This window comes from Shimia abyssi (assembly GCF_003014475.1).
Lineage (GTDB): Bacteria > Pseudomonadota > Alphaproteobacteria > Rhodobacterales > Rhodobacteraceae > Shimia > Shimia abyssi.
Window position 1 is genome coordinate 1 of record NZ_PYGJ01000022.1, and the last position, 57671, is coordinate 57671.

The window sequence follows — 57671 nt, forward strand, 5'->3', positions numbered from 1 at the left end:
CGAATATCGAAAGGGCCAAAGTGGACGACTTTTACGCCGCCCGCGACGGCACAACGCCGACGCTACCGTGGACGAGTATTGCTCCGCCGTTCACAATCGCCGATCAAGCGGACCTAGTCGTGTTGGATGCCAATGGAATTGAAGTCCAACGCTACGCAATCGGTGTCGAAGCAGAAGAACTGTCTTGGCAAGGTACGACTGACGCCGGAGGGACATTCCCAGATGGATTGTACGAATTTCAAGTTGAAAGCTTCGCCAATGGCCAAAGCCTTGGGATAGCCCAAGCGCATGTTTATACACACGTAAACGAAGTCCAAAGTAGCCCATATGGCACGTCTCTTATCGGCCCCGGGGGCGTCGAGGTTCTATCCTCACATGTCATTTCCTTGCGTACTCCAGAGTAGAAAAAGTGACTTAATACGACTTTCCATTTGTTCCAAAAGAGTAACGATAACCAGAAGGATCAGGGCGCAAACCTCTGGTGTTTCGGTCTTTGCTTGCCTATGGCCATTGGCTCAACTAGCGTCGCGGCGCCTGAATTGGAAAGCGCCATGGCCTACTCTTTTCCTACCACACCACCTGAAGACTTAAGAATTGCGGTCGAAGCGCAGTGTTTGCTGCACAAACAAACTGAATGGCGTCTCCTTACCGGGGGACGCACAAACATTTCTTGGCTCGTCAACGAGAATTCGGATGCATTGGTTGTGAAGCTCTATTGTCGGTCAACCCTAAACCCGCTTTTCCCAAATGATGCATTTGCCGAGGCTAGCCTTTTGCATCATTTGTCGCCTGATGGCTTGGCCCCTCGATTCGTCGAAACACTTCAAACCGCGCACGGGACATGTAATGTTTATTCATACATCCCAGGTCAAATTTGGTTGACCGGTACAAAACGTGTTGCCGATTTAATGCATTGTCTTCACCATACCGATGCACCATCCGGATTACGTTCCACCGCAAATGGCAGTGCTGAGTTAACTCTGGAAACCTATCGCATTCTCAGCCTTTGCACACACACTAAAGGCGTCGCCGATCTCGAACCTTCTAATGTTGTGCCTAAATCCGAAAAGCTGTCTTTGCTTCACAACGATATCGTTCCCGCAAATCTGATATGCAGCAACAACATGCTACACTTAATTGACTGGCAATGCCCGTCTCAGGGGGATGCATGTTTGGATCTGGCGGTCTTCCTGTCGCCGGCAATGCAGCTGATTTATCGAGGGTCCCCGCTCACCTCTCAAGAGGTGTCAGAATTCTTACAAGCCTACGGTGATCCGGACGTTGTTACTCGATATCTTAACCTGGCGCCCCATTTCCATTGGCGCATGGCAGCCTATTGTCTATGGCAGATGGAACAAGGCCAGAGCGACTATGAAGAAGGCTTGAAATTGGAGGTGCAGGCCCTGCGTCGCGCTCAAAGCTAAGAAGTATGGACTTCTAGACAGGCCTCCATCCCAAAAGAACTATTTGATCATATTAATTTGGCATAGCATACTATATTCGCATTGCCCGAAAGCATCTCTTTTCGCGGCTATACAGGACTTGGATAATGCCTGAAAAATCGAACGCCACAGCCCAAGTCAGCAGCGAGTCCTGTGAAATCCGGCGGCGGCCCGCTCACCTTCAGGCCTACCTAAAGCTACGAACAAGCATTTTATATGGCGATCTCACACCAGGTGAGGCCGTCACCATCCAAGGCCTCGTCCAGAACACAGGCGCAGGCATAACCCCCGTTCGAGAAGCCATTCGCAGACTAACAAGCGAGGGCGCGCTCGAATTCCTTGGCAACCGAAGAGTTGTAGTGCCAACCCTTTCAATTGAGACCGTAAACGAACTGACTTTCCTGCGCGAAACGATTGAGCCAAAACTTGCATCTCTTGCTGCAAATGACCCTAATCCTGAGAAAATTGAATGGCTAAATGCACTCGATTTCAACCTGGACACAGCGATACAACGAGGAGACATTCCGGCCTATCTTCGCTACAATCACGCCTTCCACGAAACACTATACGCGATGGCAAAGTCTCCAATGCTGAACCACGTCGCCAACACGCTTTGGCTACGGTTTGGTCCTTCGATGCGCATCGTCTGCGGCCGCCTTGGAACTCAGAACTTGGCAGACAATCACAAGAGTGCACTTGCAGGGTTAAGATCGCGTGACGCAACAGCCACAGCCAACGCCATTCGCCAAGACGTTTTGCAGGGTATGGACCAATTGCGCGCAGCGCTTCTTTGATTAGCCCAGCTTGCTAGACAGATTGACAGCGCATAATTTGATCATATTCTGAAACCGTCCACTCCGCCCATTTCACCAAAACGGGAAATGCCATGACGATGATCACCAATCACATGCCCACATCTGAACTTCAGGCTCTGGACTGTGCGCATCACATGCATCCGTTTTCAAATCAGCATGAACTGTCGGAGCGCGGTGCACGCATAATAACGCGCGCTAAAGGCGTCACTTTGACCGACAGCGACGGGAACGAAATACTCGATGCGATGGCTGGATTGTGGTGCGTCAACATTGGTTACGGGCGCGATGAATTGGCCGATGTAGCTGCACGCCAAATGCGCGAACTCCCGTATTATAACACATTCTTCATGACCACTCATGTGCCAGCTATCGCATTGTCAGCCAAACTGGCGGAACTGGCGCCAGGTGACCTCAACCATGTGTTCTTTGCCGGTTCAGGCTCAGAGGCGAACGACACGAATATACGAATGGTACGGCACTATTGGTCGGCCAAGGGTAAGCCGAACAAATCCGTCATCATTTCACGAAAAAACGCCTATCACGGCTCGACTCTTGGCGGCGCCAGCCTCGGGGGTATGGTCCCAATGCACCAGCAGGGTGGCCTACCGATCCCAGACGTCTACCATATTGGCCAACCCAACTGGTGGACTGAAGGTGGTGATATGTCGCCCAATGAGTTTGGCCTGTCGCGCGCCCAAGGATTGGAACACGCCATTTTGGAACTTGGTGAGGATCGCGTAGCTGCGTTTATTGCAGAGCCGATTCAAGGGGCCGGCGGTGTCATCCTACCGCCAGAAAGCTATTTTCCGGAAATTCAGCGCATTTGTGACAAGTACGACATCCTATTGATCGCAGATGAAGTGATTTGCGGTTTTGGTCGCACCGGCAATTGGTTTGGCTCACAAACGGTTGGATGGACACCGCACATCATGACTATCGCAAAGGGGCTGAGTTCTGGTTACGCACCAATTGGTGGGTCAATTGTATGTGACGAAGTTGCCAATGTTGTTGGCTCTACAGAATTCAACCATGGCTACACTTATTCAGGCCATCCCGTTGCGTCAGCGGTAGCGCTAGAGAACCTCCGCATTATGGAAGAGGAAAATGTCATCGGCCATGTACAAGACGTTGCGGGGCCACATCTGAAACAAAAATGGGAAGCTCTTTCAGATCACCCACTTGTCGGCGAGGCCAAGATCGTCGGTATGATGGGGTCTATCGCGTTGACGCCCGACAAATCTACTCGCGCACCTTTTGCAGCAACTGCTGGTACCGTCGGCCTGATTTGTCGAGAGTTTTGCTTCGCAAACAATCTCGTCATGCGCCATGTTGGTGACCGGATGATAATCGCGCCACCCTTGGTGATTCAGCCTGATGAAATTGACGTTCTCGTCAACCGCGCACGGCGCGCACTGGATCAAACGTTGCTTGAGATCAAGGCAACTGGAATTTTCTGCTAGTATTTTTGGCGGAACCAAACACAGCCAAGACATCGTCAGGAAACCTCTCAAACGCCTTAGTTTGTGCCGGTTTTGGCAAAGATGCGTCGTTTTGTAACCCAAAGGCGACCCCTACGAACGTAAGGTAAAGCCTATGCTGTGGTGTTGCCTATACCCACCCGGGTATGCTTACATTTGCAAATAAGCGCAAATAATGCGCGAAGAAAACGGGGAGCCGGTTTTGGCCGATGCTAATGCAAACGACGTGTTCGTCGAATTCGAACGCGTGCAGAAAAGCTATGATGGCGAAAATCTCGTCGTCAAAGATCTCAACCTGACAATGCCAAAAGGCGAGTTTCTGACAATGCTGGGTCCGTCCGGTTCAGGCAAGACGACCTGCCTGATGATGCTGGCTGGCTTTGAAACAGCTACCCACGGAGATATCCGTTTAGGCGGCACGTCGATCAACAATATCCCACCGCACAAGCGTGGGATCGGAATGGTATTTCAGAACTACGCGCTGTTCCCGCACATGACGATCGCTGAAAACCTCAGCTTTCCGCTCGAAGTGCGAAAAATGGGCAAATCTGAACGCGAACAAAAGGTCAAAAACGCGCTCGACATGGTCGAGATGGGCGCATTTGGCGGTCGCCGCCCTGCACAACTTTCTGGCGGACAGCAGCAACGAATTGCTCTGGCCCGCGCGCTGGTGTTTGAACCCGAACTTGTCCTCATGGACGAACCGCTGGGCGCGCTCGATAAGCAGCTGCGGGAAAAAATGCAGTTCGAGATCACGAATCTTGCGCACAACCTCGGTATCACCACGGTTTACGTGACCCACGACCAGACCGAAGCGCTTACGATGTCCGATCGGGTTGCCGTATTCGACGACGGTCGCATTCAGCAACTTGATCCACCAGACACACTTTATGAACAGCCAAAGAACAGCTTCGTGGCTCAATTCATAGGAGAAAACAATACGCTCGAAGGTGTGGTCAAAGAGATCAACAATGGTATCGCTCTGGTGCAACTGGACGATGGTGAATTGATCGACTGTATGCCGGTGCACGACTCGGTCATCCCCGGTGCGCGTACCCGTGTGTCTATCCGCCCGGAACGCGTTGAGTACAACAAAGAGCGCCTTCAAGAAGGCGTCCACACGCTAAAGGCGGAAGTGATGGAGTTCATCTACATGGGCGACATTTTCCGCACACGTTTGAACGTCGCTGGAAATGACGAGTTCATCATCAAAACTCGGAACGCACCTGACGTCGAACGCCTCAAGCCAGGTCAACAGATCGAAATCGGCTGGTTGCCCGAAGATTGTCGCGCACTGGACGCCTGACAAGGGACATTGTCGGCGCTCGTACGCACATCGAACCGGGCGCTAGACCCGGAACAACAATAAATTTCAACAAGGAGAATACCAATCATGAAAACCAAACTCACCGCGCTAGCCGTGACCACGGCACTGGTTGCGCCAGCGGCGATTGCCGAGGAAATGACAATCGTATCTTGGGGTGGTGCATACTCCAAATCGCAGAAAAACGCATACCACGACCCCTATTCCGAAAAGACCGGCGTCACCATCATCAACGATGACAGCTCGGCCGAAGCCGTTGCCAAGCTGCGCGCCATGAATGAAGCGGGCAACGTTACCTGGGACGTTGTTGACGTGGTTGCAGCAGACGCAATCCGTCTCTGCGACGAAGGTCTGGCAATGGAAATCGATCCTGACACAATGCTGGCCGCTGCGCCCGACGGGACTTCGGCAGCCGATGATTTCGGCGACCTTCTGGTTTCCGAGTGCTTTATCCCTCAAATCGTTTATTCGACTACCTTTGGGTATCGCACCGACTTGGTGGGTGACACAGCACCAACTGATATCTGCGCCGTCTTCGACACTGATGCGTATCCTGGTAAACGCTCGCTCGAAAAGCGCCCGATCAATAACATGGAATGGGCTCTGCTGTGTGACGGTGTTGCAAAGGGCGACGTGTACGACGTTCTCGGCACACCCGAAGGTCAGGATCAGGCGCTTGCTAAGCTCGACACCATCAAAGACGACGTGATTTGGTGGTCGGCCGGTGCTGACACGCCTCAGCTGCTGGCTGATGGCGAAGTGATCATGGGATCCACCTATAACGGTCGCCTTTTCTCGGTCATCGAAGAACAGAAACAGCCCGTTGCCATGCTCTGGGACGCACAGGTGTTTGACCTTGACGGTTGGATCATCCCTGCCGGTCTGAGTGAAGAGCGCCAGAAGCGTGCGCTGGACTACATCATGTTCGCAACCGACACCCAGCGCTTGGCGGATCAGGCCAAGTGGATCTCTTACGGTCCTGCACGTGCCTCGTCGGCGCCGTTGGTTGGCAAACACGCAGAACTGGGTATCGAAATGGCACCACACATGCCAACCGACCCGGAAAACGCAAAGAACACGTTCCTCTACAACTACGAGTTCTGGGCTGACTACCGCGACGACATAGACGCCAAATTCCAGGCGTGGCTGGCCAAGTAATCCAACTTTCGGATAGCGGAAAGGGCCAGGCTTGGCCCTTTCCACCCCACACCCTCTGAGCACACGGCTCACAATAAAAGATCAACGGGGACCAAATGACAGACGCATCCAAACCAGACGGGCCTATGTTGGCCGCCGATGGCACGCCACTCAAAAAAAGCCTTGCCCGTGCCCTCCGACTGCAAAAGATGCGTGCGCTGGCGCTCATTGCACCTCTGCTAATCTTTGTCCTTGTCTCCTTCATTATTCCCATCGGCTCAATGTTGTTTCGTTCCGTCGAAAACAGCATGGTTTCGGAAACCATCCCGCTGACCGTGGCTGAGCTACAAAACTGGGATGCTCAATCCGGCGAATTACCCAACGAAACAGTTTATGCGGCATTTGTTTCGGACATGGTTGTCGCAATCGAGGCCAAAAGGCACACGCGCCTTGGCAGCCGCCTCAATTACGAGCAAACCGGCATGTCGTCGCTGTTTCGCAAATCGGGCCGCCAGATCAGGCGGCTTGATCCGGCTACAGATGGTCCTTTCAAGGAACAGCTGATCGACATCGACAAGAAGTGGGGCGAAATCGGAACATGGGCAACGATCAAAACCCATTCGGTTGATATTACAAATGGCTACTTTCTGAACGCTATCGACATGCAGCGCACACCCGATGGCGCCATGTCGCAACCCGAAGACAAGCGCATCCTGATCAAGCTGTTCCAGCGCACGCTTATCATGTCAATGATCATCACCGTATCCTGCATCGTGCTGGGCTATCCGGTCGCGTGGATTCTGGCAAACTTGCCAATGCGGCAGGCCAATGTCCTGATGATTCTCGTACTTCTGCCATTTTGGACATCGCTCTTGGTACGCACGTCCGCGTGGAAAGTGATGCTGCAACAACAGGGCGTGATCAACGAGGTGCTGGTCTGGGTTGGGCTGGTCGCTGACGATGCGCGCCTTGTGATGATCAACAACCAGTTTGGCACGGTTGTGGCAATGACCCACATCCTGCTGCCTTTTATGATCCTGCCCATGTACTCGGTGATGCAAACCATCCAGCCAACGTATTTGCGTGCCGCTAAGTCCATGGGTGCAACCAACTGGACAGCTTTCTGGCGGGTCTACTTTCCGCTCTCGGTGCCAGGTATCGGTGCGGGTTCGATCCTCGTATTCATTCTGTCCATTGGCTACTACATCACCCCCGAAATCGTCGGCGGCACCAAAGGTGTCTTTATCTCTAACCGAATTGCTTACCACATCTCCAGCTCACTCAACTGGGGCCTCGCGGCCGCACTGGGCACGATCCTGCTGGCTGTCGTGCTGGTCCTCTATTGGGCCTATGACAAGATTGTAGGCATCGACAATGTGAAACTGGGATAACGATCATGGCGGCTCTTACACCTATCTCTCGCAAGCCCCTCTCGCTTGTAATCCCATGCATCGCGGCGGCGGGCGGCTTTCTTGGTCTGTTTGTCGGCACTGCCAACGGATCAGGGTTCCTTGGCATCTTGATCGGTGCCGCTCTCGTTGCGGCAATGGGGTGGTTCTTCATCACCGTGCTCAAAAATGAAAACCTGTCCAAATGGATATCTATCGCCGTCGTTGCCGTGCTCGGCTTCTACTTTGGCGGCATTCCCGGACTCATCCTTGGGGTGATATTTGGCAAACTCTTTCACTGGTTCACCTATTGGCTCTACGAGGGCCGGTATCGCGCGCGTCTTTTGCCATATCTGACCCCGGGCCAGGTGCTCTGGCACTACGGATTCCGCGTGATCTGTGGTGCAATATTTGTCTTCCTGATCACTCCGATCTTGGTCGTCATGCCGCTCAGTTTTAACGCTCAGGATTTCTTCACATTCACCCCGGAAATGCTCAGATTTGATCCCGCAGGCTACTCGCTCAAGCATTATCAGGATTTCTTCACCAACAACGAATGGCAGCGGTCGTTCAAGAACTCGCTGATCATTGCGCCAATCGCGACAGTTATCTCGGTCAGCTTGGGAACCCTCGCCGCCATCGGCCTGTCTCAGTCCCACGTACCGGGGCGCCGCGCGATCATGGCGATCATGATCTCTCCGATGATCGTACCGCTTATCATCTCGGCCACCGGCATGTTCTTCTTCTACTCGGACATCGGCAACTGGTTGGAGGGCACGCTAGGCCTGCCCAAAACGTTTGTTGGCTACATCAAGGTTGTGCTGGCACATGCCGTGCTTGGCATTCCGTTTGTGATCATCACTGTCACTGCAACGCTGGTTGGCTTTGACCGCTCGCTCACGCGTGCAGCCGCCAACATGGGCGCAGACCCGGTTACAACTTTCTTCCGGGTGCAAATGCCTCTGATCCTGCCGGGCGTAATCTCCGGTGGCCTCTTCGCCTTTATCACGTCCTTTGACGAGGTTGTCGTAGTGCTCTTTGTTGGGTCGGCCAGCCAGAAAACGCTACCTTGGCAGATGTTCACCGGCCTGCGCGAACAGATCAGCCCCACCATCCTCGCTGTGGCGACAATCCTTGTGGTGATCTCCATCGCGCTCCTGACGACAGTCGAACTGCTCCGCCGCCGCTCCGAGCGCTTGCGCGGGTTGTCACCAGGATAACGAGATCAGATATTGCGATCTTACGGGCGCCAGTGGGCGCCCGTTTTGCTGTGACCGATATCAAACATGTGATCAGCGTCATACTACCAACCCTTTTCAGATGGCCCAATCCCATGTCATGCTAGGTTCAGAGCAGGAGACGAGCCATGAAACGACGCCATTTTATCGCCACCGCCGCCGCCACTCTGGCAACGCCACAGATCCTGAACGCGGCGCAGAACGATTCCTTCGAACTGATGGAACACCTTCGCCCCAAAGAGGTGCGGGTGCAAAAGAAGCTCGGCTTTGAACCCGGTCAAATCGTCGTGACGACGCAAGCGTACTATCTGTACCACATGCAGGACGAGCGTAACGCGATCCGTTACGGCGTAGCCGTCGGCAAAGAAGGTCTCAACTTTTCAGGCGACGCCGTGATCCAACGCAAGGTCGAATGGCCAAGCTGGACCCCGACCAAGGAAATGATCGAACGTAACCCCGGATACGCCCGATTTGCGGATGGTATGCCCGGTGGACCGAACAACCCGCTCGGATCGCGCGCCCTGTACCTTTACCAGGACAATCGCGACACGCTATTTCGAATTCACGGCACAAATGTTCCCAAATCCATCGGCACACCATCGTCAAATGGCTGCATCCGAATGCTAAACGCCCATGTCGAGCATCTCTACAACGTGATCCCTTTGGGCACCAAAGTCACCGTGATTTAGATACTCACGACCGCAACAGTTTCAGAATGCTCAACGATGCGTATCCGTCTGGGATCATGCCCTTTGACTTCTGAAACTGGCGCACGGCATCGATCGTTAGAGGCCCGATTTTGCCGTCTATCTTTTTGGTATCAAACCCTTGCGCAGTCAGCAGCTCTTGCAGCTCGATCCGCTCATTATAGGTCAACGCGCGATCCTCTCGTGGCCACTCGGCTTGAAACTTGTCGCCGCCCATGATCCGGTCGCCCAAATGACCAACGCCAATCACATAGGCATCCGCCGTGTTGTACTTCTCCAATACCTCAAAGTTGTCAAAAATCAGGAACGCGGCCCCCTTGGCACCAGCCGGTACGAGCACCGACGCTTTCCCATGATTGGGCACCGCCTGACCGTCCATTGCAAAAACACCCAGTTGCGCCCATGCGCTTGGCATTTTTTGGCTGTCACGCCGCGCCTGCGTGTAATCAAACCCATCCGGCAACGTGACCTCAACACCCCAAGGCTGCCCTTTGGTCCAACCAAACGCCTTCAGATAGGCCGCCGTCGACGCCAAGGCATCACGTGGATCATTTGACCAGATATCGCGCTTGCCATCGCCTGTGAAATCCTCTGCATATTCCAGATACGATGTTGGCATGAATTGCGTATGACCCATCGCCCCGGCCCAGCTGCCTGTCATCGCCTTTGGCCCCACATCGCCACTTTGCAGAATAGTCAGCGCAGCCGTCAGCTGCTCTTCAAAAAATGCGGCCCGCCTGCCGTCATAGGCCAACGTCGCCAAAGACGAGATTACGGAGTTAGACCCACGAAACGTGCCATATGCGCTTTCAAGCCCCCAGATCGCCACGATCACCTGCTGGTCTACACCATAAGCGCGCTCAATTTTTTCAAGGTTGTCGCTTTGGCCATGCAAAGCCGCCCGCCCGTTACTCACACGCAGGTCCGACGTGGCGCTGTCCAGATAGTCCCAGATCGTCTTGGTGAATTCAGACTGATTGCGATCTCGTTGGATCACCTTTGCATCGAATTTTGCGCCATCAAAGGCGCTATCAAAAACACTCGGCCTTATCCCAGAGGCAATCGCCCGTGCTCGATACTCCACAATCCATTCTTCAAAAGTGTCCTTTTTGACAGCTACCGTAGCTTTCGCCACTGGGCGCGGCACAGGACGTAAAGAGGTGTCGGGGCTGCTCGCCTCAACAGATACAGCCGTCAAAATTGCACCAATAGCTGCCCATCGCGTGGTCAAACCCGGAATACTCATAATGCGCCTCTTGCTCGTTTTGAGATCAGCCTAAAGCGATTCCGCTAGCCGGGAAAGTGTTGCGCCGCCCCCAAGCCGACTACCGCCTATCTCGGATTTTCCGCCTTCAGCCGCGTCTGAAATTCGCGCAGCATCGGCACCCGGCGCGGGCGAAACGATCCGCCGGTGTGCTCCATGTCCGACATGCGATCCAACCTGAATACACGGTAATCGCGCCGCAAATGGCAATAGGCCATCAGACAATGACTTGCCTGCATGAACACAATCGAAAGCGGGTCGACCTCGCGCACCGTCTTGCGCCCCTCCACATCCGCATAGGCAAATCGCACCGTCGCTTCGTCCCATGTCGCCTGCCTCAATGCCCCTGCATCCATGCCCGGCGCAGGTGGCCGATTGAACCGCACCGCCGTCAGCACCGCATGTCTCAGCCGATGCGCCTGTGCCTCTGGCAGGCGCGCTTTCAACTTATTTAGTGCCGATTGCGCCGCCTCTGCCAACGCTGGATCACCCACCTCCATCACCTCGCGCAAGCCGACAACCAGCGCCTCTATCTCCTCGGGAACAAAGCCCAATGGCGGCAAAGTTGCATCTTCAATCAACGTAAAGCCAAACCCGGCCTCGCCGTCAATAACCGCGCCCAAAGCTCGCAAACTATCAATGTCGCGATAGATCGTGCGCACCGACACACCCGTCTCATCCGCAAGCGCTTGGGCGGTTGCTGGTGGTGGCAGGTTTCGCAATGCCTGCATCAAGTGAAACAATCGATCGGTTCTAGCCATGATCACATCATACTGCACCCTACTGACAGAAACTGACAAGAGCCTCTGTTAGATCGACAACAGCATCACATGTAGGAGACAAAACATGCTCACCCTTCTCACTTTCCCCGGCGACGCAACCAGTCCCACCCACTCGCCGTTCTGCCTCAAGGCCATGTGCCTGTTGGAAATGGCTGGTCAGGACTGGCAACCGGAGCTGGTTCAGGATCTCGCCATTCTACCTTTGGGCCGCGCACCGGTATTGCGCGCTGGTGATCGCCTGATCCCCGACAGCCATCATATTCAGGGTTATCTCGAGGCACTGGGTGCAGATTTCTATCCCGGTGTCAGCGACCAGGACCGGGCCATCGCTCACGCTCTGATCCGCATGACCGAGGAAAACCTGCGCACCGGGCTAGTCTATTCTCGCTGGCTTGACCCACAAATCTGGCCAATCATGCGTGAAGCCTTTTTTGCCGATGTCCCCGCCCCTGCGCGCGCTGATGTGGCCAACGGTGTCCAAGAGCACGTGCGCGCTGGCCTTATGGCACATGGCATTGCCCAATTTGACCCCGCCGACCGGTTGCATCGTTTGGTCAAGGATGTCGACGCGATTGAGCTAACGCTTGGCCGTGGTCCGTTCCTGTTCGGAGATCTGCCCACTGCCGCTGATGCCGCCATCGCACCGGTTCTCGACATGCTGATGACCTTGCCGGTCGAAACAGATATCAAAAGAGCCGTCGCGTCGCGCCACACCCTGACAGCATATGTCAGCAGAGTGCGCGCCGCGATCTACCCATCAATGCAAAAGTTCTCAACAGCTACTAACGCCGTTGCCGAGACACTTTCCGCTTAACTTTATCAGCCTTGCGCTTGGCCTTTGTGGCCTTGCGCCGCACTGGGCGGCCACGACCCCGGCCGCCCGACCCGCGCTTGACCGGCTCGCCATCCAGCGAGATCAGCTCAAGCGCGACACCTCCAGTTACCGGCGCCGCTTCGGCCAGGCGCGCCGTAACCCGTTGCCCCAGACCAATCACCAACCCGGTGTCAGACCCGATCAGCGTATTTGAGTCGTGGTCAAACTGGAAATATTCACTCCCGAGCTCGCGCATCGGGATCAACCCATCCGCGCCAGTTTCATCCAACTTCACAAAGACACCAAACCGCGCAATCCCGCTGATCCGCCCGGTGAATTCATCCCCGATCCGTTCAGACAAATAGGCCGCCAAATATCGATCCGACGTATCGCGCTCAGCCAACATTGAACGCCGTTCAGTTTCGGAAATATGCTTAGCCGTGCCTTCCAAAGTCTCAACTTCCTCGGGCGACAATCCGTCCTCGCCCCACCCATGCGCCGTGATCAACGCGCGGTGCACGATCAGGTCGGCGTAACGGCGAATTGGCGACGTAAAATGCGCATAAGACATCAACGCCAGACCAAAATGCCCGAAATTGGACGGGCTGTAATAGGCCTGCGTCATCGACCGCAACGTCGACAGGTTGATCAACTCCGCCTCATCCGTTCCGGCGGCCGCTTTTAACAGCGCATTCAGATGCCGCGTCTGCAACACCTGCCCCTTCGCCAAAGTTAACCCTGCCGACGAAGCGGTTTCCCGCAGCGCATCCAGCTTTTCCGGGCTTGGCTCTTCGTGCACGCGGAACAACAACGGCGACTTAGCAGCAATCAGAGTTTCAGCGGCACAAACATTGGCCAACACCATGAATTCTTCGATCAACCGGTGCGCATCATGTCGGTCGCGAAACGCCACCGAATCCACTTCGCCTTCATCGGTCAACACAATCTTGCGCTCCGGCAAGTCCAGCTCAAGCGGTTGTCGAGCAGCCCGCGCCTTGGTCAAAGCCTCGTAAGCGGCGTAAAGCGGAGAGATCACTTCGTCCATAAGCGGTTCGCAGCGCGCACTTGGCTGGCCATCATGCGCGGCCTGCACCTCGCCATAGTTGAGCGACGCAACGGACCGGATCATCGCCCGCACAAACCGATGCCCGATCTTTTCACCTTTGTCTGTCACCTGAATACGCAAGGCCAATACCGCACGCGGAACGCCTTCGTGCAGCGAGCACAAATCGCCAGACAACCGGTCAGGCAGCATCGGCACCACGCGGTCAGGGAAATAGCTGGAGTTGCCGCGCTTGCGCGCTTCGCGATCCAACGCCGCGCCAGGGCGGACATATTCCGCCACATCCGCGATCGCGACCCAAACCACATGCCCGCCCGTGTTCTTAGGGTCGTCATCGGAATGCGCCCAACATGCATCGTCATGGTCCCGCGCATCCGCCGGGTCGATGGTGACAAACGGCATATCGCGCAAATCTTCGCGCGCACCCAAGGGCGCCGGCTTGGCCTTGTCAGCTTCTTCAATCACATCGTCAGGAAACCTGTCAGGTATTCCATGTTGGTGAATTGCGATCAATGACACCGCCTTTGGCGCGCTCGGATCACCAAGACGGGCCACAATCTTGGCCCGCGGCAGTCCCAGCCGCCCTTTGGGGCCAGATTGTTCCGCCTCAACCAATTCACCATCCTTGGCACCACCAGAATGGTCGCTCAAAACCTGCCATTCTTTGCCGTCGCCTTTGTCGATGGGCAGAATGCGGCCGCCCTCGTGCGTCTGGCGATAAACACCCAATACGCGGCGCGGGTTGGTGCCGATGCGACGGATCAGACGCGCTTCATAGGCATGCTCTTCACCGTTGATTTCTGTGAGACGTCCAAGAATACGATCTCCTTGACCCAGCGCGGGGTCACTGGCGCGTGTGATCACCAGAACCCGCGGCTCCTCGCCCTCACCGTGCCACTCCAACGGACGCGCAAACAGATCACCGTCGTCGTCAGGCCCGGTGATCTGCAACACCGCCACCGGTGCCAACTTGTCCGGATCACGATAGGTTTTCTTACGCTTTTGCAGATGCCCTTCGGCCTCGAGCTCACGCAGCACGCGCTTAAGATCAATACGGGCAGCACCCTTGATGCCAAAGGCACGGGCAATGTCACGTTTCGTTGTCTGGGTCGGGTTCTCGGAAATCCATTCAAGAATTTCCTCTTTGGTGGGTATACGCATGTTCAGGCCCTAACACGGGCCTTTCCATGCCTCAAGGCAAGTCGGCCACTGTGTCCACATCCTGCAGAGTCGCCACCTGCGCAATGCGATGCCCCGGTACGGTTGCCTTACTGTCCGCCAACGCATGTTCGCTGGACCAGCGAACCCCTTCAAACAAGGTTGGCGGCACGCTCGCTGTGCGTTTTAGACCGACCAGCCAATACCCGCCATCCGGTGCAGGCCCAAACACCGTGTCATGATCGCCCAGCGCCGCAAACGCCTCGGCAATATGATGCCGCTCAATCCCCGGAATGTCTGCACCAATCACGCAAACCGGCCCGGGCGGCGACTGCCTCAGCATCCGCCTCATTCGATCGCCCAGATCGCCACGCCCTTGCGGACGTTTAGCCAAATCCTTGGGCCAAACTCGCGAAATCATCCCGTCGCGATCCTGCGCTACGGCCAACACGATATCCCAGCGCGGATCACGCATTCGCCGCAACAACGCCTGCGTCTGATGGCGAAACCAACGCGCTGCAGGAACCATGCCGATATCACGCCCCAACCGTGTCTTTACCCGGCCTGGACGCGGCTCCTTGACCATCACAACCAACCGCTTTCTGCGGGTAAACTCAGGCGAAATAGTCACGCAAAATCCGGGAATAGATCGCTTTCAACTGGTGAATTTGCGCCACTGGTACGTTCTCGTCAACTTGGTGCATCGTCTTGCCAACCAGCCCAAATTCCACCACCGGACAGTGATTTTTCACAAACCGCGCATCCGACGTGCCCCCGGTGGTGCTCATCTCAGGCACATGCCCGGTTTCCGCCTCAACACTTGTGGCTATCAGGGCCGACAGCGCGCCGGGGGGCGTGATAAAACTCTCACCAGATATCTTGACGTTCATACCAATTTCAATTCCGGTCTCCTCGGCAACTTGATCTGCCAACCCCTGCATCCAGTCTGTTAACGACGCACCGGAATGTGCATCATTGAACCGGATATTCACTGTCGAGCGGCACTCAGCCGGGATAACATTGGTCGCCGGGTTGCCGGTATCCATTGTCACCACAGCCACGGTTGATGCGTCAAAATGTTCTGTGCCTTCGTCCAGCACCTCGCGTGACATGCGATCCATCAACCGCGCCATTGCGGGCACCGGATTCTTAGCGCGGTGAAGGTAAGCCGAATGGCCCTGAACGCCCGTAAACGTGAACCACGCAGACATCGAACCGCGGCGCCCGATCTTCATCATTTCACCCATCTCGTTCGGACAGGTTGGTTCGCCCACCAGACAAACCGACATCCGCTCATCCGCCTTGTCCATATAGTCCAACAATGCGGTGGTGCCGTCCAGCGCGTCACCCTCCTCATCGCCGGTAATTGTCAGGATCACCGCTCCGTCAGGCGGTGTGTCAGTCACAAAATCCACCGCAGCCGCCGCAAACGCCGCAACACCCGACTTCATGTCCGTCGCGCCGCGCCCAAACATGATGCCATCACGCACTTCTGCGCCAAACGGATCAGCCGTCCATGCTGCTATGTCCCCGACTGGCACGACGTCTGTATGCCCGTTAAAGCCAAATGTGAGGGCATGGCCACGGTCGCCCCACCGCGCAAACAAGTTGGCCACACCACCGCGATCAACGCGGGTGCATTCAAATCCGGCATCTCCCAGAACCTGCTCTAACAGAACCAGTGCACCACCCTCCTCGGGTGTTACAGATGGGCAGCGGATCAGGTCAGCAGTCAGTTTTTCTGGATCTAGGCCGGACATGTCAGACAATTTCCCCGTGTCTCATTTCGCGTTTGCGCCGTTTTCGCACAGGGTGATCATGCGGGAAAGCCACAATTATACCCAATTTAGGTCATCATTCACACTAAACCCCTTAACACGAACGATTTATTGGTGTTACTTGGTCCTCAATAACAAGACCGAGGCAGGTCACACAGCAGTTAGGCCACAAATTCGGGCCCATCCATATCACAGTCGCCATTGGGCGATTGCGATTACGACGACGTAAGCGTCCGACAACCACGTCGGCGACGCTGTAGTGCCTGCCCCAGTTCAAGGGGTGAATATGGTATGCCCAGAGTACCTGTAAGTATCAATGCCAGTGCCGAAGCAATGGCGAACGAGATTTTTGGCGACGGTGTACAGGTAGAATCCGCTACTTATGTCGGTGCCAATGGATCATCGGGCATATTTCGAAATGGCGACTCTGTATCACCTGACGCAACCCCCAGCGACCGGGGCGTTATCCTCTCTACAGGGAACGCGCGTGACTTTTCCAATCGCAATGGCGGGTTTAACCAATCGAGCGGCACATCCGCCAATACATCGGGCGAGGATAACAATCCGGAGTTCAATGCCATTGCTGGTACAAATACATTTGATGCGTCGTACCTGACCGTCGAATTCATCCCCACCGGCGACACGATGACCATGCAGTTTGTGTTTGCATCCGAGGAGTACCCAGAATTCACAAACTCCGTTTATCAAGATTTTGTTTCGGTCAATATTAACGGAAACGAAGTACCTTTGACTGTCGGCAATGGTGAAGTTGACCCCAACAACATCAATGATGGTCAAAACGAGAGCCTCTTTGTCGACAATACCGGTGGTGCATACAATACCGAAATGGACGGCTTCACACTGACGATGACACTGACCATCCCGGTCAACGACGGCGTATTGAATATAATCCGTTTCGCTATCGCCGATGTGTCCGACAGCAGCTATGACTCCAGCCTGCTGATCGCCTCTGGCTCCGTACAAACCACACTGATTGCCAATACAGATACAGTCAATATAGCGCCAGATGGCGAACAGACTGTCGACCTGCTCGCCAATGACACGGGAACCGGTAGCCTCACGATTACGCATATCAACGGCCAACCGGCTGTAGTCGGCGTTCCGATCGTGCTGGCTAACGGGCAATCCATCACCCTCAACGCTGATGGAACAGTGTTCATCGAGGCTGACGGCGACGAAGAAACCGTCAATTTCACTTATACAATCGCAGACGGTTCCGGGAACACGGATGTTGGCTTTGTCACCCTAAATCAGGCGCCCTGTTTTGTGTCCGGCACGCTAATGCGCACGCCAAATGGCGAGGTACCCATCGAATACCTTGAGCCCGGCGATCTGGTCGAAACGCTCGACAATGGCCCGCAACCCATCCGCTGGTCCGGTCAACGCCGCGTGCGCGCCGAGGGCAAGCTCGCCCCGATCCGCATTACCGACGGTGCGTTTGGCGACCACCGCAGCCTTTTGCTGTCCCCTCTGCACCGCGTGCTGATCAACAATGCCTGGGCACAGCTCCTGTTCGGACAAGACGAAGTTCTTATGGCCGCGCGAGACCTAGTGAACGATCACTCGGTAATCCGGGAACCGGGCGGTTGGGTAACTTATCACCACATCTTGTTTGATACCCACCAGATCGTGTTTTCCGAAAATCTGACAACCGAGAGTTTTCTCCCCGGCCCTCAAACAGCCGAAGCATTCGAGGCAGAGATTGTTGAGGAAATTTGCTCGATCTTCCCCGAGCTAGACCCGCACACAGGCTGCGGATATGGCCGCATGGCCCGCATGGGTGTCAAATCATTCGAGGCTACGGCCTACAGCGCATTAGCAGCGGCTTGAGGGATAGGACGGCATGATGCGCAACGGGCACCCGACATGAGCTGGATCAGCCTTTCAGATCGCACCCGCGCGCATTTCCGTGCCGACGGGCTTGTGCGTATCGGTCAACCGCTTTCAAACATGCGTATCAACATGCATCAGCCAATGAGGCGCGGTAGCCTTCTGCTAGAAACACAGGTGTCCCCGTATGACCGCCCGCAATTGTTGGTCGGTTATCGCGCCGCACATTCCGGTGGAACGGAACTGACACTTCAAGCCTTGCCAGGTGGCGGCATTGTACTTGTCATCAGTCGCGGCAAGGAAACGTTTCACACCGTGGTCAATCTGGACACAGGCGGGCGCATCGATACCCTACGCATAACATACAGCTGGGATGCGAACGCACGGCGTGGACGTCTCTCGGTTGAATGTCCCGGCAAGGCGCCGATAACAATCCGCAATTTTGAAAACCCGTTGCCGCTCACCCTTGCGGACATTCAGGAAATGACCTGCGATCGCGACCGATGTGTTTTCGCCAATGATGTCGCGTTTCTCGCAGCCTCTGATCGGATCGAACCCGTTGGCCCCATGCCCACACTGGAACCAACTGTTCCGGTCATGACCGACACCGGCTATCGCCCGATCTCGGACATAAAACGCGGTGACGTTGTCCTGACACTCGACGGCAGCCTTGTGCCCGTCCTCGCCAATTTACGCCGAACAGTCCCCGCCGCAGGCCTGTTCGCTCCCGTCAAACTGCGCGCGCCCTACTTTGGCCTGACACAGGATATCTTTGCAGCCCCTGCCCAACAGCTCGTTATAGGCGGCTCGCGTGTAGAATATCTGTTTGGTGCAGAGCATGTTCTGGTGCCTTCCGGAAACCTCTTGAATGGCAACGCCGCGTCTCTGCGCAAGGGGCGACTGTTGGTCACGTATTGCCAACTGATGTTGCCCGATCACGAGGCGATCTTATGCGCGGGCACTTATGCTGAAACGCTCAATGTTGGACGTATTCGGCGGAAGAACGATCTGCGCCGGGCCAGCCTGTTCTGCACGATGCCACGCAATGCATTGCCCGAGCATTCCCTGACGGCTTTTCCGGTTTTGCGCGAATTTGATGCCTTAACGCTCGCGGCACAGCGCGCTGCCGCCTGATATCATTGCTCGGTCAAGTCGCCGTCGCTTTCCTCACCGTGAAAGAACGGTGTCAGTTGGGCTACAACCACCGAGTTCTCTGAAAGCGCGCGATCCATCAGTACACGCTCATCATCGTTGATCTCATGCCCCTGCGCCTCGCGCTCCTCAATTGTGCCATAGCCTGTTACATCCAGCGGGTTCAAATCCGCCTGTTTTAGAATGGCGACTGTTTCACGCACGGCTTCGGCCTCGTCCACGCCGCTCGCATAAATCATTAACGCGCCGCCCGTTGCATTCTTAGGCAGGCCGTCACCGTCCTTACGACCGACTTGAACGAGCAACGTATAAACCTGTTGGCGGGATTTTTTCTTGGGCTTTTCCATGGCCCCAGCCCTTAGCCCGCAGGCCCGCCCAAGGTCAACCAAAGCCGCCCTTTAACCGGCCAATTTGTGTCGAATCCTACTTAAAAACGGACTTGGCGAATACCGAATGAAAAGACTCTCCCACTAGTCCTGTGTGTCGACATACGCTGTGCAACGGAACCCACCTTGCCGCGTTAGTGACTAGTTTAAGGGATAGGGCCATGCCTACAGCGTCTGAGCTGCCAATTGACACATCCGCCAGCGCCATGGACATGGCGAACTCAATGTTCGGATCCGGCATATCAATCGAATCCGCGTCCTACACCGGGGCCAACGCCGCATCGGGCATATACAGCGACGGTGACGCTGTCGCGCCGGGGGTGACGCCATCGGACACGGGTGTCATTCTGTCAACCGGTAGGGCAACGTCCATCACCAACAGTTCTGGGGATGCGAACACTTCCTCTGGAACGTCAAGCAACAATAGAACAGCGGGCGATAGCGATCTAGATGACCTGTCGGGCGTAAAAACATACGACGCCGCTGTTTTTGAGGCCGAATTTGTTCCAGACGGCTCCACCCTAACCATGCAGGTTGTGTTCTCGTCCGAGGAATATCTCGAGTATGTCAATTCGGGTTTCAATGACGCCGTCGGCATTTGGGTGAATGGTGAACAGGCTGAACTCACTGTTGGGGATGGCGACATCACCATCAACAATATCAATGATCAGTACAACGAAAATCTCTATATCGACAATCCGGCCAACGCCGAGGTTGCCAATACCGAGATGGACGGCTTCACAATTACCCTGACACTAAAGGCACCGGTGGTGCCGGGCCAAACCAACACGATTAAGATTGCCATCGCCGATGGTGGCGATCGCGTCTACGATTCCAATCTGATGATTGCGGGTGACTCGGTGCAAACCGCTTTGGTCGCGCAAGACGACGATATCGAGGTCGAAGCCGAAGGCACCGGAACTTTCGACATCCTTGCCAATGATTCCAGCCAGGCAGGCGGGACACTTACAATCACGGCCATCAATGGCGAACCGGTCGTGGCCGGTTCCTCGGTGATGTTGCCAACCGGTGAAATCATTACTCTGAATGACGACGGCACCATTTCGGTCGAAACCGACGAAGATACCGGCACAAATATCTTCACTTACGAGGTCGAAGACGAGGACGGTAATACCGATATTGGCTACGTCAATCTGGAAACATCGCCGGGTGTAGCCTGTTTTGTTGCCGGAACTCTGATTATTACTCAAACTGGGCTTGTTCCTGTGGAACAATTGGAACCGGGTCACAAAGTTATGACGCGCGACAATGGCTTTCAGCCTCTCAGATGGATTGGAATGGCAACTAAACTTGCAATAGGCAAAGATGCTCCCATCCAGTTTAACGCGGGCGCGCTAGGTCAACATGATAAGGTTGAGTTCTCTCCTAACCACCGTGTCCTTTACAAATCTCACCAAGCCACGCTGCTATTTGGCGAATCCGAGGTTTTGGTCAAGGCCAAGGATATGGTCAACGGCACCACAATTACGCGCCGCGAGGACGGATCGCCTGTTACCTACGTGCATATATTGTTCGACCGGCACGAGATTGTCCGCGCCAACGGGCTGGACAGCGAAAGCTATCATCCGGGCCGTGAAACTCTGGATAATTTCGACCCAGAAACCCGTGACGAAATTCTGCGCCTGATGCCGAACCTGGATGCTATGATGGGTTACGGCTATGGCCCCGCCGCCCGCGTATCTTTGCGTCAGTTCGAGGCGCGCGCCTTGCTGAGTGTCGCCTAAGGCAAAGGGCGCACCGGTTTCCCGACGCGCCCTTGGAAATCTCATGCGCTACAAGATCAGTCACGCAACAAATCGTTGATCCCGGTTTTTGAACGTGTGCGCTCGTCCACGCGCTTCACGATTACGGCGCAATACAGGTTGACCCCGTTTTTCGAAGGCATCGAGCCGGCGACAACCACCGAATAAGGCGGCACTTCGCCATACATGACCTCGCCGGTTTCACGGTCTACAATCTTGGTCGACTGACCTATGAACACACCCATCCCGAGAACCGAACCTTCGCGCACGATACAGCCTTCAACAACTTCTGAGCGTGCCCCGATAAAGCAGTTGTCTTCAATGATGGTTGGCCCAGCCTGCATTGGTTCCAGAACACCGCCAATGCCAACGCCGCCGGATAGGTGCACGTTCTTACCGATCTGTGCGCAGCTGCCGACTGTAGCCCAAGTGTCCACCATGGTGCCTTCGTCGACATAGGCGCCGAGGTTCACAAAAGACGGCATCAGCACAACACCTGGCGCGATAAACGCCGATTTGCGTACAACACAGTTGGGAACGGCACGAAAACCAGCGTCTTGCCAGTTTTTCTCACCCCAACCTTTGAACTTGCTGTCGACCTTGTCCCACCAGCCGCCGCCTTGCGGGCCGCCATCCTGAATTTCCATATCCTTGATGCGGAACCCAAGCAAAACGGCCTTTTTGGCCCATTGGTTCACATGCCAGTCGCCGCTCTCCTGCCTTTCCGCAACCCGAAGGCTCCCGGAATCCAGCGCATTCAGCGTGTCCTCGATGGCGTCGCGGGTTTCGCCGCGGGTCGCTGAAGTGATGGTATCGCGCGCGTCCCACGCGGCTTCGATAGCTTGTTCCAATTGGGCATTCGACATGTGTTTAGGCTCCGATCAAACTGGATTCGGGCTTTCATAAACACAACGCGCCCCGACGTCACCCACCCATTGCGACAGATTGGGCCAAATCCCCGCCTATCAGCACTCTCAAAGCTGTCACTGGCACATGCGCGGCAAAACCGCTACGCATAACGCTAAACAAGACAGGACCTGTCCAATGAAAGACGACCGCAAGCATCCCTTGTCCGACGCGCACAGCGACCGCACCGCCGCCCGACACGTCCCCGACACCCCACAAACCCGCTCTCCGGCGTATCGGCTGGCCTTTTCGGATGACGATTTTCTGTGCCGTCAGGAACTGCGCCCGGTGCGTTTGCAATTGGAACTGCTAAAACCCGAACTGATCCTGGACGAACACGGCATCGAAAGCACAATTGTGCTCTTTGGTGGCGCTCGTATTCCCGAACCCGCCAAGAAAGACACTGCACGCACAAAGACGCTGGCCGATTTGTCTCAGTTCTATGAAGAGGCCCGCGATTTTTCCCGCCTTATGACCGAGCGCAGCAATGGTCACGACAACGTCATTGTCTCAGGCGGTGGTCCCGGTGTGATGGAGGCCGCCAATCGCGGTGCGTTGGATGCGGGAGGCAAGTCCATCGGCCTGAATATCGTGTTGCCGCACGAACAGGCGCCTAATGAATACGTGACACCCGAGCTGTGCTTCAACTTCCACTATTTCGCGATCCGCAAGATGCATTTTCTGATGCGTGCCAATGCGATCTGCGTCTTTCCCGGTGGCTTTGGCACCATGGACGAAATGTTCGAGGCCCTTACCCTGGTGCAGACAGGCCGCATGGAATGCGTGCCTTTCGTCCTGTTTGGCCGGGCGTTTTGGGAAAAAATCATCAACTGGGATGCGCTGGCCGACGCCGGCACGATCTCCGAGGATGATCTCAAGCTGTTTCGCTTTGTCGACACCGCCGAAGAAGCCATCAACGTTATCGACACTTGGGGCGAATCCACGCGACGTGGAGAGATTCCAGGTCGCTAAACCATTTCACTTAAAACAACCCTTGGCGCTCAACGCGCCTTGGGTTCACTTAGTGAAACTGTGTCGGCAAAACACCCAGCTCAGTCCCCTGAGGTAGCTTGGTTACAACCTGTGCGCCCGCGACGTCCTTGATGCCATAGCCATATCCGGCCAGACGGAATTTCCATTCCCGTGCGCTCAAAGCCTTTGTGCGCTCGCGCTTCAAAAGATCCAGTACCGGTGCGTCGATCACTGCGCCGCCAATATCTGCATGTGCCATGTGTCAGTCCTCCTAATTGCTGTTTACAATTTGGAAACTGACTGTTGATCAGGGCCGAATTGGTGCTCGATTAAGGAAAGTTTTAGGCAAAACGCTAGATTGTTTATTTTTTGACCGGTTTCATCGACGTGAAAACGTATTTCGGCAAAACCACCCCGGCGATCAGAACCCCAATCCAAACCAGCAACGTCGCCGCCAAAAGATTGGCTGTACCACCAATCGTGAACCCGGCAACAAACGGCTGCGTGACCAGCAACCCAACAAAAATCGCGATCAAGGACAGCCCACCCAACAAAGACGGCATATTCTTTTCAGACACCTTGCGAATGATCGGGGTGATGATCATCAGGGCCACGGTAAAAATCACCGTCACAATGATCAGCGCCAAAGGCGCGATGCTGAACCCGTCCAGCAACAATGAAGCCAGCAATAAACCGATGGCATTCGCCAGCAAATGGGCTGCGGCAGAGACTACAAATTTTGGCATGACGTGCCTTTCCAAATAAATTTTGGAACGAGCTTAAACCGAGTCTTTGAACCTGTCACACTCTGTTTCAGCGTTCAGGCGCCGCCCATCCCTGCTTCGGCTTCAATCTGTTTTCGCGACTTGCGGGCCCGCTCGGTCGCGGACTTCAACTGACCACACGCCGCCATGATGTCTTCGCCGCGCGGTTTACGAATCGGGCTGGCATATCCGGCACGGTAGACAATCTCTGAAAATGCTTCGATCCGGTCCCAATCGCTGCGTTGATAAGGAGAGCCGGGCCATTCATTAAAGGGGATCAGGTTGATCTTGGCGGGAATGCCCGAAATCAGCTTAACCAACCGATGCGCATCCTCGTCGCTGTCATTCACACCTTTCAGCATCACATATTCAAACGTGATCCGCTCAGAATTGCTCACCTTGGGGTATTCCCGTAACGTGTTCAGCAACTCTTCGATGTTCCAGCGTTTGTTGATCGGCACCAGCTTGTCACGTACCTCGTCCGTGGTCGCATGGAACGAAACCGCCAGCATACAGCCAATCTCTTCGGCTGTTTTGGCAATCTCAGGGACAACTCCGCTGGTCGACAGCGTAATCCGGCGACGGCTTAGCGAAATACCCTCTCCATCCATCGCGATCTTCATCGCGTCACGCACATTTTCAAAGTTATACAGCGGCTCACCCATGCCCATCAAAACGATGTTGGACACCAAACGCGGACCACTATCGCCCGTGCTCACGCCCGGTTGTGGCCATTCGTCCAGATCGTCACGCGCTACCATCACTTGCCCGACGATTTCACCGGCGGTCAGGTTACGCACCAGCTTTTGCGTGCCAGTGTGGCAAAACGAGCAGGTCAACGTACAGCCAACCTGGCTTGAGACACACAACGTCCCCCGATCAGTTTCGGGGATATAAACCACCTCTACCTCATGCCCACCCGCGATCTTGACCAAATACTTGCGAGTTCCATCGCTACTGATCTGGCGGCTGACCACCTCGGGAATTTCAATGGAAAACGTCTCGTCCAGCTGCCCGCGGTAGGCTTTGGACAAATTGGTCATGGCATGGAAATCGCGCACGCCCCATTGGTACACCCACTGCCAGATCTGGTTGACCCGCATCTTGGACTGTTTTTCCGGCGTGCCATTCTCGATCAGAACCGCCCGCAACTTGTCACGAGTCAAACCAACGATGTTGATCTTGCCACCTTCGGGCAGCTTACGGGGAATTGTCATCACATCCTGCGTGACAGGGGCGCTGGCGGTCATAGGCTTGGGTCCGGGTTACGAGAAACAGACGGGTGCCATACACCATTTGCTCGCGAAAGCAAATTAATCAAGGCCACCCCGGCTGATTCAGGCCGCGGTCGAAGACGCCACTGCCAGCTTTGCTTCGTGACTTTTTAAACACCGCCGCGCTGTCTCACCATATGCCGCCAGATCAAGCAGGTCCGGGAACATACGCATCAACTCGTCCCGTGCCTCATGCTCAAACTGATCAATAGTCAATTCGCCGGGGTGGAAACTCTCGGTCTGCAATCCATCCGACAGAATGATCTGATGTTTGTCGAACAGGATGTGAAAATACTCTGGTTCCGGCACATAAGAGACCTGCTCGATGCCCTTCCACCCGACCAATTGCTTGGCAGGGATCAGCACTTCGCGCTCCTCAAACAGCACTTCAAAACTCGCATCCCGCATCCAGATTCTGTGGTTGGGCGACACATATAGATCACGCGCCGGCACACCGCGCCCCATGGATCCTTGGGGAATGCGGACAGGTGCGCTCTTTTCGAAACCAGCGCCGCGGGCATTGGCGCGATAGGATCCAATCCAACGGATTGGTGCAAATCCACCATCTCGCACGACAACCATGTCGCCCGGACGCAGATCTTCAACGGCCACTTCGCCGCGCTTTGTCGCAATCTTGGTCCCATGCAGGAAACACGGGATCGTGCCTTCATTCAGCCCCGCGCTCACCCAGTTGCCATTCTCGTCCAACTGTACCGATTGGTTCTGATTGTTTCCGGTCGAACCGATCTGATCAGATTGCATCCCATCAGCAGGGCCGCCCACGGCAGTCACAATAGAGTCAAAAGATACGAACTCGGTCACAACACCGTCCACAACCAAAGCAACCGCGCCGTCTTTGTGGACAGGAGCACTCAGCGAATAGACATCCTGCCCGAACTGCGTGTCCTGATAGTCACCGATACCATTGACTGATCGTATGGTGCCGGTGTTCTGATTATAGACCACGACCTGAATATTGGATGTATCCATTCCGGCAGGTACGGCAATTTCGATGAAATCCTGATTACCCGGCCCGCGATACTTGATCTCGGTAAATCTTGGTTCTGCCATGTGCTGCCTCCACGAAAACTGAGCCCGACCGGTTAATCCGGTCAGCTCCCCCATGGTGGCAATGTGGCTTAGTCAAACCCTGGCAGGGGCCCCTAAACCGCCCTTAGGCGGTCAGCTTATTTGCAACGCTTTTGCGCGTCTTCTACTGCTGCGGTGAATCCTAACAACGAAAACGTGTCTTCTGTTCTGGTACCGCGCGACGAACGCGCGCTCAACTTGGCAGAAGCACCCCGTTTCATCGCCGCAATGATCGACGCATCGTCACCTGACGACGCGGGCCATGCCCATTCGCCTTCGGTGATTAGCACAAACGAATTGCCGTCGACATCCACGCTCACGTTTGATCCGCTGGCAAAAGGGTAACCACCCGTAAAGCCAATCTGGCCGGCGACTTTCATATGTGGCAGGTAACTGACCATCAATAGAATGTCGCCCCGGTTCACAGCCACAACGCGGCCTTCCTTGGTGTTGACAGTCTCCTTGGCGGTGCTCACCGCCCAGCATTCGCGCTTGTCGCCTTCGGTGTGCTCAAACACACTCCAGTCGGTCATCGCCGCAACTTGATTTTCACTGACGCTCTGTGCCATCGCGCCATAGGCGCCCAACGACAGACCCGCCGCCAGTATCGCGCTCACGAAACGTGATCCCATGTCTACAGCCTCCAAGCTGTGTTTGCCTCTATCGTCCATACCCCTGGCTTCGTGCCTATTTTGTAGGGCTGGACATTTCTATCCCGATAGCCACAGTTTAGCCTGAATTTATAACGGGGCGAAAGACCCGTTGGCACAAAATTGCCGGTAAATCAGCGAGGAACCATGACCAAAGCCGTCCCAATGATCGAATCCTGGCGTGGCGCCTTTCTGGAAAACACCCATCTTGGCCATGCGGTAGTGTGCAACACCTCGGGTGAAATCGTAGAATCCTGGGGCGATCCAAACGCTGTGGTGCTGCCACGCAGCTCTTCCAAAATGATACAGGCACTGCCCCTGATCGAAAGTGGTGCCGCAGATGCCTATGGGCTGACCCCAAGGCAATTGGCCTTGGCCTGTGCCTCTCACAATGGTGCAGAGATCCACAGCACCATGGTGCGCGACTGGCTTGGTGCTTTGAACCTTTCAGAGTCCGATCTTCGGTGCGGCCCGCAAGAACCTCAGGACATCCCCGCCCGCAATGCTCTGATCCAATGCGGCGATCCGGCTTGTCAGGTACACAATAACTGTTCTGGCAAACACAGCGGATTCCTGACGCTTTCGCGTCATCTGAGCGCGGGACCAGAATATATCGACCCCGCACACCCGGTTCAGGTCGCCGTAAAGGATACATTCGAAGAGGTCACTGATGAGACTAGCCCAGGCTTTGCCATAGACGGCTGCTCTGCCCCAAACTATGCCAGCACACTACATGGCATGGCCCGCGCCATGGCCTTTTTCGCGTCAGCACGAGAGGGTCAGGGCACACGCTCCGACGCCGCTGTCCGCCTGCGCTCCGCGATGGCCCAGCACCCCGAATATGTGGCGGGCGAAGGACGCGCCTGTACCGCACTGATGCGCGCCATGAATCATAAAGTGGCCATAAAAACCGGTGCAGAGGCATATTTTGTGGTGATCCTACCCGAACAGAAACTCGGGATAGCGCTCAAGATAACCGACGGCACAACAGTGGCGGCAGAGGCAGCGATCACCGCCTTGCTGATACGCCATGGCGCTCTGGATGCAAGCCACCCCACCGCGCGAAATTTTTTGCATGCGCCGTTGCGAAATCGCCGCGACATCGAATGCGGTATCCTGAAATCCGCCGCTGGTTTTCCTTAACGCCAAGCGCTCCCGCCCCTTTGAAGACGCAGCAAGCAGCGCCTCAAAGCGTTGGGCGTGGCCGCGCTGCGCGCGGGTTTGGGTATTTGGGAACAATGAGAAATGGAATCCGTTCGGTTTTCCCAAAACATCCAGTGTCTTTAGGTCACTGAAGCGCTACATCTCCATGGCTTCGGCAACTTCTACCGTGCCTGCGCCACCTTCTAGAATCGGGCATGTTGCAGCAATGGCACAGGCGGCATCCATGGTTGGTGCGTTCACCAACGTATAACCGGACATTGGGTTGGCACCGCCATTATCCTTAACGCCGCTAGCGGTGACTGTCTTGGACATGCCGGCGGGATTGCCTCCATCGACCAGATCATCACCAATCCCGGCCATCCACGCCCCCCATGCAGCCATAACCTTTTCGCCCTCTTCCGGCGTCTTTGGGCGGCCACCTCCGTGATACACAAAAATAAACTTTGGCATGATCATACTCCTCCTATGAATTCTCTTCCAAAACCGCTGCCAGTCGGTTGAGTGTTGATTGCCACCCACCCCGGTGATTGAGCGCGGATTCTTCGTCCAGTAACTCGTGGTGATCCACGATCAGTTGCGCGCCATCGTCAGTTTCAACAATCGTAAATGTCACGTGGCTCTCATGGCCGCGCGCGTCGGCATCGTCATGCCATGCCCACGTAAATCCGACCGAACAGGGCGGGTCATAGCTTGTGACATGACCGGAAACTTTGAACCGCTCGCCCGCATCGTTGACCATCACAGAATACCAAGGCCCAAGGCCTGACAAATCTAGCGAATGTTCTGGCACATGCACCCCTTCAGGCCCCCACCATTTCAACAGATCCGCCTGCTTGGTGACTGCTGCAAAGAGCCGCTCAGGGGACACACGAAAACTGCGCTCTATTCGTACGTTCGTCATTCTTCTTCCTCTGCCAACAGCGCTTCTAACCGGTCCAACCCAGCTTCCCAAAAGCTACGATGATCCATGGTCCATTCCGAAATTGCGCGCAGCCCTTCGGGACGCACAGAATAAAAGCGCTTTGTGCCGTCTGCCCGCTGATGCACCAATCCCGCGGCGCGCAGCACCTTAAGGTGACGCGATATCGCTGGCCCACTTATTGTCGCGTCAGCGACCAATGCACCCGCTGGCAACTCGCCTTCGTCCAACAAACGTTCAACAACACTTAGGCGGGTTTCATCAGCAAGGGCTGCGAATTTATCCGTCAGGTTACTCATGGACATTATTTAACACATTTGTTAAATAATGTCCAAGTATGTAGTCTTCCGAAAAAATCCATTTAAGATTCAATAGGTCACCCAGCTGCGCAGCACACAGAATTCCAGCGCCAGTTGCTTCTCTGCGCGTATGGGTTTCGGCAAACCCGATTCGCCTCAGCTGCCTAAACGATCGCTGACCTCGACAACTCAGTCTGCAAAATCGCTGCGCGCATATCCCTGAATATAAAGCAGCGCGGTCAGATCCCCATGATTGATACGAATGTCGCATTCCGCGGCTACCGAAGGTTTCGCGTGCAGTGCAACCCCTGTCCCGGCCAGCCCCAACATCCCCAGATCATTCGCCCCATCGCCCACGGCCATTACATCCCCGTGCACAAGACCCAGTCGCGCCGTAATCTCTTGCAACGCCTGAACTTTGGCTTCGCGCCCAAGAATTGGTCGCCCGACATCACCTGTCAGCGCACCGTCGTTGATCAACAAAGTATTGGCGCGGTTTTCATCAAAACCCAGATCACTTGCGACCTTTTCGGTAAAGGCGGTAAAACCGCCTGACACCAGAGCAGCATATGCTCCGTTTGCCTTCATTGTCGCCAAAAGAGCCTTGCCACCGGGCATTAAGGTGATCCGCTCGGCCAACACTTTCGCGATCACGTCTTCATCCAACCCCTTTAGCAGCCCAACCCGTTCAATCAGCGCGCCCTCAAAATCCAACTCGCCGTTCATAGCCCGTGCGGTGATATCTTTGACCCGTTCCCCGACACCCGCCTCGTCAGCCAGCTCGTCAATGCACTCTTGCTGGATCATCGTGCTATCCATATCCGCGAGCAGCATCTTTTTTCGCCGCCCCACGATGGGTTGGATAAGCAGATCAACCCCCAACGCTTGCAAGTCGTCCCACACATCCCAGCGATTATCCGGCATGACGTTCAATTCGAACTCCGCCGCCTCATCCACGGCCAGCCAGTTCACATCGCCCCCGCCCCATGCGTTGCGCAGCGACTCGATCAGCGCCGGGTCAAGGGATGGGTTGGCAGGAGAAGTCAAAAGGGTCGCAATAAACATGAGAAGTTTCCGATAGTGGTCATCAGGTGTCGCAATTCAACGCTTAAGCGGCGCTATAATCCTATTTTCCTGGTTGTGGAACCACAAACACCCTTCTATGTCGGTCAGTGGGACACCTCTCCCCAACGAGAGGCAGATATCTGTAAGGATAGCATTGATGGCTACTCAGCAACCGGCGACGCGGCCGGCTAATCCGCGTTTTTCTTCTGGTCCGTGCGCCAAACCCCCCACATTTGATGTCACCAAACTCGCCGACGCCGCTCTTGGCCGCTCGCACCGTGCTGCCATTGGCAAGGACAAGTTGAAGGCCGCGATCGAAGGGACACGCGACATTCTGGGCATCCCCGCCGATTACAAGATCGGCATCGTCCCCGCGTCAGACACCGGCGCGGTTGAAATGGCCATGTGGTCGCTTTTGGGCGAACGTAAAGTCGAGATGCTGGCATGGGAAAGCTTTGGCTCGGGATGGGTCACCGATGTGGTGAAGCAACTTAAAATCGATGCCGAAGTCAAAACCGCTGACTACGGTCAGATCGTTGATCTGGCTTCGGTTGATTGCAACAACGATATTGTCTTCACATGGAACGGCACCACCGCGGGTGTGCGTGTGCCAAATGCGGACTGGATTGCGGACGACCGCCAAGGCCTCACGATCTGCGATGCCACCTCAGCGGCTTTCGCTATGGATCTGCCATGGGACAAGCTGGATGTGACCACATTCAGCTGGCAAAAAGTTCTTGGCGGTGAGGCAGCCCACGGTATGCTGATCCTCAGCCCCCGCGCCGTCGAGCGTCTGGAAAGCTACACACCTTCGTGGCCCCTGCCAAAAATCTTCCGCCTGACCAAGGGTGGCAAGTTGATCGACGGTATCTTTACCGGAGCCACCATCAATACGCCGTCAATGCTCGCCGTCGAAGACTATCTCTTTGCGCTTGATTGGGCGCGTTCGGTCGGCGGGCTTCAGGGGCTGATCGCCCGCGCTGACGCGAATGCGCAGGCCGTGTTTGATTTCTGCGACGCCAACGATTGGCTCTCCAATCTAGCCGAGGATGACGCGACCCGCTCGAACACCTCGGTTTGCCTGAAGTTCACCGATGAACGCATTCTGGACGGCGCGGCTTTTGCCAAATCCGTCGCCAAGCGCCTCGAAGCCGAGAACATAGCTTTGGATATCGGCGCCTATCGCGACGCCCCTGCGGGTTTGCGCGTCTGGTGTGGCGGCACGGTCGAAACGGCTGACGTTAAAGCAATGCTCCCATGGCTTGCTTGGGCGTTTGACGCCGAAATCGCAGCTCAAGCCTAAAGGCAAAGGCGGACAATCATGTCCGCCCTACCACCCTTGCAATTTATGTAGGCAGACATGATTGTCCGCCACCCCGACAAAAAAGGACGCTAAACATGGCTCCCAAAGTACTCGTTTCCGACAAACTCTCCGAAACTGCCGTCCAGATTTTCCGTGATCGCGGCATTGATGTTGATTTCATACCCGACCTTGGCAAAGACAAGGACAAGTTGGCCGAAGTGATCGGCCAATATGATGGCCTCGCCATCCGTTCGGCGACCAAGGCCACCGCCAAGCTTCTCGAAAGTGCCGATAACCTCAAGGTCATTGGCCGCGCGGGCATCGGCACCGACAATGTCGACAAAGAGGCCGCCTCGAAAAAAGGTGTGATTGTCATGAACACACCGTTCGGCAACATGATCACCACTGCCGAACATGCCATCGCAATGATGTTCGCCGTCGCCCGTCAAATCCCCGAAGCCTCCGCCTCGACCCATGCGGGCAAATGGGAAAAGTCCAAGTTCATGGGCGTCGAGCTCACCAACAAAACCCTTGGCGTGATCGGCGCGGGTAACATTGGCGGCATCGTTTGCGACCGTGCACGTGGTCTCAAGATGAAGGTTGTTGCATATGACCCTTTCCTCTCCGAAGAAAAGGCCCAAAAAATGCACGTCGAAAAGGTTGAGCTCGACGAGCTTCTCGCCCGTGCCGACTTCATCACCCTGCACGTCCCCTTCACCGAAGCGACCGCCAATATCCTGTCGGCTGAAAACCTCGCCAAAACTAAAAAGGGCGTACGCATCATTAACTGCGCCCGTGGCGGTCTGGTCGACGAAGCGGCTTTGGCCGAACTGCTGAAATCCGGACACGTGGCAGGTGCCGCATTTGACGTGTTCTCCGAAGAACCGGCCAAGGAAAACCCGCTGTTCAACCTGCCCAACGTGGTCTGCACACCCCACCTTGGCGCAGCCACTACCGAGGCACAGGAAAACGTCGCCCTGCAAGTGGCCGACCAGATGTCGAACTACTTGCTGACAGGCGCTGTTGAAAACGCGCTCAACATGCCGTCTGTCACCGCCGAAGAAGCCAAGGTCATGGGGCCATGGATCAAATTGGCTGACCACCTTGGTGCATTTGCCGGTCAAATGACAGACGAGCCGATCAAGGCGATCAACATCCTTTATGATGGTGTCGCCGCCGACATGAATCTTGATGCGCTGAACTGCAGCACGATCGCGGGGATCATGAAAAAGGCCAACCCTGATGTGAACATGGTCTCCGCACCAGTCATCGCCAAGGAACGCGGCATCCAGATCTCGACCACCAATCAGGACAAATCCGGCGCGTTTGATGGCTACATCAAGGTGACCGTCGTGACTGACGAGATGGAGCGTTCCATCGCAGGTACATGTTTCGCCGACGGCAAACCACGCTTTATTCAGATCAAAGGCATCAACATCGACGCCGAAGTCGGCGCGAACATGCTCTACACCACCAACGAAGATGTTCCCGGCATCATCGGTGCGCTTGGCCAAACCATGGGCGAAAACGGCGTAAACATCGCCAACTTTACCCTCGGTCGCTCCGAAGTTGGAGGCGGTGCCATCGCCCTCCTCTATGTCGATGCACAAGTTCCAGCACCTGTCATCGACAAGCTGTGTGAAACCGGCATGTTCCGGCAGGTCAAACCACTTGTCTTTGACGTCGCCTGATCCGGTCACTTATAACCACGCGCGCCGCCCCTCGGGGCGGCGTTTTGCATTTGCCACTTTCCTAGGACTGGCCACGCCATTACACCAACAACCAGTTGCATTTCACAAAAAGGCACCGCAATGACCGCCCCGATTTATGCCATTGGCGACATCCATGGCCATCTCGACAAACTGCAAGACGTGCTCGCCCGCATCGAACGTGACGGCGGCCCCGATGCTCAGGTGGTTTTCCTCGGCGATCTGGTCGACCGTGGCCCCAACAGCCGCGAAGTGATCGAGCTGGTGATGAATGGCATCAAAAACGGGCGCAACTGGATCGCAATCAAGGGCAACCATGACCGAATGATGGCTTACTGGCTTCAAGGCCCCGCTCCCGATCCGCAGATGCTTGTAGGCTATCATTGGCTGCACGAACGCATTGGCGGCATCGAAACGCTGACTTCTTATGGGATCGAGATTACAGACACGGCGCGCTACTACAAAGTGCATCCGCAGGTGCTCGAGGCGGTTCCGCAATCCCACCGCGACTTCCTGATCTCCATGCCGTATTTCCACAAATCCGAAGACCTGTTGTTTGTGCACGCCGGCATCCGTCCAGGCATTGCCCTTATGGATCAATCCAATGATGACCTGTGTTGGATACGACGGGATTTCCTCGACTATACCAAACCTCACCCATGGCTGGTGGTGCACGGTCACACGCACCGCCGTTCGCCCGAACATCACGGAAACCGAGTCAACCTCGATACCGGTGCAGGCCATGGCCGCGCCCTGACAGCTGCCGCCTTTGAAGGGCGCGATTGCTGGGTGCTGGGCGAAAACGGTCGCGAGGCCCTGCGCCCCGGCGACTGATCTTGGTTCGTGAGAGCATATGCTACGTCGGCAGCACTCACAGCTACCTTCAACGCGACACAAGTAGATCGAATACTTGTCGCGTTCACGCGCTGCTTCAATAATACAATTCGCCACTGAGCACTATCACAGCGCGGCAACTCTCCAAAAATCGAAAATGGCAACGACGCGTATCACAACATCAACAACCCGATCGCATCGCTACCCTTAGATTGTCTTGATCGGCGATTTCATCCCAAAACCACTTAACTTCTTGAAATAGAACGATTAAAAATATTCGCATATCCTTCCCGAAGCTCCTTTTTTTGTACCTTGCCCATTGTGTTTCGCGGCAGCTCGGGCACAAAAATGACACGCTTGGGTTGCTTGAATCTAGCTAACACCTCTGCCAACGCACCTGTGATATCCGTCTCTTCCAACACACCACCATTTGCCACCACAACAGCAACAACAGCCTCGCCGAAATCGGAATGCGGCACGCCAATCACGGCGCTTTCCCTAACTCCCGGCAGATCGTCAATCAGCGCCTCCACCTCTTTGGGATAAACGTTGAAACCGCCTGTGATCACAAGATCCTTGCCCCGCCCGACGATGGTCACATATCCGTCCGCATCAACCTTGGCCAAGTCTCCGGTGATAAACCATCCATCCGGCAATAGCTCCTCTGCCGTCTTTTCCGGCATCTGCCAATATCCCTGAAACACGTTCGGCCCGCGCACCTCCAGCACGCCGATGTCTCCGGGTGCAACCAGCTCGCCTTTATCACGAATTCGCGCCTCAACTCCCGGCAGCGGGAACCCAACCGTACCGGCGCGCCGTTCACCGTCATAGGGGTTAGACATCGACATATTCGTCTCTGTCATCCCATACCTTTCTAGAATGCGATGCCCTGTACGCTTTTCCCATTGCTCGTGGGTATCCACCAACAATGGCGCAGAGCCTGAGATAAACAGACGTATTTTTTCCGTCAGATTTCGATCCAGCCGGGCATCATCAAGCAGGCGTGTATAGAATGTTGGCACCCCCATCAAGCTCGTCGCCCGCGGCATTGCCTCCAGTATCGCATCCGCATCAAACTTTGCCAAAAACACCACTGACGCGCCGGCCAGCAAAGCAACATTTGTCGCAACAAAAAGCCCGTGCGTGTGAAATATCGGTAGCGCATGGATCAACACATCAGCGTCGGTGAACTTCCAGACATCTCGCAACATTTCTGAGTTCGACGCCAGATTCCCATGGCTCAGCATCGCACCCTTGGACCGGCCCGTCGTTCCCGAAGTATAAAGGATCGCCGCCAGATCGTCTTCCTTGCGCTTGATAGGGTCAAACCCATCATGAAGCGCCGCCGCATCGGTCATACTGCCGCCCCCCGCATCATCTAGCGTCATGACTCTCGCACCTTGGGCGATTGCCGAAATTCCGGTTTCGCGCGCCGGGTCACACACCACAACGCGAGGCGTTGCATCTCCCAAAAAATAGCCCAACTCAGCAGTTGTGTACGCGGTGTTCAGTGGAAGAAAAACACCACCTGCCATCACTGTTCCTAAATAGAGTTCAATGGCAGCCATCGTCTTTTCCACCTGCACAGCCACCCGATCACCGGGTTCCACGCCCAGCGCGACCAGAGCTGCTGCCATGCGTTCAGCGCCAGAAAACAGCGCACCGAAACTCACATCCGAACGTCCCGGCACCTGGGCAAAAGTAGCCTCATCGCGCGCGATTGAGGCCGCGCGCAAACGAGACAAGAGGTGGTTTTGATCGTACATGGCTGGCCTCCGGCATTGGTTGTCAAAGTCATCCATCGCACATATCCAAAGATCAAGAGGCAGTTTCGCCGCGCCGCTTCACGTGTTAACAACTCGACAATCCCACAAGAAAGGTCACGCGATGAACCCGGTTCGCGGCATTCTCTTCATGATTCTCGCCGTCGCGCTATTTTCGGTCATGGCCGCATTCATCAAGGCCGCAACGGATCATGTCCCGACGGGCCAGACCGTGTTTTTCCGGTCTTTGTTCGCACTTCCAATCATTCTGATCTGGTTGGCGCGCCGTGGCGATTTGGCGACCGGGCTAAAGGTAAAAAACCCGATGGGTCACTTTTGGCGCGGCTTTATTGGTACAACCGCTATGGCTCTTGGGTTTGCCTCTCTCGGCTATTTACCTCTTCCAGAAGTTACCGCCATTGGTTTCGCCTCTCCGCTGTTAACCGTCGTTTTTGCGGCCATGTTTCTTGGCGAAACTGTTCGCGCATTTCGCCTGACAGCCGTCGGTATCGGGTTAATCGGTGTTATGATCATTCTCTGGCCACGCCTAACCATCTTTGGCGGCACAGCGGCCAGCGACGCAGCGACGCTTGGCGTCATGCTGGTCTTGGGATCTGCCGTATTCAAGGCGTTAGCTCAAATTCACATCCGCAAACTCACTCAGACCGAGGAAACATCGGCCATCGTTTTTTACTTTTCGCTTACGGCCACCGGGCTGTCTCTGCTCACGTTGCCATTTGGCTGGGTTATTCCGACTGCACAAGAATGGGCCCTTTTGATTGGAGCTGGTCTTGTCGGTGGTGTGGCTCAGATATTCCTTACATCGAGCTACAAGTTTGCGCCCGCTTCACTCGTCGCGCCTTTTGATTATTCCGCGATGCTTTTTGCGTTAGTCATTGGCTATGTATGGTTCGACGAAGTGCCAACGATTATCATGCTGACCGGTGCCGCAGTCATCATTTTTGCAGGCGTTCTGATCATCTGGCGCGAACGACAGCTCGGGCTCAAACGCGGCAAAGCGCGCCCTGGTGTCACTCCGCAAGGCTGATCTGAGCTTCTTCCAGAATCCATTCTCGCACGCGCTCCGCCTGCGGAATCAGACCTGTACTGCGCGACCACACCAGATAAAATCCCGCGCCAGTGGACCAACTCCATTCCTGTTTGGCCGCCAGCAATCCTTGGGCAATCAGCTCCTGTGTGACGTGTTTCCATCCAAAGGCAAACCCTTCGCCAGCGATCGCGGCCTGTAACACCAGGGCGTAATCATTCAGCCTAAGACCCGCTTTGGGTTCCCGATCCCGCACGTCATGATGCGCGAACCACTGCCCCCAGGTTGGACGTTCGCGCACGGGTTCCTCAAGATGGATCAACCGCTCGTGCAATAGGTTGGGCACAGTCTGAAGATTTGCTGCGGACGCCATCACTCGCGGGCTGGCGATCGGGTAGATGACCTCATGGGCGATCAGTGCTGAATAGCAATCTTCCCAGTCACCATAACCACGCCGCACCCCAAGGCTGATCCCTTCGGCGTCAATGTTGGGTTCAAGATCACTGGTTTGCAAACGTAAATCCAGATCAGGGTGATCCTCGTGTAGCTTTTGCAGTCGCGGCACCATCCAGTAATAGGCAAACGCCGTGGATACAGATAACGTGACGTGATCGTTCTGACCCCTTTGATGCACTGCTCGCGCCGACGCCAGAATGCGCTCAAGCGCAAGGGAGACATCGGAAAATAGCCTTTCCCCCGCTCTTGTTAGCCGGACTTGTCGGTGCGTGCGTTGGAACAATTGCACGCCCAGAGACTGTTCCATCTGGCGAATTGCGGCACTCACGGCGGGTTGTTGAACATTTAGTTCCCCGGCTGCGTGCGTAAACGAGCCATGCCTTGCGGCGGCTTCAAAAAAAATTAGGTGGCGAGGTGATGTGACCAGTTTCCAGAGTTCTTGCATAACCTGTGCTTATCCAAACCACTGAAATATTCAAGGATCACAACCTGAAAAAACAACATTAACCTTTGCCAACCACCTAAAATCGGAGTCACTCATGGCCAGACGCGCACGCGCCGCACGCAATCGTTCCGCCCCGACGGGCGTCCCTGCTTCGCCGCATATCCAACGTGTGTTGCCCTTTTTCGATCCACTCGATGCAGAGCAGATCGAAAGGCTCGAAGCGCTGGTCGACTGGATTTTTCAAGATGTTGGAATAGCCTTCCGCGACGACCCAGAAGCGCTGCGGATCTGGAAGGAGGCCGGCGCTTCAATCGAAGGCGACATTGTACGTATGCCTGCCGATCAGGTTCGCGCATTGTGCGAAACCGCACCTTCACAATTCACCCAGCTGGCCCGCAACCCCGAACGCTCTGTCACCATCGGTGGTACAAATCAGGTGTTTGCTCCAATCTACGGCGCACCGTTTGTGCGCGACGTCGAAGGCGGCAGGCGCTATGGCGACATGGACAGCTTTGAAAAGCTGGTCAAACTTGCCTACATGCACCCCAATTTGCACCATACCGGTCTGGTAATCTGCGAGCCTTGCGACGTCCCGGTCAGCAAACGCCACCTCGATATGGTCTATACGCACATGACCTGTTCGGACAAACCTCATCTTGGTGCGATTACCGAGATGAGCCGCGCGCAGGATAGTGTCGATATGGCCGAAATCCTGCACGGCGCGGATGTGATGGAACATAATTGCGTCATCATGGGCAACGTAAACACCAACTCGCCGCTGCTGGTCGACAAGGTGGTGAGCGAAGCGATCCGCACCTATTGCGGGCGCAATCAGGGCATCGTCGTTGTACCCTTTATTCTAACTGGCGCCATGGGACCTGTCAGCACCGCCGCCAGCGTCGCACAGGCTATGGCTGAAGCGATGATGTGTTGCGCGTTTTCGCAGCTTGTGCGCCCCGGCGCGCCGTTTATCCTTGGCAACTTCCTCTCCTCGATGTCCCTGAAATCCGGTGCACCCACTTTTGGCATGCCCGAGCCAGTGATCTCTAACTACGCCATTGGCCAGTTGGCCCGCCGCGCAGGCCTGCCGTTGCGCTGTGGCGGATCACTGACTGCATCCAAGATCGAAGACGCCCAAGCAGCATATGAAAGCGCGGACTCGATGCATTCTACCATGCTGGCCGGCGCTAACTTTGTCCTGCATTCGGCAGGCTGGATGGAAGGCGGACTTGTCACCGGATTCGAAAAGCTGATCATGGATGCCGACCGTCTGGGCAGCTACCAAAAGGTGCTGTCACAAGGGCTGGACACCAGCGAAGACGCCTTTGCACGTGACGCATACGGCGAAGTTGCCCCCGGCGGCCACTTTCTTGGCTCGGCTCACACCATGCGCAATTACCAGACCGCCTTCTATGAACCCAAACTCTCGGACAGCGAAAATGTCGAAAGCTGGGAAGAGGGCGGGTCCAAAGACATGCGCCAGCGCGCATTCACACGTTGGAATGAGATGTTGGCACAATACGAGCCGCCGCCGATGGACATCGCAAAAAAGGAAGAGCTTCAGGCTTATGTTGCCCGTCGCAAGGAAGAGCTGCCAGACGCCTGGTACTAAACCATTTCGTGCCCGTGCACCTGTCTGCGGCGCGAGTACTTATTAGATAATGAAAGCAGGGGTTCGACTCATGCCCGAGATTCAAAAAGACGAAACATCCACCGGCAAGCAATTGCCATCCCATGCCAAAGTTGTCGTCATAGGTGGCGGCGTTGTAGGCTGTTCCATCCTGTTCCACTTGGCCAAATTCGGCTGGAAGGATGCCGTTCTGCTCGAGCGTGACGAGTTGACATCCGGCTCGTCTTGGCATGCCGCTGGTCAGATTCACACGATCAGCTCCGATCCCAATATCTCACGCCTTCAGAGCTATACTATCGATCTCTATAAAGAGATCGAGGAAACCTCGGGCCATTCGGTCGGCCTGCACATCACCGGCGGGTTCTACGCAGCGTCGACAAAAGAATGGTATGACTACCTCAAGCGCGAGCGTTCGAAAGCGCGCTATATGGGTCTGCATCAAGAATTTATCTCGCCACAGGAATTGGCCGAGCGGCACCCGCTAATTGATCCCAAACACTATTACGCCGCCCTCTGGGACGATCAGGATGGCGATCTTGATCCGTCCGGCGCGACCTATGCGTTCGCCAAATCGGCGCGTGTACATGGCGCGCAATACTTCACCCATTGTGGCGTGACCGACATGAAACAGCGCCCCGATGGCAGCTGGGATCTGACCACCCCCAAAGGTAATATCAACGCTGAACATGTGGTGAATTGCGGTGGTCTCTGGGCGCGTGAGGTCGGCCATATGTCAGGCATTCACCTGCCCGTGCAGCCGATGGAACACCATTATCTGATCACCGACAAGATCCCGATGATCGCGGATCGTATGGAGAGCATGGGCGAGGCAGGCCGCCTGCCCGCCGGGATCGACTACGAAGCTAACATCTATTTCCGCCAGGAACGCCACGGCATGTTGCTGGGCACCTATGAACCAAAATCGACCCCATGGAAAGTGGATGGCACCCCTTGGGATTTCGGCCACGAGCTGTTGCAGCCAGACCTCGATCGCATTGCCGACCGGTTGGAAATGTCCTTTGAGCGCATTCCCGCGATTGGCGAGTCCGGCATCAAAGACATGATCAACGGCCCTTTCACCTTTGGTCCCGATGGCAATCCGATGATTGGCCCGGTTCCAGGCATGAAAAACTACTGGGTTGCCGTGGGCGTTATGGCAGGGTTCTGTCAAGGCGGCGGTGTAGGCCTGACCATGGCCGAGTGGATGATCGACGGCGAGCCTTCGATAGATGTCTGGGCCATGGATGTCGCGCGCTTTGGCGAGTTCGCAACACCCGACTGGGGCACCGTTAAATCGTCGGAAAACTACGAACGTCGGTTTGTGATGACCTTCCCCAACGAGACATTGCCCAAGGGCCGGTTGCAAAAAACCACGGCACTCTATGATCGGCTCATTGCCAAAGGCGCCGTGATGGATCAGGGCTTTGGCCTTGAGAATGCGCAGTGGTTTGCAGACGACGCCAAGGATGCACATGAAGTGCCCACATTTGAGCGCAACCGCTCGTTTGACTATGTCAAACGCGAGGTCGAGGCAGTTCGCAATGCTGTGGGTGGTATCGAGATCGCAAACTTTGCCAAGCACGAGTTCAAGGGTGCTGGTGCGCGCGCCTATCTAGACTCTATTCTTGCCGGATACGTCCCGAAACCCGGTCGATTGACGCTGACGCCTATGCTGACCGAAAAGGGTCGGCTCTATGGCGACCTGACTGTCGCATGTTTGGCCGAAGACCACTTTATGCTGTTCGGATCAGGTGCCATGCAGGAGGCGCACCGTCGTTGGTTCGAAAAGGATCTACCTGCGGATGCGACCTATGAGAACGTTTCTGATGATTGGCACGGCGTTGCTCTTTCTGGTCCAATGTCACGCGAGCTGCTGGCACGCCTGACCCGCGACGATGTTTCCGCCGAAGCGTTCAAGTTCCGCGACTTGCACCAAACCTTTGTGGGCGGCGTACCTGTGATCCTGAACCGGATATCCTTTTCGGGAGAGCTAGGGTATGAAATCTACTGCAAGCCGCAATACCTTTTGCGTCTGGCCGAGAGCATCGAAGACGCAGGTGCCGACCTAGGTTACCGCTGGTATGGTGCAAGGGCGCTGATGTCGATGCGTCTAGAAAAGGGCTGGGGTGTCTGGACGCTTGAGTTCCGTCCTGACTTCAACGCGGTTGAAAGCGGCATGGACGCGTTCATCAATTGGAAAAAGGACTTTGTTGGAAAGGCGGCAACCGAAGCGTTCCGCGACAGTGGGGTGAAACAAAAGCTCGTCACAATGACAATTGACGTTGACGGCATCGACGTGTCCGGCGACGAGGCGATCCTCAAAGATGGCGAAGCCGTTGGCTACGTCTCCTCGGGTGGGTATGGCCATCGCGCTGGCGCATCAATGGCGATGGGTTACGTCTCCGCAGACAACGCCGCGCCGGGCTCTCAGTTACAGGTCGAAATTCTGGGCGAGTTCTATCAAGCTAACGTACTTGGCGCGCCTGCATATGACGCCAATGGCGCAAATATGCGCGCTTGAGGACGATCAAGTGACACGCCCTTTCGATCTACCTCGTGCGACGGTGCAACCAGCCTGTCTGGCTGCACCGCAACGCTATGTTTTCTTACTATTGTCCGAGTTTTCCCAAGTGAGCTTCTCCTGCGCGGTCGAAGCGCTGCGTGTCGCAAACGGGCACGACGGCAAACGTCATTTTTCCTGGGAGATCCTGAGCTCTGATGGCGAGCCCGTCGCCGCCTCAAATGGTCTTAAAAGCGTTGTAGACGGCCCGATGACCGATCTTCATCGCCAAGACACACTTGTGGTGTGCGGCGGGGATAACGTCGCCCAACACAGCACCAACAAAATATTGAGCTGGGTTCGAACCCAAGCCCGACGTGGCGTTCGTGTTGGCGGCGTTTCAAGTGCCGCAATCACCTTGGCCATGGCCGGACTGCTTAACGGGCGTACCGCCACCGTGCACTGGGACTTTCACAATGCAATGCTGGAGAGTTTTCCTGGCATTGATCTGCAAGATGTGGTTTTTGCAGTCGACGATCAGCGCTTTACATGCGCTGGTGGCGCAGCTTCCATAGACTTGATGCTCTGTTTGATCGAACAGGACCATGGGCGCAATCTGGCCAATCACGTTGCCGAGAAATTGGTCTACAACGCACCACGTAACCCTCATCATTCCCAGCGCTTATCGATGCAATTACGCTCCGGGGCGCGTAACACAAAGCTATGCGAAGCCATCGATATCATGAACGACAACCTCGAATCTCCGCTGACACCAGGCGAGATTGCAGAAATTGTCGGTCTCTCGTCTCGTCAACTAGAGAGATTGTTCCGAAAACACTTACATACTACGCCCAAATCGCATTACACCTCTCTTCGCTTACGCAAGGCGCGCGACCTGATATTCCAGACAAACATGAAATTGTCGGAGATCAGTTTCGCCTGTGGTTTCAGTTCGCAAACCCACTTTTCCAAGTGTTATCGCGCTTTCTTCGGTATTTCTCCGAGCCGCGACGATGGTCGATTCGAAGCCGCATCTGCAAACCGCGGTTCATTCACCATAGCTTGATCCACTTGCGCCAACCCTTTTCAATTCCGCGCAGATGCCCATATTGCAGAGGAACAAGAAGAGGGGAAACGCACCCATGACCAAGTACACCAAGAACCCGGACGTCATTGCCACCCTGACGGACGAGCAATTCTGGGTCACCCAGGAGAGCGGAACTGAGCGCCCGGGTACGGGCAAGCTTCTCAATAACAAGCAGCCCGGAATCTATGTCGATATCGTCTCGGGCGAGCCGTTGTTTGCCAGTGCGGACAAATATGAATCAGGATGTGGCTGGCCCAGCTTTACCAAACCGATCACAGCGGCCCATGTGACCGAGCACCATGACGCGACACATGGTATGATCCGGGTTGAGGTCCGCTCGACCCACGGCGATAGCCACCTTGGCCATGTGTTCACAGATGGGCCGCCTGATCAGGGCGGACTGCGTTATTGCATCAATTCTGCATCCTTGCGCTTTGTACATCGCGACGACATGGAAAACGAAGGATATGGCGAATTTATTGATCAGGTGGAGGACGTAACATGACGGAACGCGCAGTTCTGGCCGGTGGTTGTTTCTGGGGTATGCAGGACCTCATTCGCAAAATGGATGGCGTGATTGAAACTCGCGTCGGATATTCCGGGGGTGACGTCTCTAACGCCACCTATCGCGACCATGGCACCCATGCCGAGGCCATTGAGATCACTTTTGATCCCGCACGTCTGAGCTATCGGCAGGTGCTGGAGTTCTTTTTCCAGATTCACGACCCAACCACGCCTAACCGCCAAGGCAATGATCGCGGTATGTCCTATCGCTCAGCAATCTATTTTGTAAACGAAGCACAGAAAGCAACTGCGCTGGATACGATAGCTGACGTCAACGCCTCAGGTTTGTGGCCGGGCCATGTTGTGACCGAGGTTGAGCCCGAAGGTGATTTCTGGGAGGCCGAGGACTATCATCAGGACTATTTGGAAAAGAACCCCAATGGTTACACGTGCCACTTTCCACGTGCGGGCTGGGTATTGCCGAAACGAGACGCCGCTGAATAAACAGGCGCACTCCCGCCCGGCTGTCCTGCATCAAAGATGCAAGCAGCCGGTTGGGCGTGGCTCAGCAAAGCTGAGCCTGCCCTACGCCGTTGACCGTTTCCAATATCGGTTAGTACAAATAGCCCCCAAACCACCGGCTTTTAAGTATTTTTAGCGAGATGAAACAGCTGGTCGGTCGATCGCCACGCGGGGTCGCCCTGAGGCTTCGACATGGATATCTGCCTCGATAAATACTTCGCGCGCTTCAGCCGTGGCGGAGCGAATATCGCGACGAACAATCACGTTTATGCCCTCTGCACCCGCCGCCTCACAATCCCTTCTGGCTTCTGCAGAGAGCATGGTCTCCAACTCTGACAAGGCGCCTTCGAGATCCGTCTGGTCCTTTGGACCATCATTCAGATGCAGGCGAAATGTGCCCTCGGAAGGCGCTGTAACTGTGCCGGTTTTACGGATCGTTACGCGCCCAACCACCGCGCCAATCGCATTGGCAACGCCAGCGTGCGCTGGCAATTCCGCACGACACCCCAGCCGTTTACCTACCGCTGGGTAATAGACGCCAGCAGATGCCCCCAGACCGATAATCGGGCTTGCCAGACCGGTCTCAAGCCGCACCAAACCTTTGTGTCCGCCCAATCCCATTTGCGTCAATACATGCCGAGCCAATTGATCCGCCGGTTGACCAAAGTCGGCGCTGTCCTCGGCAAATGCAGTCTCTAACACAGCCAAACAGGTTTGATGCGTCAACTGATCCACAATGATACGTGCCATCTCTTGTGGCACTGATGCCAGCACATTGCCCGCCCCAGTCCGCCGCCGCCCAAAGAGGCGCAAAGCCTTTTCAGCTGCCGCACCATCCCATGCATTCAATTGGCCCAACACATGCGACGCATCAGAAGGCGTAACGCCAGAAATTTGCACCAGCCCGCGTTCGATCAGCCTGCGCAGCGCCTTGATTTCCAAACGGTTGCGCAACACGACATCCAGCGGATGTACCTTTGTACCAATCCGCTCAAGCAGTGTCGTTTCGCGGGTATCCAAGCCCTCGCCGCGAACACCTTGGACCGCACGCACAAACCGCCCGTCGTACTCGCCCGGCACCGACCGCCGTAATTGGTTGTCTAACGCATCATGCACGATTTGTGGCGCATCTACCGCTATTAGAGAAACCGGCAACACCCGGCGTGGCCCAAGTATAACGCCACCTTGCAAACCCTCGGAAACAAAATGCACCTCGCTGTCACCACCAAGGCCAAACGTGCGCATCGCAACCGCTTCGACCATGGTGCGATAAGGCCCCACACGAGCGCCATCCGGGTCAATCGCCGGACGCCCGTCGCGCAGCACAGCAATGTCTGTTGTCGTACCGCCGATATCGCTCACCAGCGCCTCTTTTGCGCCCGTTAGCCAACGGGCACCAACAATAGATGCCGCCGGCCCGCTCAGGATTGTTTCAATCGGCCTGCGTCGGGCAAACTCCGCTGAAATCAGCGCACCGTCGCCGCGCACAACCATAAGCGGCGCAGCAATGCCCAGTTCGGCCAAGCGGTCCTCGGCCCGCCTGATCAATCGATCAATCATACCGATTAAGCGCGCGTTCAAAACGGCCGTCATTGCCCGCTTTGGCCCATTCAGACGAGAGGACAGATGGTGCGACGCACTCACTGGCCTCCCGGTAATGTCGCGGATCAATGCCGAAACACGCTGCTCATGCGCCGGATTTCGCGTCGCAAATTGAGCGGCCACCGCAAATCCCGAAACATCTCGCCCGTGTTCCTTCAGCCATGTTTTTAACTTTGCCTCATCGAGTGGAGCTTTTTCGGCACCCGAGTGATCGTGCCCCCCGGCAATTAACAACGCCGGATCCCCCGCCAACGCATCGCTTAACCCATGCTTAACAAGGTCACTTTCTCGAAACCCAATGAGCACCAAAGCCACACGGCCCCCTTGCCCCTCGACCAACGCGTTCGTTGCCAGAGTGGTCGACAAAGATGCCAGCGCAATTTCCGAAGGATCGGTCTGGGCCTCTTGTAACACCGCAGACACAGCCGCGCCGATGCCTTCGGCCAAGTCATGCCGCGTCGTCAGCGACTTGGCTGACGCGATCACTTCTTTCTCATCTCGGATCAGAACAGCATCCGTATAGGTGCCGCCCGTATCAACGCCCAATGACAACGCCATTCAGGTTACTCCCCTATTCGCACCCAACCAGTTACCGTCGTATGAGACCCTATTCATGCCCGGATGCGACATCTTGCAGTCGCGTAACTGCCCAGCGCGCAGCGTCAGCAACTGTTGCATCCGGGTCTTCACATAGTCGCTGCGCCACGGGTTTCAAATCTGCATCGCCTGAATTTCCAATCGCATAAAGCACATTGCGTACAAACCGGTCACGCTTAATGCGCTTGATCGGAGAACCCGAGAACATTGTGCGGAATGCGGAGTCGTCCAATGTCGCCAATTCTGCTAGTTTTGGCGCCATCAACTCGTCTCGTGCGGCATAGCGCATTTCGCTAGCCTCAACGGCAAACTTGTTCCAGGGACAGGCTGCCAGACAGTCATCGCACCCATAAATGCGGTTCCCCATAAGGGGCCGTAAGTCCTCGTCAACGGGCCCGTGATGTTCAATCGTCAGGTAGGAAATGCACCGGCGCGCATCGATCTTGTTTGGCGCAGGAAAGGCATTGGTTGGGCAGGCATCCAGACAAGCCCGGCACGACCCACAATGATCGATTTCAGGCGGATCAGTGTCGAATTTAAGCGTGGAAAACACGGATCCAATAAAAAACCACGATCCCAATTCACGGCTCACCAGATTGGTGTGTTTTCCCTGCCAGCCAAGCCCTGCCGCCTGCCCCAAAGGTTTTTCCGGCACAGGCGCGGTATCGACAAATACCTTCACCTCGCCCCCACCTTCAGCAATCAGCCATCGCGCCAATCGCTTAAGCCGCTTCTTCACCATATCATGGTAATCCTTGTTCTGTGCGTAAACCGAAATTGCGCCGCGATCCGGCTGTCGGTGAACTTCGGTCGGATCATGTTGAGGCGTGTAACTCTCGCCAAGCATGATGACCGACCGCGCCTCGGGCCACAGCGCTGACGGGTCGCTGCGCCACGCCTTTCGCTGCTCCAACCAGCCCATCTGACCATGATACCCCCGTGCCAGAAACCCGTTCAAACCGTCGCGAACATGGTTAACTGAATCTGGGCGGCACACGTAACAGGCATCAAACCCGATGGCCTTAGCCTCTGAAACCAACCTATCTTTCAGCTCGGCCGTCACGCATTCGTCCCTTCAGAGTTCCCAGAAAACGCCCATGTCTGCCTGCGGATTTGACTATCGGCCAAACAGCAGGCGACAACCGTTTAGAAATCGAGGTCGGCATAATGTGACGGCGGTGGAAAGCCCGGCACCTGATCCGCCAAGATGGAGCGAAAGGCTGGTCGGGACTTGATCGTCGCATACCAGTCCTTAACCACCGCGGACCGGTTCCAATCGACGTCCGATATATAATCCAACGCAGACAGATGCGCCGCAGCCGCGAAATCCGCCAATGTCATCACGTCCCCGGCCAACCAACGCCGATGATCAAGCAGCCAATGCATGTAATCCAGATGATACTTAATCGCCTTGGCTCCAGCTTTGACATTCGAGCTGTCCGGATACCCGGCACCCATTACCTTCTTATTCACCCGCTCATACAAGAGCTTTGACGTCACCTCATTGTGGAACTTGTCGTCAAACCAGGACACCAACCGCCGCACTTCGTAACGCCCCTCAGCATCACGCGGCATCAGGCTTGGCTCTGGGTGTTTTTCCTCTAGGTACTCGCAAATCGCCGCACTTTCGGCCATCATTTTCCCGCCTATCTTCAAAACGGGGACCTTGGCGGCAGGATTCCGGCGCAGGAAATCCGGGTCCTGTTCCCAGTACCGCTCCTCGACCAGCTCCACTTCGATCTTCTTTTCCGCAAGGCTTAAACGCACCTTGCGGCAAAACGGGGACAGCGGAACATGGAAGAGTCGATTCATCAGGAAGGCACCAATTCACGGGATTTATCCCTCAATGCCTTGCCCGCGCGCGATTTTCAATCCTCGAAACACCGTGAGCGCGTGTCGTTGCGGATGGTCGCCGCCCCATCCAGGATGGAATTCGACCGTTTTCTGAGCGCAGTTGATGGCTTGCTGGCCGATCTGTTCTTGGGGTTTGGCAACACGGCCGCCAATCGCGCGGCTTGCACCGCGCTCAACGCCTCTGGGCCGACGCCGAAGTAATGCCGCGCCGCAGCTTCTACGCCAAAGACACCCTCGTCAAACTCGGCAACATTCAGATAAACCTCAAGAATACGCCTCTTTGACCACGTCAGTTCGACCAACGGAGTCAACAGCGCTTCGATCGCTTTGCGGGTCCAGTTCCGCCCCTGCCAAAGGTAGACATTCTTGACCACCTGCTGACTGATTGTCGACGCGCCGCGCCCACGCCCTTCGTCCAGCGCAGCCCGGATCGCCTTCATATCAAAGCCCCAATGCAAACAAAAATTCGCATCTTCGGCCGCCACAACAGATCGGCGCATCACGGGCGCAACCGCTTCAATCGGCACCCATTCCTTGTCGATCTGCCCCAACCGTCGTTTCTCACCCAGCATTGTCATTGTGATCGGTGGATTAACCACCGAGAACAGCAAAACCGACAAAATGATCAGAGACACAAACCACACCAGACTGCGCCGCAACCAGTACCGCAACCTCAGCCACTGGTCCTTGAACCAACTCTGCTTCTTCTTTTTCAGAGCCTTCTTATTGGCCATTAACAACACACTCCACACTTGCATGTGGAGTAATCCTTAGCGCCGCATCAAGCAAGCCACAGACGACTTACGGTGAACAGGCCCATACTTTTACCTGACACCCGTCGCCATTTTGATAGCAATAACCCAGCGCATTATCTTCAGCGATGGCCCGTGATCCGCCCCAACCAAATCCCCAATTGCCTGTGTAACCTTCGGCCATTGCACCGCATGTGTTGTAAAATGTCCGAACGTTGTTGCAATCCCAGCCGCATTCGCTCTGCATAGCGTTGATCGCATCGTCCTCGGACCACTGCCCAACAGAGTAGCCCCACGCACCACCAGGACCTATTCCAACGGCACCCCAACAATAGTCGTACCCGCATTGGCCAGCCATTGCGGTTGTTGGCAAAGCAGTTGCCAAAAAAGCCAATTTTAGAAAATTGCCCAGCATCCGTAACCTCCTTAAACTTAGGAGAGTATGCGCCAGTTGCTGAATTTTCCCAAATCCTCGGCAAAAAAGGCCCCGTAGATCGCTCTACGAGGCCATAAAACAAGTATCTGTTTCGGCCCTATTCGGCCGGAACCGCAGCCTCTTCAATAGCCAGCGGTGCGGGCAAATGCACCAGCATCTCCTTTGGACAGACCTGTAGGAAATGGGCCTTTTCAACATCCCAATGCTGCAAAATGTCTGCCGCCTTGCGGCTTCCGGTTTCTGAAACATGCCGTTCGATCAGACCCTTCAGCTCGGCTTCCCAATGATCAACAGTGACCGGACAGGTCACAAGAGTCTCATGGTTCATGGCAGTTTCGACCTGACCTTCAGGATCATAAAGATACGCCATGCCGCCTGTCATACCTGCGCCAAAGTTCGCACCAATCTCACCCAGGATCACGGCTACGCCACCGGTCATATATTCGCACCCGTTGCTGCCGCAGCCCTCGATCACCACCTTGGCACCCGAGTTTCGCACAGCAAATCGCTCTCCTGCGCGACCAGCGGCAAACAAGTGTCCGTCAGTTGCGCCATAAAGAACCGTGTTGCCGATTATCGTGTTCTCAGAGGCCGTCAGTGGGCTCGCCATTGGCGGACGGACCACGACCGTGCCGCCTGACAGACCCTTGCCGACATAGTCATTGGCATCTCCTGACACTTCGATCTTCAGACCTGGCGCTGCAAAGGCCCCCAGCGACTGACCAGCTGAACCTGTCAGTTTGACTGTCAGGTGATCTTCCTGAAGCGCGTTGCGCATCCCAAAGTTACGGACGATATGGCTCGAAGTGCGAGTGCCCACGGTGCGATGCGTGTTCTGCACCGCATAAGACAGCTGCATCTTTTCGCCATCTTCAAGAAACCGCGCCGCGTCGCGCACGATCTCTGCATCCAGCGTATCGGGCACGGCGTTGCGCGGCTTGTCGCGATTGTAGACAATCTCAGACGCGCCATCGACAGTGATCAACAGCGGGTTCAGATCCAGGTCATCCAGATGCGCCGAGCCACGACTGACTTGTGCCAAAAGATCCGCGCGGCCAATCACTTCGCCCAGTGACCGTGCACCGATGCTGGCCAGAATTTCCCGCACTTCCTGAGCGTAGAAAGTGATCAGATTCACCACCTTGTCCGCCGACCCGGTGTATTTTGCGCGCAGGCTCTCGTCCTGAGTACAAACGCCAACCGGGCAGGTGTTGGACTGGCACTGACGCACCATGATACAGCCCATTGCGATCAAGGCGGCGGTGCCGATGCCGTATTCCTCGGCGCCCAACATCGCGGCCATCACGATATCTCGCCCGGTACGCAATCCGCCATCCGTGCGCAGCGTCACCCGCTCGCGCAGGTTGTTCATCGCCAACACCTGATGCGCTTCGGTCAAGCCCATCTCCCACGGCAGACCCGCAAATTTGATCGACGTCGCTGGCGAAGCACCTGTGCCACCGTTGTGGCCGGAAACCAGAATGACATCCGCCTTAGCCTTGGCCACACCGGCAGCAATCGTGCCGACACCAGACGAGGCAACCAACTTAACCGTCACTTTACAGCGTGGGTTGATCTGCTTGAGATCGTAAATCAGCTGCGCAAGGTCTTCGATCGAATAGATGTCGTGGTGCGGTGGTGGCGAAATCAGGGTCACGCCTTTGGTCGAATGGCGCAGGCGCGCGATCAGGTCGGTGACCTTCATGCCTGGCAGCTGGCCACCCTCACCGGGCTTTGCCCCCTGCGCGACCTTGATCTCCAACTCTTCGCACTGGTTCAGATATTCAGCAGTCACACCAAACCGCCCCGAGGCGACCTGTTTGATCTTGGCCGACGGGTTGTCGCCATTTGGTTCCGGTACGAAATGTGCCGGGTCTTCACCGCCTTCGCCGCTATCGGACTTGGCACCAATCCGATTCATCGCCACGTTCAGCGTTTTGTGCGCCTCAGGGCTCAGCGCCCCCAACGACATGCCCGGTGTCACAAACCGCTTGCGGATTGCCGTGATCGACTCGACCTCTTCAATCGGTATAGCCTCGCCAATCGCCTTAAAGTCTAGCAAATCGCGCAGGTGGATCGGTGGGTTCGACTGCATCTTGGCCGAATACTGCTTCCACAGCTGATAGCTCGCCCGGTTACACGCCGCCTGCATCATGTGCATACTCTGCGCACCCCACGCGTGGGTTTCGCCAGACTTACGCGCCTTATAGAACCCGCCAATTGGCATCACGTCTTGACCGCTCAGCCAGCCCTTGGCGTGCACATCAACAACTTTCTTCTGAATACCAATCACACCGATCCCCGAAATTCGGCTGATCATGCCGGGGAAATATTCCGCACACATCGCGCGGCTCAGGCCGACAGCTTCAAAATTCAGACCACCCCGGTACGAGGAAATCACAGAAATCCCCATCTTGGCCATGATCTTGAGCAGACCCTGATCCACCGCCTCACGATACCGCGCGATGTTTTCGGTCAGTGTTCCGTCCGCTAGCCCACGCGCAATGCGATCCGCCAGAGTATCTTCGGCCAGATAGGCGTTCACCACGGTTGCACCCGCACCAATCAGAACCGCAAAATAATGCGGATCGATACATTCAGCCGACCGTACATTCAACGAGCTGAATGTCCGCAAACCTTTGCGCGTCAGATGACTGTGCACCGCGCTGGTGGCAAGGATCATCGGCATCCCCACCTTCGCTTCGTTCTGAGCCTCATCGCTCAAAACGATATGCCCGGCACCAGACCGCACCGCATCTTCTGCCTCGGCCCGAATGCGTTCCAGCCCAGCGCGCAACGCGCCATCGCCACCATCTGCATCAAACGTACAATCAATCCGAACAACGGTATCATCGAACGCCTTCAACAGATGCTCAAATTGTGAATTGCCGACAAACGGGCTCTCCAACAGCACGATCTCTGTTTGGCTACCGTCCTCGTCCAACACGTTTTTCAGGTTTCCGAACCGAGTTTTCAGGCTCATCACCCGAAATTCACGCAACGAGTCAATTGGCGGGTTTGTCACCTGACTAAAGTTCTGGCGGAAGAAGTGGCTCAGCGGGCGATACATCTTGGACAAAACCGCGCTTGGGGTGTCATCCCCCATCGAAGCCAGCGATTCCTTGCCATCCTCCGCCATCGGAGCGAGAATCTGTTCGACCTCTTCAATGGTATACCCAGCCGCAATCTGGCGCTTGCGCAGCTTCTCGCCTGAGAATGCAGGCTTCTCTTCAATGCTGCCCAGCTCACTTGCAAGATCACGGATCTTGCCAACCCAGTCGCCATAAGGGCGGGCATTGGCCAGTTTATCCTTGATCTCGGTGTCGTGGTATAGCTTGCCTTCTTTCATATCCACTGCCAGCAACTGACCTGGACCAAGCGCGCCTTTTTCAATGACGTCAAATTCATCAATCGGCACCATTCCGGCCTCAGACCCGGCAATCAACAGCCCTTCACCCGTTACGACATAGCGCATAGGGCGCAAACCATTTCGGTCCAGACCGGCACACACCCAGCGACCATCGGTCATCGCCAGCGCGGCTGGGCCGTCCCACGGCTCCATCACGCTATTGCAATAGCTGTACATGTCGCGCCACGCTTGCGGCAGATCAACCGCCTGCTTGGACCAGCTCTCTGGCACCAGCATGGTTTTTGCCATCGGCGCAGAGCGTCCCGCCCGCACCATCAATTCAAACACCGCGTCCAACGCCGCCGAATCTGAACTTCCGCCCGGCACAATCGGCTTAATGTCCTCGGCCATGTCACCAAACGTACCGCTGGCTAGCCTGATTTCGTGGCTCTTCATCCAGTTCAGGTTGCCCTTCAGCGTGTTGATCTCACCGTTGTGGGCCAACATGCGGAACGGCTGCGCGAGCCACCATTGTGGGAACGTGTTGGTGGAATACCGCTGGTGATACAGTGCGAAGGCGCTTTCAAACCGTTCGTCCAGCAGATCAGGATAGAACACGGCGACCTGCTCGGCCAACATCATGCCCTTATAAATGATCGAACGACAGCTCAGCGACGCAATATATAGACCATTGATGTTCGACGCAGCGGCAGCTTTCTCGATCCGGCGACGGATCACATACAGCTCGCGCTCAAACGTCTCTTCATCCACACCTTTGGAATTGGTGATCAGAATTTGTTCGATCTCGGGGCGGGTCGCATTGGCCTTTTCACCAAGGCAGGTCGTGTCCACAGGCACATGGCGCCAGCCATATATGCCATACCCCATTCGCAGAACTTCGGTCTCGACGATCGTCCGGCACGATTCCTGCGCGCCATGGTCGGTGCGCGGCAGAAATACCTGACCCACGGCCATCAATTCATCCATGTTTGGCTCATGGCCAGTGCGGCGGATCTGATCGTAAAAGAACTGAACCGGAATCTGCACATGAATGCCTGCGCCATCGCCGGTCTTGCCATCCGCGTCCACTGCACCCCGGTGCCAAATCGCCTTGAGCGCGGTGATGCCCGCCTCAACCACCTTGCGGCTGGGCTTGCCATCGATTGACACGACAAGACCAACGCCGCAAGACGAATGCTCTTCTTCTTCCGAATACAGGCCGTTTTCGGCCATCCACTTGCGCTTTGCTTCTTCGGCGCGCACCCAGTTCTGATCGTACTTGGTCATGGATTCTTAACCTTTCTCTTGCTTTCGGTCAGCTCGACTGACCTGAGCTGCGCGGAAGGTCGTTCAACCTTCAAAACGCGCACCTACGTAATACCGACGCGAAACCGACGTTATGCCGACGTCCCAAAATGGCAGCATTTGCCCGCCGATCGGGTTACTCAGCCGCCACCGAAACCGGTGCGCCGAACTGCTCAAGGATCGCATCGGCGCAATCGCGCCCGTCCTTAATCGCCCACACCACCAGACTTGCGCCTCGTACGATGTCACCCACCGCATAAACGCCCGGCATAGCCGTTGCTCCAGTGGTGAATTCTGCCTTAACCGTGCCCCAACGGGTCACTTCCAGCTCGGGTTGATCCCAAAGTGTCGGCAGGTCTTCCGGCTCAAAGCCCAGCGCCTTGATAACCAGATCGGCCTCTTCGACATAGTCCGCGCCTTCGATCACTTCGGGGCTTTGACGCCCCGATGCATCAGGCTGACCCAAGCGCATCTTCTGCACCATCACGCCTTTAACCGGATCACCGCTAAAGCCCTTGGGCGCGGTCAGCCAGACAAATTCCACACCTTCTTCTTCGGCATTATTCGTCTCACGCTGCGAGCCGGGCATGTTGGCTCGGTCACGGCGATAGAGACACTTCACGCTCTCTGCACCTTGGCGAATTGCGGTCCGCACACAGTCCATGGCCGTGTCACCACCACCGATCACAACAACCTTTTTACCCTCTGCGGACAAGGTGCCGTCTTCGAACTCAGACACCGTGTCGCCAAAGCTGAGACGGTTGGACGCGGTCAGATAGTCGATAGCCTTGACGATTCCCTCGGCACCAGCGCCCGGCCCTTGTAAATCACGGCTTTTGTACACGCCAGTTGCGATAACCACGGCGTCATGGGCCTCACGGATTTCACCAAAGCTGATGTCCTTACCAACCTGACAATTCAGCCGAAAGGTCACGCCGCCTTGCTCCAGCTGGTCGTTGCGGCGCATGACAATGTCTTTCTCCAGCTTAAAGCCGGGGATTCCATAGGTTAGCAATCCGCCTGCCCGATCGTGACTGTCATAGACGGTCACTTGGATGCCCGCACGACGCAACCGATCCGCTGCGGCCAAACCACCGGGACCAGCCCCAATGATGCCAACACTTTCGGTACGCTCCTGCGCAGGTTTGGCTGGCTTGACCCAACCCTGCTCCCAGGCAGTATCTGTAATGTACTTCTCGACTGACCCAATGGTCACAGTGCCGTGGCCGGATTGCTCAATGACACAGTTGCCTTCGCACAAACGGTCCTGAGGACAAATGCGACCACATATTTCAGGGAATGTATTTGTGGCTTGGCTAACGGCATAGGCCTCTTCCAGACGGCCCGTCGCAGTAAGGCGCAGCCAGTCGGGAATATTGTTGTGCAACGGGCAATGCGACTGGCAATACGGTACACCGCACTGCGAGCAGCGGCTCGCCTGTTCTTCGGCTTTGACCTTTGCGTACTCCGCATAGATCTCATTGAAGTCCTGCTTCCGTGCGGTTGCTTCACGCTTTTCAGGCATGTCACGGTCTACAGTTACAAACTTCAGCATAGGTTGCTTGGCCACGCCAACTACCTCCCGATAAATTCCAGTAGCGCGTGTTTAAGCAAAACCGCAGGAAGATAAAAGTCAAAAGTGCTGACCTAAAATGAAGTTTTTTTGCGTCAATGGTCTCTGAATACAATCTTGAGCCGATAAATTATGGCCGATTCGGATATAATTTATCACTTTCCTTTTGTTTTCTAACCCTTATACCCGATATTGCAATCGCACCCTTCGAGGTTCCATGCCACTGCTTCACATCTTGCTTGTCGCAATTATCCAAGGCGTAACCGAGTTCCTGCCCGTCAGCTCGTCCGGACACCTAATTCTCCTACCGAATCTCTTGGGATTGGAAGATCAGGGGCAGGCTATAGATGTTGCAGTCCACGTGGGCACACTGGGCGCTGTGGTTCTGTTTTTCTGGTCCGACGTTAAACTAGCGATACTCGGAGTACCGCGCCTTTTGGCTGGAAAACGGGATACTGAAGGAGCGACACTAGCGTTTCTTCTTCTGATCGCCACGGTACCAGTTGTAATTGCAGGTTTCATACTAAAGATAACGGGCCTGGATGAGGTCATGCGATCCATCACCGTCATTGGATGGACAATGTTGTTATTTGGGATCGTGTTGTGGTGGGCAGATCAGACAGGGGCTTCTGAGAAATCTGATGGCAACTGGAATTTGCGCGATGCGATCATAATGGGGCTTTGGCAAGCCATCGCGCTGATACCCGGCACTTCGAGGTCCGGCATCGCGATAACAGGAGCCCGTCGACTAGGTTACGACCGGACCAGCGCAGCCAAATTGGCTATGCTGATGTCTATCCCGACAATCCTAGCGAGCGGTGGTCTTCTAACTCTGCAAGTCGCCGGCGAAGCTGATATTCAAACAGCAAAAGACGGTGCTTTTGCAGCCGTCTTTTCGCTTTTGGCAGCGCTACTCGCTCTTAAAATCATGATGCGACTACTACAATCGATCAGCTACACACCTTACGTGATCTACCGGATAATCCTTGGATGCACCCTTTTAGCAATCGCATACTCTTAGCCAGGCGCCACCAACACCTGATGCATAGCGACTGCTCCCTTCAAACCTTCAGGTTTTTGGCTGACTCTTTGATCGCATCATACTGGCCCGAAGGGCGGAACCTCCAAAGATAGTCTGCAATGATTGCATCTGGGGCAATGGGTTGAATACCCAGCGCTTCAAACCCTTTTGCATCCTCCGCAACGATGTTGTCGTGCCGTAAAAGCTTAACCTGATCGCGCGTCAGCATTTTGTTGTCCAACAAGCCAAACAACATCTTACACCCGATGTCGAAGCTCCACCCCATCATACGCCCGACAAAAAAGGGAAGGTTGAGCACAATCTTGTTGCGATTAATCACCTCAAGAATGTCATCGACCCACCCCCGCAGGCTGTTTACTTGAGGACCACCGAGCTCAAATCGGCCACTCGCTTCTCCCAAAACACCCTTCACCGCTGCTTTCGCAACATCGTCTACGTAAACTGGCTGAAACAACGTCTCACCACCAACAATTGGCAATATTGGCCCCATGCGAGACATGGAGGCAAAGCGATTGAAAAACTGATCATCAGCACCAAAGATGACCGAGGGCCGCAAGATCATCGCAGTCGGAAAATTCTCAAGAATGGCGGCTTCGCCTGCTGCTTTTGTACGCGCATAGCTGCTTTCAGACTCCGCATCCGCGCCCAACGCAGACAGGTGGACCAATCGCTCAATATTTTTCTCAGTGGCAATCCTGGCTATTCTTGATGCTCCTTC

General features: G+C 55.5%; 51 protein-coding genes (1 of these 51 running past the window's edge). 25 read left to right on the plus strand and 26 right to left on the minus strand.

The genetic code is table 11. The annotated features are described in order from the left end of the window. The 9 genes from CLV88_RS20925 to CLV88_RS20965 all read left to right on the plus strand — a co-directional run. A partial coding sequence (locus tag CLV88_RS20925; protein ID WP_279338371.1) for a FlgD immunoglobulin-like domain containing protein occupies positions 1-404 on the plus strand: 404 nt, incomplete at its 5' end. Between the two features lie 147 nt (positions 405-551). Then, entirely contained in the window at positions 552-1424 is an 873-nt protein-coding gene (locus CLV88_RS20930; protein ID WP_165798969.1) for a phosphotransferase, read from the plus strand. A gap of 125 nt (positions 1425-1549) precedes the next feature. Further along, entirely contained in the window at positions 1550-2236 is a 687-nt protein-coding gene (locus tag CLV88_RS20935) for a GntR family transcriptional regulator (RefSeq protein ID WP_106610359.1), read from the plus strand. 92 nt (positions 2237-2328) lie between these two features. Beyond that, on the plus strand, positions 2329-3717 hold the full coding sequence (locus tag CLV88_RS20940; protein ID WP_106610360.1) for an aspartate aminotransferase family protein: 1389 nt from the start codon (positions 2329-2331) through the stop codon (positions 3715-3717). A 193-nt stretch (positions 3718-3910) separates the two neighbouring features. Then, positions 3911-5041 (plus strand): ABC transporter ATP-binding protein, encoded by a 1131-nt coding sequence (locus CLV88_RS20945; RefSeq protein ID WP_106610361.1) that lies wholly within the window; start codon positions 3911-3913, stop codon positions 5039-5041. Positions 5042-5128: 87 nt separating this feature from the next. Continuing rightward, positions 5129-6217 (plus strand): extracellular solute-binding protein, encoded by a 1089-nt coding sequence (locus CLV88_RS20950; RefSeq protein ID WP_106610362.1) that lies wholly within the window; start codon positions 5129-5131, stop codon positions 6215-6217. A 95-nt stretch (positions 6218-6312) separates the two neighbouring features. Then, positions 6313-7587: an ABC transporter permease gene (locus CLV88_RS20955; protein ID WP_106610363.1), complete on the plus strand. Its 1275-nt coding sequence runs from the start codon at positions 6313-6315 to the stop codon at positions 7585-7587. Between the two features lie 5 nt (positions 7588-7592). Next, the gene (locus CLV88_RS20960; protein ID WP_106610364.1) at positions 7593-8804 is read left to right on the plus strand and encodes an ABC transporter permease; all 1212 of its coding nucleotides are present in this window, start codon (positions 7593-7595) and stop codon (positions 8802-8804) included. A gap of 146 nt (positions 8805-8950) precedes the next feature. Then, on the plus strand, positions 8951-9511 hold the full coding sequence (locus CLV88_RS20965) for a L,D-transpeptidase (RefSeq protein WP_207797117.1): 561 nt from the start codon (positions 8951-8953) through the stop codon (positions 9509-9511). Positions 9512-9515: 4 nt separating this feature from the next. Here CLV88_RS20965 and CLV88_RS20970 read toward each other — a convergent pair whose 3' ends face one another. Beyond that, positions 9516-10775: a lytic murein transglycosylase gene (locus CLV88_RS20970; RefSeq protein WP_106610365.1), complete on the minus strand. Its 1260-nt coding sequence runs from the start codon at positions 10773-10775 to the stop codon at positions 9516-9518. Positions 10776-10861: 86 nt separating this feature from the next. Further along, positions 10862-11554 (minus strand): helix-turn-helix transcriptional regulator, encoded by a 693-nt coding sequence (locus tag CLV88_RS20975; RefSeq protein WP_106610366.1) that lies wholly within the window; start codon positions 11552-11554, stop codon positions 10862-10864. Positions 11555-11639: 85 nt separating this feature from the next. On the opposite strand from CLV88_RS20975, the gene CLV88_RS20980 reads away from it, so the two are divergent. Then, positions 11640-12389, plus strand: coding sequence for a glutathione S-transferase family protein (locus CLV88_RS20980; protein WP_106610367.1), 750 nt, complete (start codon positions 11640-11642; stop codon positions 12387-12389). Here the strand turns inward: CLV88_RS20980 and rnr are convergent. The 3 genes from rnr to dapE are packed head-to-tail and all read right to left on the minus strand — an operon-like array spanning position 12358 to position 16370. Next, complete coding sequence (gene rnr / locus CLV88_RS20985) at positions 12358-14613, minus strand: ribonuclease R (RefSeq protein ID WP_106610368.1); 2256 nt, start codon at positions 14611-14613, stop codon at positions 12358-12360. The two genes, CLV88_RS20980 and rnr, sit on opposite strands and share 32 nt — an antisense overlap. Before the next feature lie 31 nt (positions 14614-14644). After that, positions 14645-15196 (minus strand): TIGR04282 family arsenosugar biosynthesis glycosyltransferase, encoded by a 552-nt coding sequence (locus CLV88_RS20990; RefSeq protein WP_106610408.1) that lies wholly within the window; start codon positions 15194-15196, stop codon positions 14645-14647. Between the two features lie 28 nt (positions 15197-15224). After that, positions 15225-16370: a succinyl-diaminopimelate desuccinylase gene (gene dapE / locus CLV88_RS20995; protein WP_106610369.1), complete on the minus strand. Its 1146-nt coding sequence runs from the start codon at positions 16368-16370 to the stop codon at positions 15225-15227. 309 nt (positions 16371-16679) lie between these two features. Here dapE and CLV88_RS21000 point away from each other — a divergent pair, with 309 nt between their 5' ends. Further along, entirely contained in the window at positions 16680-18239 is a 1560-nt protein-coding gene (locus CLV88_RS21000; protein ID WP_243403753.1) for a Hint domain-containing protein, read from the plus strand. Positions 18240-18275: 36 nt separating this feature from the next. Further along, entirely contained in the window at positions 18276-19373 is a 1098-nt protein-coding gene (locus tag CLV88_RS21005; protein WP_106610371.1) for a Hint domain-containing protein, read from the plus strand. A 2-nt stretch (positions 19374-19375) separates the two neighbouring features. Here the strand turns inward: CLV88_RS21005 and CLV88_RS21010 are convergent, their stop codons facing one another. Beyond that, positions 19376-19738, minus strand: a complete 363-nt coding sequence (locus CLV88_RS21010) for a hypothetical protein (protein ID WP_106610372.1) — start codon at positions 19736-19738, stop codon at positions 19376-19378. A 200-nt stretch (positions 19739-19938) separates the two neighbouring features. On the opposite strand from CLV88_RS21010, the gene CLV88_RS21015 reads away from it, so the two are divergent. Continuing rightward, on the plus strand, positions 19939-21522 hold the full coding sequence (locus CLV88_RS21015) for a choice-of-anchor L domain-containing protein (protein WP_106610373.1): 1584 nt from the start codon (positions 19939-19941) through the stop codon (positions 21520-21522). Positions 21523-21578: 56 nt separating this feature from the next. Here CLV88_RS21015 and dapD read toward each other — a convergent pair whose 3' ends face one another. After that, positions 21579-22406 carry a 2,3,4,5-tetrahydropyridine-2,6-dicarboxylate N-succinyltransferase gene (dapD, locus tag CLV88_RS21020; RefSeq protein WP_106610374.1) on the minus strand — a complete coding sequence of 276 codons (828 nt, stop codon included), beginning with the start codon at positions 22404-22406 and terminating at the stop codon, positions 21579-21581. A gap of 178 nt (positions 22407-22584) precedes the next feature. Between dapD and CLV88_RS21025 the strand changes: the two genes are divergently transcribed. Beyond that, positions 22585-23418 carry an LOG family protein gene (locus CLV88_RS21025; protein WP_106610375.1) on the plus strand — a complete coding sequence of 278 codons (834 nt, stop codon included), beginning with the start codon at positions 22585-22587 and terminating at the stop codon, positions 23416-23418. Between the two features lie 49 nt (positions 23419-23467). On the opposite strand, the gene CLV88_RS21030 is transcribed toward CLV88_RS21025, so the two are convergent. From CLV88_RS21030 to CLV88_RS21050, 5 genes are all read right to left on the minus strand, one after another. Continuing rightward, a complete protein-coding gene (locus CLV88_RS21030) occupies positions 23468-23677 on the minus strand; it encodes a hypothetical protein (protein WP_106610376.1) in 210 nt (69 codons plus the stop codon). A 103-nt stretch (positions 23678-23780) separates the two neighbouring features. Further along, a complete protein-coding gene (locus CLV88_RS21035; RefSeq protein WP_106610377.1) occupies positions 23781-24164 on the minus strand; it encodes a phage holin family protein in 384 nt (127 codons plus the stop codon). A gap of 74 nt (positions 24165-24238) precedes the next feature. Then, complete coding sequence (gene rlmN / locus CLV88_RS21040; protein ID WP_106610378.1) at positions 24239-25432, minus strand: dual-specificity RNA methyltransferase RlmN; 1194 nt, start codon at positions 25430-25432, stop codon at positions 24239-24241. A gap of 87 nt (positions 25433-25519) precedes the next feature. Further along, positions 25520-26527: a Hint domain-containing protein gene (locus tag CLV88_RS21045; protein WP_165798970.1), complete on the minus strand. Its 1008-nt coding sequence runs from the start codon at positions 26525-26527 to the stop codon at positions 25520-25522. Positions 26528-26643: 116 nt separating this feature from the next. Continuing rightward, entirely contained in the window at positions 26644-27177 is a 534-nt protein-coding gene (locus CLV88_RS21050; protein ID WP_106610380.1) for an invasion associated locus B family protein, read from the minus strand. Between the two features lie 165 nt (positions 27178-27342). On the opposite strand from CLV88_RS21050, the gene CLV88_RS21055 reads away from it, so the two are divergent. Further along, a complete protein-coding gene (locus tag CLV88_RS21055) occupies positions 27343-28338 on the plus strand; it encodes an asparaginase (protein WP_106610381.1) in 996 nt (331 codons plus the stop codon). A gap of 156 nt (positions 28339-28494) precedes the next feature. On the opposite strand, the gene CLV88_RS21060 is transcribed toward CLV88_RS21055, so the two are convergent. From CLV88_RS21060 to serB, 4 genes are all read right to left on the minus strand, one after another. Then, a complete protein-coding gene (locus CLV88_RS21060; protein WP_106610409.1) occupies positions 28495-28809 on the minus strand; it encodes a YciI family protein in 315 nt (104 codons plus the stop codon). Positions 28810-28822: 13 nt separating this feature from the next. Beyond that, positions 28823-29260, minus strand: a complete 438-nt coding sequence (locus CLV88_RS21065; protein ID WP_106610382.1) for an SRPBCC family protein — start codon at positions 29258-29260, stop codon at positions 28823-28825. Then, on the minus strand, positions 29257-29577 hold the full coding sequence (locus tag CLV88_RS21070; protein WP_106610383.1) for an ArsR/SmtB family transcription factor: 321 nt from the start codon (positions 29575-29577) through the stop codon (positions 29257-29259). The genes CLV88_RS21065 and CLV88_RS21070 overlap by 4 nt, the downstream gene beginning before the upstream one ends. A 189-nt stretch (positions 29578-29766) precedes the next feature. Further along, positions 29767-30642 (minus strand): phosphoserine phosphatase SerB, encoded by an 876-nt coding sequence (serB, locus tag CLV88_RS21075; protein ID WP_106610384.1) that lies wholly within the window; start codon positions 30640-30642, stop codon positions 29767-29769. 157 nt (positions 30643-30799) lie between these two features. Here serB and CLV88_RS21080 point away from each other — a divergent pair, with 157 nt between their 5' ends. The 3 genes from CLV88_RS21080 (at position 30800) to CLV88_RS21090 (ending at position 34488) form a co-directional block, all read left to right on the plus strand. Continuing rightward, positions 30800-31945, plus strand: coding sequence for a phosphoserine transaminase (locus tag CLV88_RS21080; protein WP_106610385.1), 1146 nt, complete (start codon positions 30800-30802; stop codon positions 31943-31945). 95 nt (positions 31946-32040) lie between these two features. After that, complete coding sequence (gene serA, locus CLV88_RS21085; protein WP_106610386.1) at positions 32041-33636, plus strand: phosphoglycerate dehydrogenase; 1596 nt, start codon at positions 32041-32043, stop codon at positions 33634-33636. 120 nt (positions 33637-33756) lie between these two features. Continuing rightward, positions 33757-34488, plus strand: a complete 732-nt coding sequence (locus tag CLV88_RS21090; RefSeq protein WP_106610387.1) for a metallophosphoesterase family protein — start codon at positions 33757-33759, stop codon at positions 34486-34488. A gap of 245 nt (positions 34489-34733) precedes the next feature. Here CLV88_RS21090 and CLV88_RS21095 read toward each other — a convergent pair whose 3' ends face one another. Beyond that, entirely contained in the window at positions 34734-36254 is a 1521-nt protein-coding gene (locus CLV88_RS21095) for a malonate--CoA ligase (protein WP_106610388.1), read from the minus strand. A gap of 121 nt (positions 36255-36375) precedes the next feature. Between CLV88_RS21095 and CLV88_RS21100 the strand changes: the two genes are divergently transcribed. After that, complete coding sequence (locus CLV88_RS21100) at positions 36376-37299, plus strand: DMT family transporter (RefSeq protein WP_106610389.1); 924 nt, start codon at positions 36376-36378, stop codon at positions 37297-37299. Here the strand turns inward: CLV88_RS21100 and CLV88_RS21105 are convergent. Beyond that, positions 37283-38200, minus strand: a complete 918-nt coding sequence (locus tag CLV88_RS21105) for a LysR substrate-binding domain-containing protein (RefSeq protein WP_106610390.1) — start codon at positions 38198-38200, stop codon at positions 37283-37285. The genes CLV88_RS21100 and CLV88_RS21105 overlap by 17 nt on opposite strands. Before the next feature lie 94 nt (positions 38201-38294). Here CLV88_RS21105 and CLV88_RS21110 point away from each other — a divergent pair, with 94 nt between their 5' ends. From CLV88_RS21110 to msrA, 5 genes are all read left to right on the plus strand, one after another. Continuing rightward, positions 38295-39812: a trimethylamine methyltransferase family protein gene (locus CLV88_RS21110; RefSeq protein ID WP_106610391.1), complete on the plus strand. Its 1518-nt coding sequence runs from the start codon at positions 38295-38297 to the stop codon at positions 39810-39812. A 70-nt stretch (positions 39813-39882) separates the two neighbouring features. After that, positions 39883-42351, plus strand: coding sequence for a GcvT family protein (locus tag CLV88_RS21115; RefSeq protein ID WP_207797118.1), 2469 nt, complete (start codon positions 39883-39885; stop codon positions 42349-42351). 10 nt (positions 42352-42361) lie between these two features. After that, positions 42362-43396, plus strand: coding sequence for a GlxA family transcriptional regulator (locus CLV88_RS21120; RefSeq protein WP_165798971.1), 1035 nt, complete (start codon positions 42362-42364; stop codon positions 43394-43396). A 76-nt stretch (positions 43397-43472) separates the two neighbouring features. Continuing rightward, positions 43473-43922 (plus strand): peptide-methionine (R)-S-oxide reductase MsrB, encoded by a 450-nt coding sequence (gene msrB, locus CLV88_RS21125; RefSeq protein ID WP_106610393.1) that lies wholly within the window; start codon positions 43473-43475, stop codon positions 43920-43922. After that, a complete protein-coding gene (gene msrA / locus CLV88_RS21130) occupies positions 43919-44425 on the plus strand; it encodes a peptide-methionine (S)-S-oxide reductase MsrA (protein WP_106610394.1) in 507 nt (168 codons plus the stop codon). Before msrB ends, msrA begins: the two co-directional genes overlap by 4 nt. Before the next feature lie 150 nt (positions 44426-44575). On the opposite strand, the gene CLV88_RS21135 is transcribed toward msrA, so the two are convergent. The 7 genes from CLV88_RS21135 to CLV88_RS21165 all read right to left on the minus strand — a co-directional run bounded on the left by CLV88_RS21135 (position 44576) and on the right by CLV88_RS21165 (position 55908). Next, complete coding sequence (locus tag CLV88_RS21135; RefSeq protein WP_106610395.1) at positions 44576-46603, minus strand: hydantoinase/oxoprolinase N-terminal domain-containing protein; 2028 nt, start codon at positions 46601-46603, stop codon at positions 44576-44578. A 49-nt stretch (positions 46604-46652) separates the two neighbouring features. Continuing rightward, positions 46653-47705, minus strand: a complete 1053-nt coding sequence (gene queG, locus CLV88_RS21140) for a tRNA epoxyqueuosine(34) reductase QueG (RefSeq protein WP_106610396.1) — start codon at positions 47703-47705, stop codon at positions 46653-46655. A gap of 83 nt (positions 47706-47788) precedes the next feature. Beyond that, a complete protein-coding gene (fzlA, locus tag CLV88_RS21145) occupies positions 47789-48454 on the minus strand; it encodes an FtsZ-binding protein FzlA (protein ID WP_106610397.1) in 666 nt (221 codons plus the stop codon). 56 nt (positions 48455-48510) lie between these two features. After that, positions 48511-49230, minus strand: a complete 720-nt coding sequence (mtgA, locus tag CLV88_RS21150; RefSeq protein ID WP_106610398.1) for a monofunctional biosynthetic peptidoglycan transglycosylase — start codon at positions 49228-49230, stop codon at positions 48511-48513. A 67-nt stretch (positions 49231-49297) separates the two neighbouring features. Continuing rightward, complete coding sequence (locus CLV88_RS21155) at positions 49298-49663, minus strand: DUF4189 domain-containing protein (RefSeq protein WP_106610399.1); 366 nt, start codon at positions 49661-49663, stop codon at positions 49298-49300. Positions 49664-49781: 118 nt separating this feature from the next. Continuing rightward, positions 49782-54320: a glutamate synthase large subunit gene (gene gltB / locus CLV88_RS21160; RefSeq protein ID WP_106610400.1), complete on the minus strand. Its 4539-nt coding sequence runs from the start codon at positions 54318-54320 to the stop codon at positions 49782-49784. A 154-nt stretch (positions 54321-54474) separates the two neighbouring features. Next, positions 54475-55908 carry an NAD(P)-dependent oxidoreductase gene (locus tag CLV88_RS21165; RefSeq protein ID WP_106610401.1) on the minus strand — a complete coding sequence of 478 codons (1434 nt, stop codon included), beginning with the start codon at positions 55906-55908 and terminating at the stop codon, positions 54475-54477. 220 nt (positions 55909-56128) lie between these two features. On the opposite strand from CLV88_RS21165, the gene CLV88_RS21170 reads away from it, so the two are divergent. Continuing rightward, the gene (locus tag CLV88_RS21170) at positions 56129-56932 is read left to right on the plus strand and encodes an undecaprenyl-diphosphate phosphatase (RefSeq protein WP_106610402.1); all 804 of its coding nucleotides are present in this window, start codon (positions 56129-56131) and stop codon (positions 56930-56932) included. 40 nt (positions 56933-56972) lie between these two features. Here CLV88_RS21170 and CLV88_RS21175 read toward each other — a convergent pair whose 3' ends face one another. Further along, on the minus strand, positions 56973-57671 hold the 3' portion of the coding sequence (locus CLV88_RS21175) for a complex I NDUFA9 subunit family protein (RefSeq protein ID WP_106610403.1). 282 nt of this gene lie beyond the right edge of the window; 699 of the gene's 981 nt are visible here — the last part of the coding sequence; its start codon lies beyond the right edge, outside the window; its stop codon occupies positions 56973-56975.

Bases quoted from the DNA above. Each gene is read 5' to 3' on its own strand.
- msrA (WP_106610394.1), top strand. From the start codon at position 43,919: ATGACGGAACGCGCAGTTCTGGCCGGTGGTTGTTTCTGGGGTATGCAG.
- mtgA (WP_106610398.1), bottom strand. From the start codon at position 49,230: ATGGCCAATAAGAAGGCTCTGAAAAAGAAGAAGCAGAGTTGGTTCAAG.
- dapD (WP_106610374.1), bottom strand. From the start codon at position 22,406: ATGTCGAATGCCCAATTGGAACAAGCTATCGAAGCCGCGTGGGACGCG.
- msrB (WP_106610393.1), top strand. From the start codon at position 43,473: ATGACCAAGTACACCAAGAACCCGGACGTCATTGCCACCCTGACGGAC.
- CLV88_RS21025 (WP_106610375.1), top strand. From the start codon at position 22,585: ATGAAAGACGACCGCAAGCATCCCTTGTCCGACGCGCACAGCGACCGC.
- CLV88_RS21110 (WP_106610391.1), top strand. From the start codon at position 38,295: ATGGCCAGACGCGCACGCGCCGCACGCAATCGTTCCGCCCCGACGGGC.
- CLV88_RS20990 (WP_106610408.1), bottom strand. From the start codon at position 15,196: ATGGTCAAGGAGCCGCGTCCAGGCCGGGTAAAGACACGGTTGGGGCGT.
- CLV88_RS21055 (WP_106610381.1), top strand. From the start codon at position 27,343: ATGACCAAAGCCGTCCCAATGATCGAATCCTGGCGTGGCGCCTTTCTG.
- CLV88_RS21095 (WP_106610388.1), bottom strand. From the start codon at position 36,254: ATGTACGATCAAAACCACCTCTTGTCTCGTTTGCGCGCGGCCTCAATC.
- CLV88_RS21170 (WP_106610402.1), top strand. From the start codon at position 56,129: ATGCCACTGCTTCACATCTTGCTTGTCGCAATTATCCAAGGCGTAACC.
- CLV88_RS21105 (WP_106610390.1), bottom strand. From the start codon at position 38,200: ATGCAAGAACTCTGGAAACTGGTCACATCACCTCGCCACCTAATTTTT.
- dapE (WP_106610369.1), bottom strand. From the start codon at position 16,370: ATGTCCGGCCTAGATCCAGAAAAACTGACTGCTGACCTGATCCGCTGC.
- CLV88_RS21070 (WP_106610383.1), bottom strand. From the start codon at position 29,577: ATGAGTAACCTGACGGATAAATTCGCAGCCCTTGCTGATGAAACCCGC.
- CLV88_RS21090 (WP_106610387.1), top strand. From the start codon at position 33,757: ATGACCGCCCCGATTTATGCCATTGGCGACATCCATGGCCATCTCGAC.
- CLV88_RS20945 (WP_106610361.1), top strand. From the start codon at position 3,911: ATGCGCGAAGAAAACGGGGAGCCGGTTTTGGCCGATGCTAATGCAAAC.
- CLV88_RS20950 (WP_106610362.1), top strand. From the start codon at position 5,129: ATGAAAACCAAACTCACCGCGCTAGCCGTGACCACGGCACTGGTTGCG.
- CLV88_RS20965 (WP_207797117.1), top strand. From the start codon at position 8,951: ATGAAACGACGCCATTTTATCGCCACCGCCGCCGCCACTCTGGCAACG.
- CLV88_RS20960 (WP_106610364.1), top strand. From the start codon at position 7,593: ATGGCGGCTCTTACACCTATCTCTCGCAAGCCCCTCTCGCTTGTAATC.
- CLV88_RS21005 (WP_106610371.1), top strand. From the start codon at position 18,276: ATGAGCTGGATCAGCCTTTCAGATCGCACCCGCGCGCATTTCCGTGCC.
- rnr (WP_106610368.1), bottom strand. From the start codon at position 14,613: ATGCGTATACCCACCAAAGAGGAAATTCTTGAATGGATTTCCGAGAAC.
- gltB (WP_106610400.1), bottom strand. From the start codon at position 54,320: ATGACCAAGTACGATCAGAACTGGGTGCGCGCCGAAGAAGCAAAGCGC.
- CLV88_RS21080 (WP_106610385.1), top strand. From the start codon at position 30,800: ATGGCTACTCAGCAACCGGCGACGCGGCCGGCTAATCCGCGTTTTTCT.
- CLV88_RS21030 (WP_106610376.1), bottom strand. From the start codon at position 23,677: ATGGCACATGCAGATATTGGCGGCGCAGTGATCGACGCACCGGTACTG.
- serA (WP_106610386.1), top strand. From the start codon at position 32,041: ATGGCTCCCAAAGTACTCGTTTCCGACAAACTCTCCGAAACTGCCGTC.
- CLV88_RS21115 (WP_207797118.1), top strand. From the start codon at position 39,883: ATGCCCGAGATTCAAAAAGACGAAACATCCACCGGCAAGCAATTGCCA.
- CLV88_RS21045 (WP_165798970.1), bottom strand. From the start codon at position 26,527: ATGGCAGAACCAAGATTTACCGAGATCAAGTATCGCGGGCCGGGTAAT.
- CLV88_RS21135 (WP_106610395.1), bottom strand. From the start codon at position 46,603: ATGGCGTTGTCATTGGGCGTTGATACGGGCGGCACCTATACGGATGCT.
- CLV88_RS20940 (WP_106610360.1), top strand. From the start codon at position 2,329: ATGACGATGATCACCAATCACATGCCCACATCTGAACTTCAGGCTCTG.
- fzlA (WP_106610397.1), bottom strand. From the start codon at position 48,454: ATGAATCGACTCTTCCATGTTCCGCTGTCCCCGTTTTGCCGCAAGGTG.
- CLV88_RS20930 (WP_165798969.1), top strand. From the start codon at position 552: ATGGCCTACTCTTTTCCTACCACACCACCTGAAGACTTAAGAATTGCG.
- CLV88_RS21065 (WP_106610382.1), bottom strand. From the start codon at position 29,260: ATGACGAACGTACGAATAGAGCGCAGTTTTCGTGTGTCCCCTGAGCGG.
- CLV88_RS21060 (WP_106610409.1), bottom strand. From the start codon at position 28,809: ATGCCAAAGTTTATTTTTGTGTATCACGGAGGTGGCCGCCCAAAGACG.
- rlmN (WP_106610378.1), bottom strand. From the start codon at position 25,432: ATGACCGCCAGCGCCCCTGTCACGCAGGATGTGATGACAATTCCCCGT.
- CLV88_RS21000 (WP_243403753.1), top strand. From the start codon at position 16,680: ATGCCCAGAGTACCTGTAAGTATCAATGCCAGTGCCGAAGCAATGGCG.
- CLV88_RS20955 (WP_106610363.1), top strand. From the start codon at position 6,313: ATGACAGACGCATCCAAACCAGACGGGCCTATGTTGGCCGCCGATGGC.
- CLV88_RS21015 (WP_106610373.1), top strand. From the start codon at position 19,939: ATGCCTACAGCGTCTGAGCTGCCAATTGACACATCCGCCAGCGCCATG.
- CLV88_RS21155 (WP_106610399.1), bottom strand. From the start codon at position 49,663: ATGCTGGGCAATTTTCTAAAATTGGCTTTTTTGGCAACTGCTTTGCCA.
- CLV88_RS21035 (WP_106610377.1), bottom strand. From the start codon at position 24,164: ATGCCAAAATTTGTAGTCTCTGCCGCAGCCCATTTGCTGGCGAATGCC.
- CLV88_RS21050 (WP_106610380.1), bottom strand. From the start codon at position 27,177: ATGGGATCACGTTTCGTGAGCGCGATACTGGCGGCGGGTCTGTCGTTG.
- CLV88_RS20975 (WP_106610366.1), bottom strand. From the start codon at position 11,554: ATGGCTAGAACCGATCGATTGTTTCACTTGATGCAGGCATTGCGAAAC.
- CLV88_RS20970 (WP_106610365.1), bottom strand. From the start codon at position 10,775: ATGAGTATTCCGGGTTTGACCACGCGATGGGCAGCTATTGGTGCAATT.
- CLV88_RS21100 (WP_106610389.1), top strand. From the start codon at position 36,376: ATGAACCCGGTTCGCGGCATTCTCTTCATGATTCTCGCCGTCGCGCTA.
- CLV88_RS20980 (WP_106610367.1), top strand. From the start codon at position 11,640: ATGCTCACCCTTCTCACTTTCCCCGGCGACGCAACCAGTCCCACCCAC.
- serB (WP_106610384.1), bottom strand. From the start codon at position 30,642: ATGTTTATTGCGACCCTTTTGACTTCTCCTGCCAACCCATCCCTTGAC.
- CLV88_RS21010 (WP_106610372.1), bottom strand. From the start codon at position 19,738: ATGGAAAAGCCCAAGAAAAAATCCCGCCAACAGGTTTATACGTTGCTC.
- CLV88_RS20935 (WP_106610359.1), top strand. From the start codon at position 1,550: ATGCCTGAAAAATCGAACGCCACAGCCCAAGTCAGCAGCGAGTCCTGT.